Source organism: Aggregicoccus sp. 17bor-14 (genome assembly GCF_009659535.1).
Classification (GTDB): Bacteria; Myxococcota; Myxococcia; order Myxococcales; family Myxococcaceae; genus Aggregicoccus.
The window spans coordinates 119,793-175,177 of record NZ_VJZZ01000009.1 but is presented as its reverse complement, the minus strand read 5'-3'; the positions used below and the strand labels follow the sequence as shown (position 1 = coordinate 175,177).

The window sequence follows — 55,385 nt, the reverse complement described above, 5'->3', positions numbered from 1 at the left end:
CCAGAAGGCTCCGCGCCAGCGCCAGCGTCACTCCAGCTCGCGGTCGGTGACCGCGTGGTGTACCCGAAGCAGGGGGTGTGCCGCGTCACCGCCGTCGACGTGAAAGAGGTGGCAGGTCAGCGCCTCACGCTCGTCATCCTCAAACGCGAGGAGGACGGTGCGGTCGTGATGGTCCCCGAGTCGAAGGTGGCCAGCATCGGCGTGCGCAAGGTGGCCGGCCCCCAGGAGGTCGAGCGGCTCTTCTCCTTCCTGCGCTCCGACAGCGACAAGGCGGACCTGGACTGGAAGCTGCGCGCGCGCACCAACCAGGACCGCATGACCCAGGGCGGCATCCTCGGGCTCGCCGAGGTCGTGAAGGGACTGCAGGTGCTCAGCGAGCTGCGCCCCCTGCCCACGAAGGAGCGCGAGCTCTACGACAGCGCCCGCCACCTGCTGGTGAGCGAGGTCGCCGCGGCATTGAGCACCTCCGAGTGCAACGCCGAGGACGCCATCGACCTCGTGCTCTTCCCGCCCGGCCGCGAGCGCCCCAAGCGCACCGCCGAGGAGTTCAAGCTCAAGGGCGGCGGCGGAGACGACGACCTCGAGCTGGACTCGGACCTGCTCGGCCTGGACGGCGACCTGGACCTGCCCTCGGACGAGGAGCCCGCTCCCGCCGAGGAGGAGGAGCAGGAGGGCGAGGGCGAGGAGGCCGAGGGCGGCGACGAGGCCGCGGCCGAGGACGAGGCCCCCAAGAAGCGCGGCCGTCCCCCCAAGGCCAAGACGGCCGAGGCCGAGGCGCCCAAGAAGCGCGGGCGCCCGCCCAAGGCCAAGCCCGCCGAGGACGCGCCCCCGGTGGCCGCGAAGAAGCCCGGCCGCCCGCCCAAGGCCAAGGCGGAGCCCGCCGACGAGGACGCCGCGCCCAAGAAGCGCGGCCGTCCGCCCAAGGCCAAGACGGCCGAGGCCGCGAAGCCCGCCGCCAAGGCCGCGAAGAAGAAGAGCTGACGGCGCGGCCGCGTGCCCCCGAGTCCTCCCACGAGTCCTTCCCGAGGTGACGCCCCGTGATTCGCGTCGTGACGCTGGACCCCTTCGACGACAAGCAGCTCGCCCGCTTCTGCCAGACGCTCTACACGGCCTTCGGCGTGGGCTGTGAGCACTCGGGCAGCGTGAGCGTGCCCGCCGGCCTCTCCGAGCCCCTCGACGCCGAGCAGCTGCTCGCGAAGGTGGAGAGCGTGCGCGCCTACCAGGACGACAAGCTGCTCTACCTCACGGCGCGCCGGCTCAAGGACCGGCAGCTGCCCAGTGGCACCGCGCCCACGCACGGCTTCGCGGTGTACGGCAAGGACCGGGCGATCATCTCCACGCACCCGCACAAGGACCTGGAGGCGGGCTTCAAGCCGGTGGCGCGCCACGCCCTGCACCAGCTGGGGCACCTCTGGGAGCTGCACCACTGCCTGGACCCGCGCTGCTCGATGTACCTGCCCTGGACCCCCTCCTTCCCCCAGGGTGAGCCCATCTTCTGCACCTTCTGCCGCGACAAGAGCGAGCAGAAGATCCGCCTTGCCAAGTCGTAGCCTCCGGCGCGCGCTGCCCCTGCTGGAGCTCGCGGCGCTCGTCGCCGCCGCGCTCCTGGCGCTGCTCTTCCAGCTCACCCTCCCCTCGCGCCTGCCCTCCGAGGATGACCACCGCGCGGCCGCCGCGGCGCTGTCACGCGCGGCCCGCCCCGGGGACGTGGTGCTCCTGTGGCCCTGGTGGACCGAGCGCGCGCGCCTCTTCGCGCCGCCCGGGCTCCCCGTGGTGGGCTACCTCGGCTCGGACGCGGACGACCTGGATGCGCACCCGCGCATCTGGGTGCTGGGGCAGCCGGAGCTGCCGCGCTCGGACGCGCGCGCCTTCGAGCAGGCCTTCCTCCCGGGCCGCACCGCGCTCGCGCCCGCCGAGCACTTCGGGCCGCTCACGCTCACGCCCTACGCCAACGGCCGCTACCGGGCGCGCCGCTTCGATGCCACCGCGGCGCTCGCCTCGGCGCGCGTCTACCTCGAGGGGCCCGACGGCGCGCGCCTGCCCTGCCCCTTCGACGGCGCGGCCCACCGCTGCGCCGGCGCGCCCCACCTGCGCGTCGCGGCCGAGTGGCACGAGGTGGCGTACCAGCCCCGCCACTGCCTCTGGATGCACCCGCCCGGGGGCGCCGCGCGCCTCGTGGCCGAGTTCGACCCGGTGCCCGCCGCGCCCGCCTACCGCCTGGGCGCGGGCATCATCTGGGAGCAGGCGCGCAAGGTGGACCCCGAGCGCATCAGCGACACCGAGGTCACGCTCTCCTCGGGCGCAGCGCCCCTGCTCTCGCTGACGCTGCCGCCCGGCCGCGAGGGACAGCAGGTGCGCGAGGTGGCCCTGCCGCCGGGCCCGCCGCGCCCGCTCGCCGTGGCCGTGAGGGCCGAGCGCGCCATGGCCCGCTGGGTGTGCGTGGAGCTGCAGGGGCTCGCGCCCGCGGCCGGGGGAAGCGCCCGGTGAGCGAGCGCGCCCTGCGACAGGAGCGCTGGACGGCCTTCGCGCTGTGGGCGCTCGCGCTGCTCGCGCTGCTGCTCACCGAGCGCGCGGTGGGCTACGTGCGCGACGAGAGCGTCTACTTCGCGGCGGGCCAGAGCTACGCCGCGTGGCTGCGGCTGCTCGTGCACGCGCCCGCGCTCGCGCTGCAGGACGCGAGCATCGTGCGCTTCTTCGAGGAGAACCACGAGCACCCGGTGCTGATGAAGCTGCTCTTCGGCCTCTCGCACGCCGTGCTGCACGAGGAGCTGGGCCTGATGCGCCCGGCCACCGCCTTCCGCCTGCCGGCGCTCGCGCTCAACGCGCTCATCCCCGCGCTCGTCTACCGCATGGGCAGCAGCCTCTGGGGCCGCACCGCGGGCCTCTTCGCCGCCCTCTCCTTCTTCCTCGTCCCGCGCCAGCTCTTCAACGCGGAGCTGGCCTGCTTCGACATGCCGGTGGCCGCGATGTGGCTGCTCGTCGTGTACGCGTTCTGGCGCGCGCTGGACGAGGCGCGCTGGGGCTGGGCCTGCGGGCTCGCCTTCGGGCTCGCGCTGGGCACGAAGCACAACGCGCTCTTCCTCCCCGTGGCGCTCGCCCCCTTCGCGCTCGCGCGGGCGTGGACTGCGACGTCCGGGGCCGGGCTGCGCGAGGCGCGGCGCACGCTGGGGCTCTTCGTGGCAGTGAGCCTCGCCGTGCCGCTGCTCTTCGCGCTGATGGCGCTGAGCCTCGGGCCGGAGGGGCTGCTGCGCCGCATCGCGCCGCTCAGCCCCGCGACCTTCCTCGCGGGGAGCCTGGTCGTGGGCCTCGCGCTCTGCGTGCGCAGGCTCTCCGTGCTGGCGCCCCCGGCCGCGCGCGCGCTGGGCACGCTCGTGGCGATGCTCGCGCTGGGCCCGCTGCTCTTCTACCTGCACTGGCCCTACCTCTGGCACCACCCGGTGGACCGCACCGCGTGGTACCTCGCCTTCCACGCCGAGCACTTGCACTACGCCTGGTTCTACCTGGGCCAGCTGCTCGTCGCGCCGCCCTTCCCGCTCGCCTACGTGTTCGTGGTGACGGCGCTCACCGTGCCCCTGAGCCTGCTCGCGCCCATGGTGACGGGGCTGCTCGGGCTCGCGGTGCGCGCGCTCCGTCGGCGCGCCTCGCTCGCGGAGCTGCTCGTGGGGGCGCACGCGCTCGCCTCCATCCTCCTCATCAGCCACCCGCAGGTGCCGCACTTCGGCGGGGTGAAGCACTGGCTGCCCTCCATGCCCTTCCTCGCGATGCTCGCGGGGGCCTCGGTGGCGCGCGGGTGCGCGGCGCTCTCGCAGCGCCTGCCGGCGCGGGTCCCACGGGCCGCCGTCGCCGCACCGGTGTTCGCGCTGCTCTTCGCGCCTGCGCTGCTCGGGCTCGCGCGCGTGCACCCCTACTGCACCAGCTTCTACGGGGAGCTGGCGGGGGGCCTTCCGGGGGCCGCCTCGCTCGGCATGCAGCGCCAGTTCTGGAGCAACAACGTCACCGGCGTGCTGCCGTGGATCAACGCGCATGCTCCGCAGGGGGCGCGAATCTACCTGCACGAGGTGAACGGCTACTCCTTCCGCGACTACCAGCGCAACGGCCAGCTGCGCTCGGACCTGCGGCCCGCCGGTGGCCCCGAGGACGCGGACCTCGCCGCGGTGCAGTACCACCAGGAGTTCCGCGAGCACGAGGTGGCGGTGTGGCAGGCCTTCGGCACCCAGGTGCCGGTGACGGGCCTCTACGTCGACGAGACGCCGCAGGTGATTGTCTACCGTCGACCTTGAGTCGCAGGGGGGCTGCGGGGTGGCCTCCGGGTGCGCTATCCTGGGAACACATCTCGCCAGACGGAGCGGACCTATGAAGCGCTGGACCTGGGCCTTGGCAGTGGTGGCGCTGTTCACCGGATGTCAGGACGGGGCCAAGTCCCCCGCGGCGAAACGCACCGAGCTGCGCAGCCTCGACGGCAACACCGTGGAGTTCGTGACCACGAAGGACCAGCTGCCCTTCTGCCTGCTCTTCACCGTCTCGGAGAAGGGCGTGGTGCGCCAGCTCACGATGACGCGCCAGAACCTCTCCATCAAGTGCGACCCGGGCGTGCCCATCGGCAAGACCACCTTCCGCATCCCGGCCGAGGAGGGAAAGGTCTACGCCTACGTCTTCTACTCGGACCAGAAGCTGGTCGCGGGCACCGTGGCGCAGCAGATCTACGAGCACGAGCGCGGCGGCCGCATCAACGCCATGGACTTCCGGCTCCCGGGCCAGGTGGCCGTGGAGACCATCGAGTTCACCCCGCAGGCGGCGCCCGCCCCCACCGTGGGCGGCGTGGTCGGCGCCGGCGGCCAGCTCAAGCCCAACCCGGACGGCGGCATCGTCGCGCCGCCCGCGGGCGCTGCGGACGCGGGCTCCCAGGCTCAGTAGCCCAGGCTCAGTAGCCCAGGCTCAGTAGGCCTCGCGCGCAATCGCGAGCAGGTCCGCCTCGCTGCACTTGCGCGGGTTGGCGAGGTGCGAGGCGTCCTGGAAAGCCTTGTGCGCGATGGTCTCCAGGTCCTTCTCCTGCACCCCGACATCGCGCAGGCGCGCGGGGATACCGATGGCGGCGTTGAGCGCGCGCACGCGCTCGATGGCATTGCCCGCGAGCACCTCCTCGCGCGCCAGTGACGTGTCCCCCATCGCCACCGCCACGCGCGCGAGCCGCCCCACCACCGCGGCGCGGTTGAAGTTCATCACCGCGGGCAGCACCACGGCATTGGCCAGGCCGTGGTGCACGTTGCTGATGGGCGTGAGCGCGTGGGCGAGCGCGTGGCAGGCGCCCAGTCCCTTCTGGAAGGCCATGGCGCCCTCGAGCGCGGCCACCATCATGTCGCTGCGCGCGGCGAGATCCTTCCCGTTGCGCACGGCGGTCTCCAGCGAGCGGCCCACGCGCATGATGCCGTCCAGCGCCACCGCGTCCGCGAGCGGGTGGAAGCCGTTGGAGAGGTAGGCCTCGAGGCAGTGGGTGAAGGCGTCCATGCCGGTGGCCGCGGTGGGCCCGGGCGGCAGCCCCACGGTGAGCTCGGGGTCGCACACGGCAGCGCGCGGCAGCAGGTGCGGGCTGAAGATGACCGTCTTGCGCCCGGTGTCCTGCAGCGTGGCCACGCCCGAGCGGCTCACCTCCGAGCCCGTGCCCGCGGTGGTGGGGATGGCGATGAGGGGCGGCAGGTCGTCGCGCACGTACTGGTCTCCGCCCGTGGCGTCGTCGTAGCGGCTGAGCGGCGGCTCGTGCGTGGTGAGCAACTGCACCAGCTTCGCCGCGTCCAGGGGGCTTCCGCCGCCCACCGCGACGATGCCGTCGCAGCCCTGGCTGCGGTAGGCCTCGAGCCCATCGAAGGCATCCTTCTCGGTGGGGTTCGGCTGCACGCGGTCGAAGACGCCGAATGCCACGTCCGCGCCCTTCAGCACGTCGTACACGCGCTGGGCGAGGCCCGCCTTCACCACGCCCGCGTCCGTCACCACCAGGGGCTTCTTCATCCCGAGCCGCGCCACCTGCGCCGGCAGCCGCTGCAGCGCGCCCACGCCGAAGACGATCTTCGTGGGCCAGGCCATCTCGGTGATGCGCGCTTCGGTCGGCATGTCGATGGGCTTCATGATCTCCACCGTGTCCTCCCTCTCCCTTTGGGAGAGGGTCGGGGTGAGGGACTGCGTTAGATCAACTCCAGGTACCGCTCGAGCTCCCAGCTGGTGACGGCGCGCTCGTACTGACGCACCTCCCACTCGCGCGTGCGCACGTAGTGGTCCACGAACTCCTCGCCCAGCAGCTCGCGCGCGCGCTCGCTCTCCTTGAGGAGGCACACCGCCTCCTTCAGGGTGCGCGGCAGCGGAGGCGCACCGGCCTGGTAGCCGTTGCCCGCGCAGGGCGGCGGCGGCTCCACCTCGTTCTCGATGCCCCACAGGCCCGCGGCGAGGCTCGCCGCCATGCCGATGTACGCGTTCATGTCCGCGCCCAGCTGCCGGTACTCGAGGCGCATGGACTTGGGGCTGTCGCCGATGACGCGCACCGCGGTGGTGCGGTTCTCGCGCCCCCAGGTCACGGCGGTGGGGGCCCAGGTGCCCTCCACGCTGCGCTTGTAGCTGTTCACCGTGGGCCAGTAGAGCGCGGTGAGCTCGGGCATCAGCGTGACGAGCCCCCCGAGGTAGTGGCGCAGCGTGCGGCTCATCCCGCCCTCGGCGGACGGGTCGTGGAAGAGGTTCTTCTCGCCCTTCAAGTCCCAGAGGGACTCGTGCACGTGGCCCGAGCAGCCCGGCAGCTTCGGGTTCACCTTGGCCATGAAGCAGGCGGTGAGGCCGTGGCGGCTCGCGATCTCCTTCACCACCGTCTTGAACAGCACCGCGCGGTCCGCCGCGCGCTCCAGGTCCCCGTAGCGGATGGCCGCCTCGAAGACGCCGGGGCCGGTCTCGGTGTGGAAGCCCTCGATGTCCAGGCCGAACGCGTTGCAGCCGTCCATCAGCGCGTGCACGAAGGGCGCGCTCTGGCTGGTGCGCAGCCACGAGTAGCCGAACATGCCGGGGGTGAGCGGCGTCAGGTTCTGGTAGCCCTTGTCCTTGAGCGACTGCGGGTTCTCCTTGAAGACGAAGAACTCGTACTCGGCCCCGAAGCGCGGGAGGAAGCCGGCCGCGCGGGCGCGCTCGCCCACCCGCTGCAGGAGCTGGCGCGGGCTCACCTCCCACGGGCTGCCGTCCGGCTTCACGAAGTCCAGGAGGAAGGCCGCCGTGTCCGGCTCCCACGGGATGATGCGCCCGGTGGACAGGTCCACGCGGGCCTGCGCGTCCGGGTAGCCGGTGTGCCAGCCCGTCACCTTGGTGTTGTCGAGCAGGTCGTCCGCGATGTCCCAGCCGAAGACGACGTCACAGAAGCCCAGGCCGCCCTTCGCCGCGGAGTAGAACTTCTCCAGCGAGATGTACTTGCCGCGCCACACGCCGTCGATGTCCACGGCGCCCACCTTCACTTGGCGCACGCCCTTCTCCTCGAGCCAGCGCTTGATGCCGTCCAGCTGCGACTCGGCGCTCGCGCGCGGGGCGCGGGACGCCGGCGTGCGCGTGCTGCGGCGCGCGCGCGCGTGCTTCGGAGCGGCGGGAGAGAGCTTCAGGACCTTGGCCTTGGGACGGTTCGGCATGGGACGCGCTCCTCGTGCAGCGTGACTCAGACGTCCGTGGGGAGCTTCGTCCACACGGCCTTGTACTGGAGGTAACCCTCGATCGCGTGATGCGACAGGTCCCGCCCCCAGCCGCTCTCCTTGTAGCCACCGAAGGGCGCGGCATCGTCGAACTCGTTGAAGCAGTTGATCCACACCACGCCGCTCTTCACGCGGCGCGCGAGCGCGTGGGCGCGCGCCACGTCGCGCGTCCAGAGGCTCGCGGCGAGCCCGTACGAGGTGCCGTTCGCAATCTGCAGCGCGTGCGCCTCGTCGCGGAAGCGCAGGCAGCTGAGCACCGGGCCGAAGATCTCCTCCTGCGCGATGCGCATCTCGGGCTGCACCTCTCCGAAGATGGTGGGCTTGAGGAAGTTGCCGCGCGCCTTGGCGCCCTCCGTGTCGCGCTCGCCGCCTGCGAGCACGCGCGCGCCCTGCTCCTGGCCGCTCTGGATGTAGCCGAGGATGGTCTGCAGCTGCTTCGCGCTCACCTGCGCGCCCATCTCGGTGTCGGGGCTCAGGGGGTCACCCACGCGCATGTGGCGCGCGCGCTCGGCGAGCCGGCCCACGAACTCGTCGTACACGCGCTCGTGCACCAGCACGCGGCTGCCCGCGTTGCAGGTCTCACCCTTGTTGCCGAAGATGCCCCAGAAGCAGGCCTCGATCGCGGTGTCGAAGTCCGCGTCCGGGAAGATGATCTGCGGGCTCTTGCCGCCCAGCTCCAGCGTCAGCTTCTTGAGGTTCGTCGCGGCGCTCGCCTGCATGAGGCGGCGCGCGGTGCGGGCCGAGCCGGTGAAGGAGATCTTGTCCACGTCCGGGTGGCGCGCGAGCGCCTCGCCCGCAGGGTCGCCATAGCCCACCACCACGTTGAGCACGCCCTCGGGCAGCCCCGCCTCCAGCGCGAGCTCGCCCAGCTTCATCGCGGTGAGCGGCGTGAGCTCGCTGGGCTTGAGCACCACGGTGCAGCCGGCGGCGAGCGCCGGGCCCAGCTTCCAGCACATGAGGCAGGTGGGGTAGTTCCACGGCACGATCGCGCCCACCACGCCCACCGGCTCCTTGAGGCAGTAGGTGTGGAAGGGGCCGTCCACCGGCAGCACCTCGCCGTGCGTCTTGCCCGCGAGGTCCGACCACCAGGACAGCGTGGCTGCGCCCGGGCCGACGTCCCCGCGCAGCGCGTCCTTGAAGGTCTTGCCGTTCTCCAGCGACTCGAGCAGCGCGAACTCCTCGCGCCGCTCCCACAGGAGGTCGGAGAGGCGGCGCAGCAGCTTGCCGCGCGCGCTCGCGTTCATCTTCCCCCAGGGCCCCTCCTCGAAGGCCTTGCGCGCCGCGCGCACCGCGCGGTCCACGTCGGAGGCGTCCGCGCTGGGCACCTGGCACAGCGTCTCGCCCGTCGCGGGGTTCACCACCGGCAGGGTGCGCCCCTCGATGGGGTCCACAGCCTGGCCTCCGATGAGCAGCTTGAGCTGCGGGAAGCGGGGCGTCAGCGTGCGTGGATCGGTCATGACGGCGGCCTCACATGGAGAACACGGTGCGGACGAAAGCGGGAAGCGACACGGTGGGCAGAAGGAGCACAGGCGGCGCCCGCCGCCGGGCCGCGCGGGCAGGCCGGGCGGCAGTGGCCAACGGTAGGGAGCGTGCTTCCGAGCGGCAACCCACCGCCCCCCGCAACGTCCTGCTGGTGAAAGCGGGCGATGCGGCCGCGCCGGTGCGCCTGGGTGCGGGCGACTACGACCGCTGGTTCTTCGAGGCGCTGGGGCAGGAGGGCCACCGCTTCACCACCGTCGCCGCGCACCTGGGTGCGGCGCTGCCCGCGCGCGCTCGAGCCTTCGACGCGGTGCTCGTCGCCGGCTCTCCCCTCTCCGTCACCCAGCCGCAGCCCTGGATGGTGCGATTGGCCGAGTGGCTGCGGGAGGCGGCGGATCAGCAGGTCCCCATCCTCGGGGTGTGCTTCGGCCACCAGCTGCTCGCCTGGGCCTGGGGCGCGCGCGTCGTGCGCAACGTGCAGGGGCGCGAGGTGGGCACGGTCGAGGTGCAGCTCAGCAGCGAGGGCCGCGGAGACCCGCTCTTCGCGGGGCTTCCCGAGCGCTTCTGCGTGCAGGCCACGCACGAGGACATCGTGGAGCGGGCGCCCGCGGGAGCGCGGGTGCTCGCGGGCAATGCGAACACCGCGCTGCAGGCGCTCGCCTTCGCTCCCCGCGTTCGCGGCGTCCAGTTCCACCCCGAGCTCACCTCCGGCGCGCTCGCAGCCCTCGTGGGCGCGCGCGCCGAGCGCCTGGAGGAAGAGGCCCGCGCCCTGGGTCTGCCACCCAACGAGCGCGTGCCGCGCATTCTCGCGGGACTGGGCCCGACGCCGGCGGGGCCGCGCATCCTGCGCAACTTCCTCCAACACTTCGCCTGATCCCGGAGACAGCGCGGCCGCCCCTGGAGGTCAATACCGGACGGAAAGGTCCTCCTTCCCCCTGGCGCCTGCAGGCTCCGTTCCTAGCTTGATCGGCGTGCGTGCGTTGCAGCGGCGAGGAGAGCGGCCGGAATGAATTCCCTCGTGCTGGGGTATCGGCGGTTCAAGCGCAGCGTGAAGGACTTCGCGGGCTACGTGCAGTTCGACCGGCGCGCGAACGAGGTCGTTCGGCGCACGGACTTCACCCGCTGCCCCAAGCCGGTGCTCCTGCTCTACGGCTTCTTCAGCACCCGCCGGGTGTTCGAGATCCTCGAGCTGCGCCTGCGGCGCGACGGCTACTGCGTCTGGTCCATCAACCTGGGCGGCGCCTTCGACCGCTTCAACACCCGGGGCATCGACGAGAGCGCCCAGAAGGTGCACGCCAAGGTGGAGCGGCTCTACGCCCGCTACGACCTGGGCCCCCTGACCATCATCGGGCACAGCAAGGGCGGCCTCATCGGCACCTATTACGTGAAGCGCCTGGGCGGCGAGCGCCGGGTGCGCAACCTCATCACGCTCGGCTCGCCCTTCCACGGCACGCCCGTGGCCTACCTGGGCTGCGCCACGCTGGGCTGGTTCGCCCCCAGCATGTGGCAGATGACGCCGCGCTCGCCCTTCCTGCGCCAGCTGAGGGAAGCGCCCTACCCCTCCTCCGTGCGCGTCACCTCCATCTACTCGCGCGGCGACGGGGTGGCCTCCTATCCCAGCTCGGTCCTGGATGCCCGGAGCTCGCCCAACGTGTTCAACGTGGAGGTGCCCCCGGTGACGCACCAGGAGCTCCTGTGCCGGCACGCGGTGTACGAGTCGATTCGCCGCGAGCTCGCCCTGGGCTACGGTGAGCCGGCGCCCCCTGCGCGCCTGCGCTCGCTCTCGCTCGCACCGCACCCCTCCGCTGCGCTCGCGCAGCAGCTCTAGACTGAAGCCATGGCCTCCCGCTGGGACTACCTCTTCGAAGCGAAGCCGGTGCCGATCGTGGACCACCTGCTCGAGGAGGTGGCGCGGCTCTTGGCCAAGGATCTCGCGCGCTGGCCGCCGCCGGTGCAGGAGGTGGACCTGAGCGCCGCCTCCCCTGCCCTCGCCGAGCTGCTCGTGGGGGAGAGCCCCCGCCCCTCGCCGGCCGTCTATGCGGAGGCGCTGGGGCTCGCGCGCCTGGAGCTCGAGCGGGAGCTCGCGGCCTACGACGACTACATGCGCAACAAGCGCTACCTGGAGCGGGGCCTCGCGCCCACCGACCGCCCGGCCCTGCTGCTGCTGGACCGCTGGCTCGTGGAGCAGATGCTCGCCCTGGGCGAGGCCACCGGGGGCCGCATCAAGCGCCCCCACATGGTGCGCTGCCTCGAGCTCGTGCGCCAGAAGCTCGCCGCGCCCCAGATGTAACCGGGTTGCATCTGTCTCTTCTGAAGAGAATTTCGAGTCTGTGGACCGGGGGCTCGCCGTCGCCTTTCCAACGGACGCGCGAGTGCGCTCCCCGCACGTGACCTGGACGGAACCTGCGTCCAGTACGCGCGCTTGTGGCGCGAGGCGGCCGTTTGCCATAAGGCGCTAGAGCCATGCCGCCGCCGCCGGAACTCCTCTTCAAGCCTCCGCGCACCCAGCGCCTCTACATCCTCGCGGGGCTGTGGCTCTTCGTCGCCCTGGTGCTGGTGACGTTCCACGCGGTGCTGCTGCCCTTCGTGGGCGCGGCGCTCATCGCCTACCTCGTCCAGCCGCTGGTGCGGCGCATCACCCGCCTGCGGGTGGGCGGGCGCGCGGTGCCGCACTGGGTGGCCATCCTGCTCATCTACGCCCTCTTCTTCCTGGGCGTGTACCTGTTCTTCGTGGGGCTGCTGCCGCAGCTGTACCGCGAGCTCGCGCGCATCAGCCGCGACGCGGTGGCATACGCGAACGCGCTCACGCCGGAGAAGGTGGAGCTCATCGCGCAGCGCGCCGAGTCCTGGCTGCTCGCGCGCGGCATCCCCGTGGCCCTGAGCGAGCGCGCGCTCGAGGGTGCGAGCAGCGCCCCCTACGCGGGGCCCGCCAAGCTCAACCTCTCGCTGGACCTGGAGCAGCTCATCCGGGATGCGGCCACGCGCGTGTCCGGCTACGCGGGCGAGAACGTGAAGGGCATCCTGGACCTCTCGCGCCGCATCGTCACCGGCGTGCTGGTGGGGGTGTTCACGCTCTTCTTCATGCTGATGGTGGCGGCCTTCTTCTCCATCGACGCGCAGCCCATCCGCCGCTACGCGCTCTCGCTCATCCCGCCCGAGTACGCCGCGGACGCGCGCCTGCTCTCCGAGCGCATCGACCGCGCGCTGTCCGGCGTCGTGCGCGGGCAGGCCACCATCTGCGTGGTGAACGGCCTGCTCACCGGCGTGGGGATGCTGCTGTTCGGGGTGAAGTTCGTGTTCCTGCTGGCCACGGTGGCCACGCTGTTCAGCCTCATCCCCATCTTCGGCACCATCCTCAGCTCGGTGCCCATCGTGCTCATCGCGCTCTCGGACGGGGTGCAGAAGGCCTTCGCCATCCTGCTGTGGATCATCGGCATCCACGCGCTCGAGGCCTACGTGCTCAACCCGAAGATCATGGGCAGCGCGGCGCGCATCCACCCGGTCATCGTCGCGTTCGCGCTCATCGCCGGGGAGCACTTCTTCGGGCTGGTGGGCGCGCTGCTCGCAGCGCCCCTCACCGCCGTGCTCGTGGCCTGCTTCGACTACCTGCGCCTCAAGGCGCAGCCGGAGCCCGCCGTGCTCGGGCCCGTGGTCGCCGCTCCGCCGCCCGCGCCCGCACCGCCCCGCGAGAGCTGAAGCCCGCGCGCCCGCGCCTCAGCTGCAGGCGGCGGCGCAGCGCGAGTTGCGGCACACCGGGATGCAGGTGCCGCAGCGCAGGGTGCTCGGCGAGCAGCTGCCCGCGCTGCACTCGGCGTCGCAGGGGCCGCAGCGCACGCCCTGGCAGTTGGGCCCCTCGCTCACGTGCGTGACGGCGGTGCCGTCGCCGCAGCAGGCGTTGGGCACGCAGTCCGAGTCCTGGAAGCAGGTGACGTTGGAGATGCCGGGAGGCGGCGAGCCGCTGCCGCCTCCCACGTCCAGCGCCGGCTCGCATCCGGCGGCAAGTCCCAGCGCCAGCCCTGCGAGCAGGGCGGCGAAGGTGGGAAGACGGCGGGTGCGGCGCATGGGGTGACCCTCCCCCGGCAGTATGCCTACCGGTTCATCGAGCCGAGGAAATCGGCGTTCGACGGGGTCGGACGCATGTGCTTGAGCACAAATTCCATCGCGTCGATGGGGGTGAAAGGGTGCAGTACCTGACGCAGCGCCGTGATGCGCACCAGGTCCGCCGGGCTGAGCAGCAGCTCCTCCTTGCGGGTGCCGGACTTGTTGATGTCCAGCGTCGGGAAGATGCGCTTCTCCATCAGCTTGCGGTCCAGCACGATCTCCGAGTTACCGGTGCCCTTGAACTCCTCGAAGATGACCTCGTCCATGCGGCTGCCGGTGTCGATGAGCGCCGTGCCGATGATGGTGAGGCTGCCGCCCTCCTCGATGTTGCGCGCGGCGCCGAAGAAGCGCTTGGGCTTGTGCAGCGCGTTCGCGTCCACGCCGCCCGAGAGGATCTTGCCGCTCGCCGGCACCACCGTGTTGTAGGCGCGCGCGAGGCGGGTGATGGAGTCGAGCAGGATGCAGACGTCGTACTTCTGCTCCACCAGGCGCTTCGCCTTGTCGATGACCATCTCGGCCACCTGCACGTGGCGGGTCGCCGGCTCGTCGAAGGTCGAGGACACCACCTCGCCGCGCACGTTGCGCTCCATGTCCGTGACCTCCTCCGGGCGCTCGTCCACGAGCAGCACGATGAGGTACACGTCCGGGTGGTTGCGGCTGATGGCGTGCGCGATGTTCTGCAGCAGCACCGTCTTGCCCGCCTTGGGCGGCGCCACGATGAGGCAGCGCTGCCCGAGGCCGATGGGGCAGAACATGTCGATGATGCGGGTGGTCATCTCCGCGCCGTCGTGCTCGAGCTTCAGCTTGCGCGTCGGGTAGAGCGGCGTGAGGTTGTCGAAGAGGATGCGCTCGCGGGCCGCCTCACTGGTGGGGTCCGTGAAGTTGACCTTGTCCACCTTCTGCAGCGCGAAGAAGCGCTCGCCCTCCTTCGGCTGGCGGATGGGGCCGGTGACCGTGTCGCCGGGGCGCAGGTTGAAGCGGCGCACCTGGCTCGGGGAGACGTAGATGTCGTCCGGGCTGGACTGGTAGTCGCTGTCCGCGCTGCGCATGAAGCCGAAGCCGTCGCTCATCAGCTCGAGCACGCCCTCGGCGTGGACCTCGAAGCGCTTGTCCGCGATGCCCGAGAGCAGCGCGAAGATGAGCTCCTGCTTCTTGAGGCCCTGGTAGCCCTCGATGCCGAAGTCGTGCGCCATCTTCGACAGGTCCACGATCTTCATCCGCTTCAGGTCGTTGAGCTTGATGACCTGCATCGGGGTGCCGTCGCGGTCCACCTCGGTGATGGTGGGCGCCTCGGGCTCGGGCGCCGGCGTGAGCGTGGCGGCGGGGCCGTGGTGCAGCGCCTCGGCGCGCGCCTCCTGCAGCTCGTCGTCGCGCACCGGGCGCGGCATCGCGGTGAGCACGGGGCGCACGGGCGCGCCCTCGCCGTCGTCAGAAGCGCCGTCCGCGGCCTCGGCGCCCTCCTCCGCGTCCGCGGGGGCCTCCTCGTCGCGGCGCCCGGCGGCGGCGCGCCGGCGCACGGGCTTGTCCGAGTCGTCCGCCTTCGCCGCACGGCGGCGGCGCGGCTTCTCGTCCGCCACGGCGTCCGTGGCGAGCTCGGTCTCCTGGACCTTCTCCTTCGAGGTGCGGGCTTTGCGAATGGGCATTGTCTGGACGGGGGGAAGCGTCGCCCGGCAGGACGCCGGGCAAGGGAGTCGCCGCGCAGAGGGCACGGCCGGACTGCAGGGGGACAGGGATCGACCCACCGGAGCCCCGGAAGCGGGACTGCGCGGGACTGAGGCGGTGCAGGGAAAGGGCACCCAGGGTACGAGGGCGCCCAACGAAGCGTCTCGGAGGTTATTGAGCCCCCCCCACCCTGTCAAGGAGTCCGAACGCGCCCCGGCGCTCAAAAACTTCCCAAGGTGTCAGGGCTTCCGTAGAGGCTCCTGCCGTGGACCTCACGACCGCCGAGACGCGCGTGCGCACCCTCCGCGAGGAGCTGCGCTACCACGAACACCGCTACTACGTGCTCGATGCGCCGGAGATCTCCGACGCGCAGTACGACCGGCTCATGCGCGAGCTGCAGGAGCTCGAGCACCAGTTCCCCGAGCTCGCCTCGCCGGACTCGCCCACCCAGCGGGTGGGCGGCGCGCCGGCCGAGCAGTTCGACGAGGTGGAGCACCGCGTCCCCATGCTCAGCCTCGCCAACGTCTTCGACGACGGCGAGCTCACCGAGTTCGACGAGCGCATCCGCAAGCAGACGGGGCTCGCCCACATCGGCTACGTGTGCGAGCCCAAGCTGGACGGGCTCGCGGTGAGCGTGCGCTACGAGGGGGGCAAGCTCGTGCTCGGCGCCACCCGCGGCAACGGCACCATCGGCGAGAAGGTCACCGGCAACCTGCGCACCATCCGCGCCCTGCCCTGGGAGCTGCGCCCCTCCGACGGCCTCAAGGTCCCCGAGCTCATCGACGTGCGCGGCGAGGTGTTCATCAAGAAGGCGGACTTCGCCAAGCTCAACGCGCGGCGCGAGCAGGAGGACGAGCCGCTCTTCGCCAACCCGCGCAACGCGGCCGCCGGAGCGCTGCGCCAGCTGGACCCCAAGGTCACCGCGAGCCGCCCCCTCTCCATCTACCTCTACGAGTGCGTGCCGGGCCCGGGCGTGCCCGCGTTCACCAGCCACTGGGAGAAGCTCGAGTACCTGCGGGCGCTGGGCCTGCCGGTGAACCCGCGCAACCGCCGCCTCGAGGGCCTGGACGCGGTGCGCGCCGAGTACTCGGCCTTCCTCGCCGAGCGCCACGCCATCCCCTACGAGATCGACGGGATGGTGGTGAAGGTGGACAGCGAGGACCTGCGCCGCCGCCTCGGGCAGGTCTCCAAGAGCCCGCGCTGGGCCGTGGCCTACAAGTTCCCCCCCGAGGAGGAGCAGACCCGGGTGGAGGACATCCAGGTGTACGTGGGGCGCACCGGCGCGCTCACGCCGGTCGCGCACCTGCAGCCGGTGAAGGTCGGCGGCGTGACCGTGGCGCGCGCGACGCTGCACAACGAGGACGAGCTCAAGCGCAAGGACGTGCGCATCGGGGACCGGGTCTTCGTGCGCCGCGCGGGAGACGTCATCCCGGAGATCGTCGCGGTGGTCACCTCGCAGCGCACCGGCGAGGAGCGCGCCTTCGTCTTCCCGGATCACTGCCCGGTGTGCGGCGCGCAGGCCGTGCGCGACGAGGAGGGCGCCATCATCCGCTGCACCGGCGCCTCCTGTCCCGCGCAGCTGGTGGAGCGCGTGCGCCACTTCGCGAGCCGCAACGCGCTGGACATCGAGGGCGTGGGCGAGAAGCTCGCCGCGCAGCTCGTGGGCAGCGGCCTGGTGAAGACCTTCGCGGACCTCTACCGCCTCACCCTCCCCCAGCTGCTCTCGCTCGAGCGCATGGGGGACAAGAGCGCGGAGAACCTGCTCGCGGCCATCGCGGCTTCGAAGCAGACCACGCTGCGCCGCTTCCTCTTCGGGCTCGGCATCCGGCACGTGGGCGAGGCCACCGCCAAGGCGCTCGCGGAGGCGTTCCGCGACCCGCGCGCCCTCTTCGAGGCGGACCTGGAAGCGCTCACCCGCGTGAAGGACGTGGGCGGGATCATGGCCGAGGTCATCCACGCCTTCTTCCACGAGCCGCAGAACCGCGCCGCCGTGGAGGACCTGCTCTCCGTGGGCGTCACCCCCGAGCCGCCCGAGGTGGTGGAGGGCGGCGCCTTCCAGGGCAAGACGGTGGTGCTCACCGGCACGCTCACCCGCCTGACCCGCGAGCAGGCCAAGGAGGAGATCGAGCGGCGCGGCGGGAAGGTGAGCGGGAGTGTCTCGCGCAAGACCGATCTCGTGGTGGCGGGCGAGGATGCCGGCAGCAAGCTGAAGAAGGCGGGAGAACTCGGGGTAAAAGTGGTCGACGAGGAGGCGTTCCTCGCGCTGCTGGGTTAGGCAACGCGGTGAAGGCTCAGCAGTCGTTGGGACGGGGCGGACGAGCGATGAGCACGCGGCGCACACACCTGCAGATCACCGGCCGGGTGCAGGGGGTCTTCTACCGGGAGAGCGCCCGGCGCGAGGCCCTGCGCCTGGGGCTCGCCGGCTGGGTGCGCAACCGCCCGGACGGCTCCGTGGAGGCCGTGGCCGAGGGCGCTCCGGACGCGCTCGACGCCTTCGTCGCCTGGTGTCGCCAGGGCCCCACCCAGGCCCACGTCCAGGACGTCCGGGTGCAGGAGGAGTCGCCGCAGGGCGAGCCCGGCCCCTTCCGCGTGGAGCACAGCTCATGAGCGGCTCTTTCGGACTGGGGGCACCGCTGCCCACCCTGCTGGGCATCCGCGCCGGCCACAAGGTGTCGGTCATCAACCCGCCACCCGGTTTCGTGCACCGGCTCAACCCCTTGCCGGACGGCGTGGAGTTCCTCGTCACCGCCCAGGCCGGCCTGGACGTCATCCTCTTCTTCACCCGGGACGCCAGGGAGCTCGTCGAGCGCCTGCCCGCCCTCAGCCGCGCCATGGCCGTCACCGGTGGCATCTGGGTCTGCTGGCCCGCGGACGCCACCGGCCGCCCCCCCGTCTCCGAGGACCTGGTGCGCCAGGCCGCCCTGGAGATTGGGCTCGTGGACAACAAGATTGCCCACCTGGATGCCACCTGGACCGGCCTGCGCCTCGTGTGGCGCCCCAAGGGCCGGCTGGAGAAGCCCGAGCGCCCCAAGGAGCGCCCCAAGGACGTCCCCACCGCCCAGGCGGGCCCTGCGGGCGGCGGCCCCGGCCCGGGGCGTGCGGCCGGTGTGGGAGCGGGCGCGCAACGGGGCGAACAAAATCCACCGAGCGGCTTTACAGGCTCGGCACAGGCGTGGAAAAGTCCCTTTGTTTTTGGACTGTTGTGATGCGACGCACCATGTGGGACGTCGGAGGGTCCAGGAGATTTTTTGAGACGGGTGCGTGACCGGGCTCTCCGGGCGCGCCGGCTGCACCGCAGTCCCCTGCCCACACCACCCCAAGGGGCCCGCGACAGGGCACCGACCGGGACCGGAAGGCAGGGGCGGGCAGCACGCGCACTTGGGAAGTCCCCAACGCTCGAAGCAAAGCCTCGGCCGGCAAGGTGCCGCAACTCGCCGGGGCCCCAGTTGAACTCGGAGGAGCAGGTGGTGGTCCCCTCAACCCTCTCCAGCGTGATGTGGGCCGGCTGCCGGCCTCGCGGGCCCGTGCCCGGCGCTGGCCAGGACCGGGGCACCTCTCCCCTCGCAGCGCGTTCGGAAGCGCAGGACCCCATCGCCCCCCGTCCGGTGGCGTCCGCACCTCTGCGCGCGCGGTCAGGATTCACCCATGAGCAGCATCCTCGTCATCAACGCCGCGGGTCGGGAGACCCGCGTGGCGCTCGTCGAGAACGGTCACATCGCGGAGTTCTATCTCGAGCGTAAGAAGGACAAGGGCGTCGTCGGAAACATCTACAAGGGCCGCGTCGTCCGGGTGCTTCCGGGCATGCAGGCGGCCTTCGTGGACATCGGCCTGGAGAAGGCCGCGTTCCTCTACGTCAGCGACGTGGTCTACGACCCGGACTTCGCCCGCGCGCAGTTCGAGCTGACCGAGGGCGAGCACGAGGACGCCCCCGAGGTGCCCGAGGAGTCCGAGGCGGACGCCGCCGAGGCCGAGCACGGCCACGAGCCGGGCGCGGAGCTGCACGAGGCCGGCGCCGAGGCGCCCCTGGCGCTCGCTGCGGGCGCCCCTCCGGACGTGGAGCTCGAGGTGCAGGAGCTCGCCCCCGGCGAGCTCGCCCCGCCCGAGTCCGCTCCTGCGGCCGAGCCTGCGGCCGAGGCGGCCGCCGCGCCTTCCGAGTCCGCGCCGGTCGCCGAGGCGGCCGCCGCTCCCTCCGAGGCCTCCGAGCCCACTGTCCCGGGCACAGAAGCCGCCGCGCCGGAGGCCCGCGAGCCGGGCAGCGCCGGGGAGCCGAGCCCGCTGGCCGCCTCCGAGGGCGCGGTCCCCGAGCTCGCCCCTGCCCCGCCGCCGCACGCGGCCACGGCACTGAGCGAGATCGTCCCCCCGCCGCACGCCGAGGGCGAGGCCGGGGCCGCAGCGGAAGTCACCGGCGAGCGGCGCGGCCCGCGCGAGCGCGAGGCGGCGCGCGAGGCGCGCGACGGCAAGGGTCGCGAGGGCCGGCGCGAGAAGGGCCGCGGCGGCGACAAGCGCGAGGAGCGCCGCGAGAAGCGCGACGATGAGCGGGCCGCCGAGAAGGCCAAGCCCCGCAAGTCGGCGAAGATCGAGGACCTGCTCAAGGTGGGCCAGGAGGTCGTGGTCCAGATCTCCAAGGATCCCATCGGCACCAAGGGCGCCCGCCTCACCTCGCACATCTCCATCCCGGGCCGGCACCTGGTGTTCATGCCCACCGTGGACCACGTGGGCATCAGCCGCCGCATCTCCAACGAGAAGGAGCGGCGCCGGCTGCGCGAGATCGTGGACAAGATGCGCCCGCCCGGCACCGGCTTCATCGTGCGCACGGTGGCGGAGAACGTGCCGCAGGAGAAGCTCGAGACGGACATCCGCTTCCTCATCGAGGTGTGGAACCAGGTGGTGCGCCGCAACGAAAAGCGCGGCGGCCCGGGCCTGCTGCACCCCGACCTGGACCTCATCCTGCGCGCGACCCGCGACCTCTTCGCCCACGACGTGGAGAAGCTGGTGGTGGACGACCGCGACGAGTACGAGCGCATCCTCGGCTTCGTGACGGCGCAGGACCCCACCCTGCGCGACCGCGTGGTCCTGCACGAGGAGGAGGAGCCGGTCTTCGACGCCTACGGCATCGAGCACGAGCTCAACCGCGCCGTGCAGCGCAAGGTGTGGCTCAAGAGCGGCGGCTACCTGATCATCGACCAGGCCGAGGCGCTCACCGCCATCGACGTCAACTCCGGCCGCTACGTGGGCAAGAAGAGCCTCGAGGAGACGATCACCAAGATCAACATCGAGGCGGCCAAGGAGATCGTCTACCAGCTGCGGCTGCGCAACATCGGCGGCATCATCATCTGCGACTTCATCGACATGGAGAAGGCGCAGAACCGGGACAAGGTCTTCAAGGCGCTGCAGGAGGCGCTGGGGCGCGACAAGGCCAAGACCAACGTGCTCAAGATCTCGGAGCTCGGCCTGGTCGAGATGACGCGCAAGCGCGTGCGCGAGTCCATCGGCCGCGTGCTGCACGAGGACTGCGCCTACTGCGACGGCCGCGGCTTCGTGAAGACCGCGACCACCGTCTGCTACGAGATCTTCCGCGAGATCCGCCGCGAGGCGCCGGCGTACAAGGACCCCACGCTGGTCATCAACTGCAGCGCGGACGTGGCGAAGCTGCTGCAGGGCGACGAGCGCCAGGAGCTGCGCCACCTGATGGACCGCTACAACAAGTCCATCCAGGTCAAGGCGCAGCAGAACTACCACCGCGAGCAGTACGACATCTACGGACGCACGGCGCAGGGCGCAGACCACAAGGTCGCCTCCTCTCCGGGCTCGGGCGATGGCGAGCTGTCCGGTCAGCGCCGGCCGGACAGCGGCCACGGCCAGGACCGCGGTTACGGCCGCGACCGCCAGGAGGGCGGACGCGGCCGCGACCGGGACCGCGGGCGTGGCGGTGGCGGCGGCAGCGGCGGCGGCCGCGAGGGCAAGCGCGAGGGTCGTGGCGGTGGCGGAGACCGCGGCGGCGAGCGCAATGACCGCGGTGGCGAGCGCGGTGACCGTGGCGGCGAGCGTGGCGAGCGCGGTGACCGTGGCGGCGACCGCGGTGAGCGCGGCGAGCGCAATGACCGCGGTGAGCGCAATGACCGCGGTGGTGAGCGTGGAGAGCGTCCCGACCGCGGTGGCGAGCGTGGCGAGCGTCCGGAGCGCGGCGGCGAGCGCAACGAGCGTGGTGAGCGTCCCGACCGCGGTGAGCGCCGTGGCGAACGCCCGAGCGCGCCTGCCGCTGGTGGCTCGCCCGGAGCCGGCGCGGGCTCGCCCCAGGGCGGCAGCGGCTCCGAGAATCAGGGCCAGTAGCCGCCAGCCGTGAGCGGTCGGTGGGCCGTCCTTCCGGGGACGGCCCGCTGACGCATGTGGGATGTGGAGCCGCTACCGTCCCCGTGCATGCGATGCGGCGGCGATGGCCCCGTCGACGCGCGTGGGGCCTGGCACCCCTGCTTTCCTCCTTGCAGGCGCGACGACTGCAGTGCGTCCCCCCCTGCCTTCGGCAGGGCGCGCGGCCGGTTCGCGACTGAGCCCCGAGCGCGCTCCTCGCGGCGCACGTGCGCCCTCCGAGGTGCCCCCTACCGCGAATGACGCGCATCTCTGGGGCTCATTCTCGTCGGGGCCGATGTGGCGTCGCGTGGCGAGCTGTCGCGATGCGAGCGCTCGAGGAGGGCGCCATCGCCCTCGCCCCAGCGCCTGCTCCGCGACAGCGCGGTCCGCGGGCGCCCGACGCCGCCTGCGCAGCGCGGCGGAGCGCGTGGCTGACTTCGCGGGCGGTGTGACGACGGAGTCGAAGCGAGCAGGGATCGTGACTTTGGGGGGCCACGTGTCCCCCCATTGCGCACCCTGTCCGACAGCGCGTCCCTGGCCTGCAGGAGCGGGTCGAGGCTAGCGTCCCACTTCCGCGCCCCGAGCCGCCTTCCGCGACTCCCGTGCGCCCTCCCCGAGGCCTCCTCCGCATGTGCTGCGCTCTCCACCTCCCGCGGCACCTCCTCCCAGAGATCGGCCGCTCCTTGCATTGCGGCAGCTCGGCTCGCGCGGGGGCTGCCTGATGCACGTGGTGCCCCCTGCCCCGCCCCGTCGCACGGCGCCCGCTCGGCGCGGCTGGGAGCGCTTCGCCGCCACGCGTGCGGGGCGCTTCACCGTGGACACCTTCGTCGCCGCAAGGGCGGTGCTGCGAGGCTTTCGCGGTGAGCAGCTCGGCAGCCGTGCTGCGGCCCTGACCTACATCAGCATCTTCTCGCTCGTCCCGCTGCTCACGGTGGCGCTCGCGCTGCTCCACGCGCTGCACCAGGGCGCCTTCCAGCGCCGCCTGCGCGGGCTCATCTTCGAGGTCCTCGCCCCGGGCGTGCGCGAGGAGTCGGCGGCCTTCCTCGAGCGCTTCCTCTCGCGCGGCAGCACCACCGCCATCGGCAGCGTGGGCTTCCTCGCGCTCCTCGTCTCGGCGGCCTCGCTGTTGCGGCACGTGGAGGCTGCGCTCAACGAGCTGTGGGGCGTACGCCAGAAGCGTCCCTTCGCCCTCCGCCTCGCCGCGTACGTGGCGATGCTGCTCTTCGGGCCGCTGCTGGCCGCGGCCTCGCTCTCGGGCACCGGGGCGCTGCGGGCGCTGGTGCTGGACACCCGGGTCTCCTTCGCGCCGCAGCTGCTCACGCTCGGCACGGGTGTGCTCAGCGCTGCTGGGCTCACGCTGCTCTACCTCTGGGCGCCCCACGCCCACGTGCGCCTGCGCTCCGCCCTCGCGGGGGGCCTCGTCGCGGGAGCTGCCTGGACCGCGGCGAAGGCAGGCTACGTGGCCTTCGCCGCCCACAGCTTCCGCTACAACCCGCTCTACGCCTCGCTCGGTGCGCTGCCCCTCTTTCTCGCCTGGGTGCACCTGAGCTGGCTCGTCATCCTCTTCGGCGCCCGGCTGGCCTACGCCGTGGAGCACGCCTCGTTCCGGGACTCGCTCGCGGTGTTCGGCGACCACCCCCGCGCGCGGGAGCTCGTCGCGGCACGCATCGCCCAGGAGGTGACCCGGGCCTGGCTGGAGGGCCGTCCCGGCCCCGCGCCGCGCGAGCTCGCCACCCAGCTGCGCGTGCCCGAGGCGCTGCTCGCGGAGGTCGTCGTGCAGCTGCGGGCCGCGGGGCTGCTGCAGCCCGGGCGGCGCGGAGGCCTGCAGCCCGGGCGTCCCGTGGAGCAGCTGACGCTCTCAGACGTGTGGGTGGCGGTGCACGGAAGCGGCGCCCGGGCTGCTCCCAGTCCGCGCACTGCGGGCTGCGCGGGCGACTTCGAGGCCCTCGAGTGTCTGCTGCTCGAGGCCGACGCCGCCGGAATCCGGGTGCTTGAGCGCACCGGCTGGCTGGACCTCGCCCGGGCCCCGTCCGCAGGTGCTCCCGAGGCTCCCACCCCTGCAATTCCGGCAAAAACGGGCGGTGGCCGAAAAGTTTAAAGGTTCTGTGGGGTTGGCTCCGAGGTCAGCTTGCAACGCCAGGCTGTTCTGTTATCGTTCCTTGCAACGACAACGGGCCAAAGCGCCCTGATTACGAGGGGTCACGCGGTTTGCGGGAGCGTCCGATGCTCAAGTCCGATCTGATCAACATCCTCGTCGCCAAGCGGGGCGTGACGCAGAAGCAGGCCGAGGCCACGATCGAGACGATCTTCGAGTCGATGAAGGAGGCCCTGTGCCGCGGCGAGAACATCGAGATCCGCGGGCTGGGGGCCTTCCACGTCAAGAATTACCAGGGATATCAAGGCCGTAACCCGAAGACGGGTCAGGTCATCCCGGTGAAGCCGAAGCGGGGCCTGCTCTTCCGGACGGGCAAGGAGCTGCGCGACCGCGTGAACCGCCCCGCGCCCCAGTCCGCCCACGCCGAGCTCTCGGGCGAGACGAAGAGCGGCAGCGGTACCGGCACCTTCTGAAGCGGCGGGGGCCCCGCGCCCCGCGCCTGCACCCCGCCCAACCGGCCCCCGGCGAGCGTCAGCGCGCCAGGGCCATGAGCCGCCCCACGGGGCGAATCTGCAGCTCTGCGTCGAGCTCCGCGTAGGTGAGCACAGCCACCTCCGGGAACGCGCCCTCGCACAGCTTGCGCAGGGTGCGGCGCACATCCGGCGCCGTGAGCAGCACCGCGCGGCCGCCGTGCGCGATGCGCCGGACGCCCTCGAGGATCGCGGCCACCCGCTCGGGCTCGGGCAGCATGCCGCGGGCCCCACCCCGCAGCGACTCCTCCACGGCAGGGTCCACGAGGTAGGCGTAGAGCGGCCCGGACGGTGCGTACTTGTGGCTGAGGTAGCGGTGCAGTGCCTGCCGGCAGCGCTCCGCCAACGCGATCGCATCTCCCTCGGTGGTGGGTGACACGAGCGCCTCGAGGAGCGTGCGCATGTTGCGGATGCTCACCTGCTCGTGCACGAGCTTGCGCAGGACCTCGGTGAGCAGCGGCAGCGGCACCTTCTGCAGCGCCTCCTTCACCAGCGCGGGCGCCTGCTGCTCGAGTCCCTCGAGCAGCTCCTGCACCTCCTGCACGCCGAGCAGCGACGCGGCGCGCGTGCGCAGGACCATCCTGAGGTGGTCCGCGATGAGCTCGCCGGGTCGGCGAACCGCCACCTGCGCCAGCTCGAGGCGGCTGCGTCCGGCCTCCGGTACGCGGCTGATGGCCTTGCCCGTGGCGGGCTCCACGGCAGGCTCGGCCCCCACCTCGAGGAAGGCCAGCTCCTCGGGCGGCGCGAGCGCATAGAGCCGGTCCGCGAGGACCTCGCCACCGGCCGCGGGAACCTCGTCGATGAGGATGCGGTACTGCCCGGCGGAGAGGAATGCCGCATGCGTGCGCACCCGGATTCCGGGCACGCGCACCCCGAGCTCGGCGAAGAGCTCGTCGCGCACCCGGTTGAGCACCTCGTTCACGAATGCGGCCCCGTCTGCCTGCACGAGCGGACTGAGGTCCGGCGCGAGGTCCAGGGTGAGCGGGCTCACGCCGACCGCCGCCTGGGGCGCCGCTGCCGTCGCGGAGCCGGCGCCGGCCCCACCCTCCTGCGCGCCCTCGGGGGCGGCAGCGGGCGCCTCCGCGGCAGAGCTGCCGAGCGCGCGCGCGAGGGCGCCGAGGGCCACGGCGAGCCCCACGAAGACCACGTGCGGCATTCCGGGCATCAGCGCGAGTGCCAGGCACAGGCCCGCCACGACCCAGAGCGCACGCGACTGGCCGAAGAACTGAGAGCCGATCTCGCTGCCCAGCGTGTCCTCGTCATGCTCCGACGAGACGCGTGTCACCACCAGGCCCGCGGCCACGGCGATGCACAGCGAGGGGATCTGCGACACCAGGCCGTCTCCGATCGCAATCAGGGCGAACGTGGAGGCGGCCTCCGAGAGGCTCATCCCGCTCTGGAGCACCCCGATGGCCGTGCCGCCCAGCAGGTTCACGGCGACGATCACCAGGCCGGCGATGACGTCCCCCTTCACGAACTTCATCGCGCCGTCCATCGCGCCGAACATCTGGGACTCGCGCTCCAGCTCGCGGCGGCGGCGGCGGGCCTGGGCCTGATCGATGGCGCCGGAGCGCAGGTCGGCATCGATGGACATCTGCTTTCCCGGCATGGCGTCCAGGGTGAAGCGCGCGGAGACCTCCGCCACGCGCTCGGAGCCCTTCGCCACCACGAGGAACTGCACGAGCGCGAGGATCGCAAACACCACCACGCCCACCAGGTAGTTGCCGCGGACCACGAACTCACCGAAGGCCTCGATGACCTGTCCAGCGTGCCCCTCGGAGAGCGCGAGGCGCGTGGAGGAGACGTTCAGCGCGAGGCGGAACAGGGTGGTGACGAGCAGCAGCGTGGGGAAGGCGGTGACCTTCAGCGCCCCCTTGGCGGACAGCGCTGCGACGAGCAGCGCAGCGGCCGCCGCCAGGTTGAGGGCCAGCCCCACATCGAGGAGCCACGCGGGCAGCGGGACGATCATCGCCGCGAGCACCGCGGCCATCACCACTGCGAGCACCACGTCGGAGGACGCCCGCGCGCGGGCGAGCAGCTGGGTCAAGCGCATCATGGGGTCTGTCTCCTGGGACTGCCGTCCGCAGCCGTGTCCCCCAGCGCCACCCGCAGCACCGCCGCGGCGGCCTCGTAGAGCTCCGCCGGGATCTCCTCGCCCACGTCGTAGTGGATGAGGCTGCGGGCGAGCGGGATGTCCCGAACCACCGGGATTCCGAGGCGAGCGGCCTCGCGGCGCAGCGCGAGCGCGTCGTCCTCGCGCGCCTTGGCCACCAGGTAGGGGGCCTCGCACTCGGCGGCGTCGTAGCGCAGTGCCACGGCGATGTGGGTAGGGTTCACGACCACGGCCGTGGCCTTTTGCAGCCCGCGTGCCGGGCCTCCTTGCGCCAGCTGCCGGTGCAGCGCCTTTCGCTGCCCCTTGTGGTGGGGGTCGCCCTCGCTCTCCTTGTACTCACGCTTGAGCTCGTCGCGCGTCATCATCAGCTCGCGCACGTGGCGCCGGCGCGCGAGCACGTAGTCCATCCCACCGAGCGCGAGCACGCCCCAGGCCACCCGCACCACGAGCGGCTCGAGGCGGCCCAGCAGCGCGCCGAGCGCTGCGGGCCCCGCGAGCCAGGAGGCCCGCACCGCATCCGCCGCCTCGTCCCTCAGCGCGGAGACGAAGAGCGCGCCGACCACCGCGGTCAGCAGCAGTGCCTTGCCCACCTCGGCGATTTGCCGCGTGCTGAAGAGCCGCTTCAGTCCCGCCGCAGGGCTGATGCGCTCCAGCTGGGGCGCGACGTGCTCCGGGTGGAAGGAGAACCCCGCGACGGCCACGGAGACCGTGAGCGAGGCGAGCAGTGCACCGAGCAGCGCGGGCCCACACAGCGCGGCCGCAACGGTCAGGGCCTCCTGCCACGCTCCTTCCGAGCGCTGCTCTAGCAGCAGATGGGCGGTCCAGGTGCGAAGGCGCTCGCTCCCCGCCGGCCACCCAGCGCCCAGGCCCATCAGGCCTCCGAGTGAGACGCTCGCCGAGGCGAGCAGACGGCTGCGGGGCAGCTGACCCTTGCGGCGCGCCTCCCGCAGTCGCTTCGCAGAGGGCTGCTCCGTCTTCTCGCTCATCGCGACAGCTCCGCGAGCGCCTGGAGCATCCCGTCGACCTGGCCAGCTCCGGCGAGCAGCCGCTCGCTGAGCAGCCCCACGCTCACCCACAGGAGCGCGCCGCCGCCGAGAATCCGCAGCGGCGTGCCCACCCCCTGCAGCGAGAGCTGCGGCGCAGCCCGGGACGCAAGGCCGATGAAGCAGTCCACCGCGAGCGCTGCCGCCGCGATGGGAGCCCCGACCGCGAGGCCCGTGGCGAGCGCCGTGCCTGCCAGCGCCACGACCTGCATGGCCGCGGCCTCGCTCGCCACGGCAGCGCCCAGCCGCACCGTGGCGAAGCCGCCGAGCAGCCCCGAGAGGATGCGCGGCAGGACCGCGCCCGTGACCGCGAGCCCCACCAGCAGCTGGTAGAGCGCATCGCCCGTCGCCGACTCGCGAGAGCCCACCACCGGGAGGCCCGCCTCCGCGGAGCTCCCGCGGAACAGGTCGATGAAGCGGCCGCCCACGCGCGCGGCATCGAAGGGCAGCGCCGCGACGAGGCCCACGGAGGTGCCGTAGGTGAGCTCCTTCAGCGCGCACCCGACCAGGCCCCAGGTGGAGGCGGCCTCGGCGGGCGCCTCGATGCCCGCAGCCAGGTGGAGGAACAGCGCGAGGCTGAGGACCACCCCGAGCTTCACCGGTGTGGGCGCCGCCTGCCCACCGAGCAGCGGGCAGAGGAAGGCCACAGGGAGCAGGCGCACCGCGCACAGCCCGACGGCCAGGATGGAGGGGCCGAGGCGCACCAGCTCCTGCTGCAGGAGGGCGAGGGTCACGCGGACACCTCGGCGATGGCCAGGAGCAGCTGGTGGGTGAAGCGCACCAGCTGGGAGGAGATCCATGGCCCGGCAAGCACGAGGGCCGCCGCCGCGGCGCACAGCTTGGGCACCACGGACAGGGTGCTCTCCTGGATCTGGGTCGTGGCCTGGAAGAGGCTGGAGAGGAAGCCCACCACGAGGCTCGCGGCGATGGGCGGCAGGGAGGCGAGGACCATCAACAGCAGCGCCTCGCGCCCGAGCGCCAGCAGCATGTCCTGGGCCATCGGGTTCACCGGTAGCCGAGGACCAGGCCCCGGGCGAGCAGCGCCCAGCCGTCCACGGCGACGAAGAGGAGGATCTTGAATGGCAGGCTGACCTGGCTCGGCGACAGCGTCTGCATGCCCAGCGCGAGCAGGACGTTCGCGACCACCATGTCCAGCACCAGGAAGGGGAGGAACACGAGGAAGCCGATCTGGAAGGCCTCCTTGAGCTCGGTGATGACGAAGGCGGGGATCACCACCGAGGCACTCTCCTCGGAGACGGACTGGGCCTCCTCGGGAGGGCGCAGCTCGCGGGCGAGGTCGACGAAGCGCGCGCGCTCCTCGGGGCTGCCGTGCTTGACCAGAAAGCCCCGCAGCGGCTCGGCCACGCGCGCCGCCGCCGAGAGCAGCTCCGCGCCCGAGCTGGCCTCGGCGTATGCGCTCTGGCCCTCGCGGTACATGTGCTCCATGACCGGCGCCATGATGTGTCCGGTGAGCACCGCGGCGAGCCCGGTGAGCACCAGCGTGGGGGGCGCCTGCTGGGTGCCCATCGCCGCCCGGGCGAGCGAGAGCACGACGGCAATCTTCGAGAAGCTCGTGAGCATCACCACCGCGAAGGGCAGGAGCGAGAGCAGCGCCAGAAGCGCCATCATCGACAGCGGGCTGCCCGCGAAGGACTGCTGCGCGAGCGAGGCCGGGGCCGCCATCGCCAGGCCCGGAGCGAGGCCGAGCACCATCACCACGGCCCTCACGGCAGCACCTTCGAAGCGAGGTCGCTGCGCTGCTGCGGCGAGGCACAGCGGCGCAGCTTCTTGCGCCGCGGCAGCGCCTGGAGCTGGGCGAAGCCCTCGCCGTACGTCACCAGGAAGCGCTGGCCGTCCACCTGGACGAGGGCGATGGAGCAGCGGGCCGAGAGCCCCTTGCGCGAGAGCACCTGCATCGGCTCGGCGAGCGCGAAGGACGCGCGCGGCACGCCCCGCCGCGAGAGCCACCACCCTGCCCCACCGAGCGCCAGAGCGGCGACGAGGCCGCGCGCGAGGCCGACGACGGAGGGCGTGGCAAGAGGGCCGACGAGGAGCAGCAAGAGCATGCAGCCGCCGGCGGCGAGCAGCTTCGCGCGCGGGCCCTGGAGCACCGAACGTGTGAGCAGGGCCTTCACGGCAGCAGCTCCAGGAGGCGCGCACCGACCTCGCCGTCGATGTCCACGAGCTCGGCGCGCGCCACCGCGCGGGTCCCCACGCGCAGCAGGACGGGCTCGCTCGCGTTGATGCGCAGCGGCAGCAGCGCGCCGGGGCGCAGCGTCGCGAGCTCTGCGACGCTGAGGGTGAGCCGGGTGAGCTCCACCTCGAGCTCGACGGGCAGCGGGGGCATGCCTTCGGGGTCCTGCACGGGGACAGACGCCATGGGTTCCTCGGGGATGTGCGCGCCGGGGAGCGCGCGGGTGAGAGCAAAGCCCTGGGCCTCGAACCGGCCCTGGAGCGTGAAGCCGCGGGTGACGAGCCGTCCGGCGCCGGTGGGGGCGCCGGAGCAGAGCCCCAGCCCTTCGAAGAGCACGACGTCACCGGGCTGGAGCGCGTCGAACACCTCGCGGTCGAGCCGGGTGCGACCGAGAAGGCAGCGGGCCTCAATGCGCGCGCGGCCCAGCTCCGGCGCGAGCCCCTGCGGCAGCTCGCGGGGAAAGCGCTGGGAGGCGGCCTGCAGGGCCACGGCGGGCAGCAGCAGGCGCCCCGCGCCCGTCTCGGTCCCGAGGGTGAGCCGGAGCTCGACCGAACAGTAGCGCTGGAGCGGGTCGAGGCTCGCCGCCGCCTCCGCGCGGTCCAGCGTCACGGTGGCGAGCCGCGGCGCGAGCGCGAGCTCGAGCGCCTCCGCGCTGCGAAAGGCACCGAGGGCCGCGAGCGCGAGGTACGCGAGCGTGGCCTCTTCGAGGCGGGTGAGCCGCGTCACGGGCCCGGGACGGTTCGCCGCGCCCGCGAGGCGCTCGATGGCCGCGAGGACCACCGGGGAGTCGAGCTCGAGCACGGCACGCTCCCCGAGCGCGGAGAGCTCCAGCACGAGGAAGACGCCCAGGGGCGCCAGCGCAGCGCTCGCCACCGCATCGAGCAGCCGCGCCGTCACGGCGACGGGACAGGCCAGCTGCTGGCTCAGGCCCGCCTCGATGCCCTGCAGCGCCCGCCGCCCCAGGCCCGCGAGCGCGGGGCGCTCGGCCAGACACTGGTGGGCCCGCGTGAGCCGCACCAGGCCGAGGCGCCGAAGGCGGGGGGGATGGAGCGCGGTGAGGTGTCGTCCGGGCTGGGTGACCATGCCGGGCACTTCTTCAAGCGCCCGGCCAGCCACGACTCCCGTGTTTTCAGGAGGTTGCGGCCACGGGGCCGTCTCCGCGCGAGATGCCCGGTGCGCGGGGCGGGATGCCCGGGGTCCCGGTCAGCGCGAGGCCTCCCGGACGAGGCGCTCGGCGAGTGTCCCCATCGCGGGGCAGGTGCATTCCGCCCGGGGAGGAGCACCCGCCGGGAAGAGGCTGCGGTAGTACGGCGGAAGGCGGCGCAGGAGCTCGGCCTGCATCGGCGCCGAGGCCTCCTCCATCAGCCTTCGCAGGCGCGTGGGCGCCTCCGGCACCGGGCCGAAGGCCTGCGCCACCAGGGCCTGGCGTCCCGCGGAGGCCTGCGGGGCGAGCGCCTGGAGCATTCCGTGGGCCGCCCGCGCCTGCGGCGCACAGAGGCCCGCCAGCAGCTCGGGCGCGCGGTCGCGCGCGAAGGTGTGCGCCACGAGCACGATGCGCTCGACGCGGTCGGGCTCCAGCGCGGCGGGCACGAGACGCGCCTCCTCGAGGCGCTCGCGGGCGGAGCCGCGGGCCTCGAGTCCGAGCGCGTCCACCGGGGGGCGGCGCACCCACTCCACCCGGGTGGGTTCCTGGCGGCTGCCGTGGCTGCGCGGTGCCACCTCAGGCCACCTTCCGGCCCGATGCGGTGCCGCTCACCACGGGGCGCGCGGGCACGGGGGCGGCCGCGACGGGTCCCGCGGCGTGCCCCCGCAGCGAGCGCAGCCGCAGCGCCAGCAGCACCAGCGCCACCGAGAGCCCGCTCACGGCCACCGCCAGCGCGGCGAGCAGCAGGCGCAGCCTCAGCGGCGAGGCCTCGCGCGCTGCGGGAGGCACGACCCGGGTGGAGACCTCGTCCACCATCAGGGAGACACCCTCCACGGGCAGCCCCTCGACACCTCCCGCGACGAGTGCCCGGAGCGCATCGCGCGAGGCGCGAAGGGCCGCGGCCTGCCCGGGCTGTACCCGCAGCAGCACCGAGGCCTTGGAGGGGAGCGCCGCCTGACCGGGCCGGGGCGGAGCGGGCACCACCAGGTGCACGCGGGCCACCAGCACGCCCTCGAGCGCCTGCAGCGTCTTCTCCAGCCCGCGCTCCAGGACCTGGAGCCGGCACACCTGCTCCTCCACCGGGGTGCGGATGAGCCCGCCGGTGCCGAACACGTCGCAGCCGGCCTCCGGCTCCTCCCGCGGGAGGCCGAGCTCCGCGAGGATGCGCACGGCATCGGAGGCCTGGGCGTCCGGGACTTCGATGGACCAGGTGGGCTTCTTGCCGGCCTCGGCGACCTTGCGCGCGTCCAGCCCGCGCTCGAGCAGCACCGTCTGGAGCTCGTTGGCCTGCCGCTCGTCGAGCCGGTGCTGGATGGTGTCCCGGCAGCCGGCGGCGAGCAGCAGCGGCACGAGGGGAAGGATGCGGCGGATGATCATGGGGAGTGCTCCTCAGAGCTGGGTCTGGAGAACCTGCTTCACGCCGCCGGTGGCCTTCTCGACGACCTTTCCGGCGAGATCGAGCTCCTGGCTGGCGCGGTACACGTGGGCCTGGAAGGCGAGCAGTTCCACCGCGGAGAAGCTCTTGCCCGATTCGGCCAGGCGGAGGATGTGGTCCAGGCGCTGCTGCGCCTGGCTCACGCGGTCCACGAGCCGCGCCGCCTGGACGGAGGCCTCGCGCTGCAGGGGGCGTGCTGCGCCCACGGCGCTCGCCCCCGGCGCTGCGCAGCCCTGCGCCCGAGCCTGCTGCGCACCTGCCGCGGCGCGCGCTGCGGAGGGGGCTCCTGACGGGAGCCCTCCCTCTGGAGCGACGGGGGGACCTGCGAGGGGGCCCTGCTTCATCAGCGCGGAGAAGGGCTCACGGGCGGGGCCCGCAGCGGCCGACGGGCGCGCCCCGGAGACCGCGGCAACCATGTCGATGGCCATGACCGGCGGCTCCTAGCGGATGTTGTTGATCGCGGCCTTCGCGGAGTCGTGGCGCACCTTCATGATGTTCGAGAGCGTATTCTGCTCGCGGCTCTCGCGCTGCATGTCGTCCTGCAGCTTGAGGTACTGAAGGCTGAACTGCTGGTTCTCCTGGTTCATCAGCGTCTGCGCCTGCAGCAGCTCCCAGGAGCTGCCGGACTCGGGCAGCCCCGAACCCGGCGTCGAGCCCGTGCCCGCGGTGAGCCGGGAGACGGTGTTGGTGGCCACGGCGACGCCGTTGCCCGCGGCCGTCAGGCCGATATGCGTGCCGATGAGCCCGTTGACGAGGTCACCTCCGGTCCGCCCGACCGCCTGCGCCGTGCGGGCCAGCGTCGTGCCGAACGAGTCGTCCGGCGTCTGCCGCGGGGTGGTGTCGTTGATGGAGAGCGGGGCGATGTGGCGGGCGGGGTCTACGGCCATGGTCCAAACCTCCTGGAGGGGGTGGACCCGGACGACTTCAGCTCCCGTGCCAGGGGGCCGGGGCGAGCACTTTCAGCGACTTGGCGCCGTGTTGCGCCCGGTACGGCCCGGGCGGCGTCCGCGGGGGCGGACGGCGGGCGTGCGGCGGCTGGACGGGCCGCGCTCGGTGAAGAAGCGCACCAGGGCCTCGCGCTGGGCGTGCGCGTCCTCCATGCCCAGCTGGATGAGGTCCGAGGCGTAGGCGCCGTCGAAGAGCAGGTAGCTCGCGAGGTCCGCCTCGGTGATGAGCTGGCTGCGCGCCACGCGGTGCAGCAGCTTGGTGGGCAAGGACGCGGTGGCCTCGTCCGTGAGCGGGCGCCGCCGCGCGTGCGCGGCCGCGATCGACGCGAGGTCTCGCGAGGGGCGCAGCACCAGGTCCTCGACGATGCGGTAGGGCTGGCCGCGCAGCTGCTGCACCGTCTCGTTCATGCGGGGCAGGAAGTCCTCGCCGAAGGTGAGCCGGCCAGCCTCGAGCACCTGGTTGAGGCGGCGCAGGCGCTCGAGATCGTAGTCGGTGCTGTCCAGCATCAGGGCGTTGAGCACCTTGCCCATCAGCAGCGGGGTCGTCGGGTAGGTGGCGATGCGGTTGCGGACGACCGGGGTGCCGGGGCTGTGGCGCAGCGAGATGAGCAGCACCTTGTCCGCGCCGAGGCGCAGCGCGGGCGAGAGGGGCACGCTCTGGCGCAGCGAGCCGTCACAGAACCACTCGTCCCCCAGCTTCACCGAGCGGAACAGCAGCGGGATGGCGGCGGAGGCGAGCGCGTGCTCGGGACCGATGGCGGCCTCGCGCGCCTCGCTCAGCGCCTGGCGGCTCCAGGCAGGCACCCCACCGCCCTGGCGCTGCACGAACACCACGCTGTGGCCGCTCGCGACCTCGGTGGCGGTGACGGCGAGCGCCGAGAGGTGGCCCTGCGCGATGTTGGGCCCGATGCGCGACCAGTCGGTGCGCTCGCGCACCAGCGTCTCCAGGAACTCGGGGTGCAGGATGTCGTAGAGGCGCCAGCCCTCGGGGCGCAGGGGCTCGTTGGTGGCCGCGCGCCACATCTTGCGCGTGAGGGTCCAGAGGTCCTCGCCGCGCACCTTGTACACGTCCTCGAGCGAGAGCCCCGTCCACAGCTCCGAGAGCAGCTTGCCCTGCGTGGCGGGCGCGTGCGCGGTGGCCGCGAGGAAGCACGCGGTGATGGCGCCCACGGAGGTGCCGCAGACGATGTCCAGGCGCGCAGGGCCGGAGAGCGCCGAGGGCAGCTCCTCGCGCAGGTAGCGCACCACCCCCGCTTCGTAGGCTCCGCGCGCGCCGCCTCCGGAGAGGACGAGCGCGATCCTGGGAGACGCTGCCGTCATGGTGCCCCCTCACCCGCATCAAACCACGTCCCAGGGCGCCGCGCTCGGGGCCGAAAAGTTGCGGGGCCGCCGGGTCGATCCAGACTTGTAGCTCCCTGTCGCTGCAGAGGAGCCCTGCATGAGCGTCGTCGCCACAGCCACAGCCGAGCGCTTCCACCCCCGGGTCGAGGCCAACTTCATGGTGCAGGTCCACGTGAACGGGCGCAGCGTGGTGGCCAAGGCGCGCGACCTCTCGATGGCGGGCCTGTTCCTGCTCGCGCACCCGGGCGACGCCGAGGAGCGCCTCACCGTCACCCTGCCCCTGCCGGGCGGCGAGGAGATCGTCACGCGCTGCCGCATCCGCCGCCGCGAGGCGCGCGGGGTGGCGCTCGAGTTCGACATGCTGGACTGGGACGAGATGATCTGCCTGGCGCGCTACGTCAACCCGCGCCTGCCCTGACTACGCCCCGCGCAGCCGGGAGATGAGGTCCGTGAGCTCGGCGCCGCGGAAGGGCTTGTGGATGTAGCCGTCCGCCCCGGCGCGCGTGGCGCTCTCCACGTCCGAGCGCTTGGTCGTGCCGGTGAGCATGTAGAGCGGGATGCGCGCGGTGGCGGGCTCGCTCTTGAGGATGCGGCACACCGAGATGCCGTCCAGCTGCGGCAGGACGACGTCCAGCAGGATGAGCTGGAAGGGGTGCGAGCGCGCCAGCTTCAGCCCCTCGACGCCGTTGCCCGCGCAGCTCACCTCCACCGGCTCCTCGCTCAAGAGCGAGCGCACCAGCTCCTGGATGACGGGCTCGTCCTCGACGAGGAGGATGTGGAAGGGCTGGGGGCTCAGGGCGGGACTCCGGCGGCGGAGCTTAGGCCACTTCCCGCCTCGCGGATCATCCCGCGCCGCCCGGTGCGCGGGCCGCAGTGTTCCTCAGTGGCCATCCGCGGCCATTCCGCTGGGAGCGGCCCTACAGCGCCTCCACCCCATCCACCGGCGCCCAGCCCTCGAGCCCGTTGGGCAGGCGCAGCTGCACGTAGCTGCCTGCGCGCTGCAGCAGCCGCACCTTGAGCCCGGCGTGCACCTCGAAGGCGACGCGGGCCTGGGGCTGGGGGAGGACTCGCGCCTGCAACGTGGGGGCGAGCACCACGGCCTCGCGCACGCCGTGGTGCACCCAGGCGTGCGCGGCAAGCAGCAGCCCCGCGGGCACCGCCGCGAGCAGCACCACGGCCGCGGCGAGCGCGACGGCGGTGCGGCTGCGCGGGCGCACCCCGCGGTAGAGCGCGATGAGCGCGAAGCCCAGCAGCCAGGCGGAGAGGAAGATGATGCTCACCGCCCGCCCGTCCGTGGCGGCCACGAGGCGCGGCAGGAAGTCATCCTCGGCCATGGAGCCCACCACCTTGTCGAGCTGGCGCGAGCGGGCGAGCGCGAGCTGCGCCTCCACGTCGTCGCTGCGGCCGCCCGCGCGCTCGGCGCGCTCGAGCGCGAGCACGGCGTGTCCGACGTCCCCCTGTGCGAGCGCGGTGGTGCCCAGGTTGTAGAGCACGTCCGCGCCGCCGTAGCCGTGCGCGAGCAGCTTCTCGTAGTCGCTTCGCGCGGAGGCGTAGTCCTCGCGCGAGTAGGCCTCGTTCGCCTGGGAGAAGAGGGCCTGGGCCTCGGTAGGGGTGTAGTAGCTCTGCGAGAGCACGGTGGCGAGCAGCAGGGCGGCGGCGCTCATCGGTCCCATCCCTCCATCACGGCGGCTGCGTCCGAGAGCACGCGCTCGCGGCCGGCGAGCTCGGCGCCCGGGGCGAAGCGCCCGGCGTCACAGGCGTCCAGCACCGAGCGCACGCGGGCCCGGCGCTCGGCATCCACACCGCTCTGGGCGAGCTGCGCGTCGAGCGCCTCGCGCGTGAGGCCCAGCACCGGGGTGCGCAGGCGCGCCTCGAGGAAGCCCTGCAGCGCGCGCTCCACCTCGGTGTAGAAGGCCTGCGCCGGAGCGCCCTCCCCTGCGAGCGCTTGCGCGGCGGCGAGGCGGCGGCGGGCCTCGCGGGCCTGGCGCTGCGAGGCGCCGCCGGCATCCGCGGCCCGCAGCCGCCCGCGCGCGAGCCCGAACAGGGCCGCCCCCAGCCACAGCACGAGCGGGGCCAGCACCGCGGGCAGGAAGAGCGGGTGCAGCCACAGGGGCGCGGAGGGGGCCGAGAAGGTGGCCTGGTGGCGCAGCGGGCGCAGCCCTCCGCCGGTGAGCACGTTCTTCGCGCCGTCCGCGTCCGCCCGCGGCGCGCTGGGGGTGCTGCTGCTCGCGCCCCCGGCCCCGGGCTCCACGGTGATGCGCACGGGATCGGTGCGGCTGACCTCGTAGCGGCGGGCCTTGGGGTCGAAGAAGGGGAAGGCGAGCGCCGGCAGCGTGAAGGTGCCCGTCTGCTGCGGCATCACCAGGTACTCGTGCATGCGCACGCCCTGCACCCTGTTGCGCCCGGGCGCCATGCGGTCCGTGGTGGTGGGGTCGAAGATGCGCAGGGGGGCGGGGCCGGTGAGGCGCGGCGGGGTGACGTTCTTCACGTTGCCCACGCCCTCGAGCGTCACGCGCACGGTGACGGGCTGGCCCAGCTCCACGCGCGTGGGGCTGGCCTCCACGGTGAGGCGCCACTGGCCCACGTTCGCGCTCTGCATGCCCGGCGGGGCGCCCGGCGGCAGCGGCTTCACCTTCACCGTGAGCGGGTTGGAGACGCGGTGCACGCGGTGGCCCGCGAAGAGGAAGCCGGTGGTGATGTCCGCCTCGGCGGCGGAGATGGAGAGCTCGCCCGCCTTCACCGGGAACAGCGCGCGGCGGCGCAGCAGGTAGGCCCGGTAGGGCACGCCGTCCACGATGCGCTGCTCGCCCGAGAGCTGCGAGGGGCTCTCCACGTCCTCGCTCCAGAAGCCCTCCAGCTTGGGCATCGTCACGGCGTCCACGCTGGAGAGGTCCACGCGGCTGAAGATGTAGAGGCTGAGCGTGGTCTGCTCGCCCACGTAGACCTCGTCCTTGTCCAGGCTCGCGCGCAGGAAGAGGTCCGAGTCGCCGCGGGGGATGCGCACCTCGGGCATGCGCAGGGCCTCGTCCATGTCCGGCGGGAAGCCGGGGAAGCCGGCGAAGGGATCGTTGGACTGGGCGGCGGCGCGCGGGTCCGGGATGTGGCCCTCGCGCACGCGGATGCGCACCGGCTGCGTGCGCCAGCTGCGGTCGCCCGCGACGAGCGTGGCGGGCGGGATGGTCAGGGTGCCCGAGCGCGTGGCGCGCAGGATGAGCGTGTAGCGGCGGGTCTCCTGCAGCACGGGCGGGCCGTTGCCGGACAGCTGGATGGAGCGCTGCGTGCTCTGCGAGGAGCTGAGCACCTCGAAGTCCTCGGGCGGCGGGAACTGCACCTGCGCGTCGTCCGGCGCGTCCACCGCCTCGACGATGAGGCGGAAGGTGTCCTGGGTGCCCACCTCGCTGCGGTCCACGCGCTGCGTGAACTCGGGCGCCCCGGCCCAGGCGGGGCCGGCCACGCCCAGGCTGCCTGCGACGGCGAGCACCAGCGCGAGGAGCGCCGCCGCGCTGCTACCAGTCCTTCTCATTGGGCCTCCTCGGCTGCTTCTTGTCGCGCTGCTGGAAGCGCCACAGCTGCAGGTTGCGCTCGTTCTGCTTCATCGCGTCCAGGAGCCGCTCGGCCTCCTCACGGTCGATCTGCTCCTGCGAGGTGCCGGCGTCGACCTCCTGCTGCTCGCCCTGCTCCGGGCTCCCGGCGTCCGAGCCGGCGTCCTGGCGCTGCTCGCCCTCCGACTGCCCGCCGTCCCCCTCCCCGCCGTCCGCTCCGCCATCCCCTCCGGCGTCGCCCGGGCCGCCGTCCGCCCCTGCGTCTCCCCCGCCGTCCGGCGTGCCGCCGTCCGCGCCCGCGTCCTGGCCTCCGTCGCCCGGGCCGGCGTCCTGGCCGCCATCCGCGCCGCCGTCTGCTCCCGCATCCGCGCCAGCGTCCGCGCCGCCATCCGCTCCCGCATCGGTGCCCGCATCACTCCCACCGTCCTGGCCGCCGTCCGCGCCCGCGTCCCCCTGCTTCGGCTCGGGCGGCGGGAGGTTGCGCAGCACCACCTCGAGGTTGTGGCGCGCCTGGGCATCCTCCGGGTCGAGCGAGAGCGCGCGGCGATAGGCCTTGATCGCCTCGAGGCGCTGCCCCGTCTGGGCGTAGAGGTTGCCCAGGTTGTAGGCCGCCTTCTGCTGCAGATCCCTGCGCTCGCTCTGCTGCACGCGGTTGAAGGCGGCCTGCGCCTCGTCCACGCGGCCCAGCTTCGCGAGCGCGTCCGCGCGGTTGAACTCCACGGCGGGATCTCCGGGGCGCGCCTTGCGCGCGGCCTCGAAGGCCTCGAGCGCCTGCTCGTAGTTGCCCGCCTCGTACGCGGCGCGCCCGCGCGCCACGTCCGGGTGCTCCTTCTCGAGCAGCCCCGCCGCGGCGGCGAGCCCCGGCAGGAGCAGGGCCCCCAGCACGAGCTGGAGCCAGAGCGCGCGCCTCATGCGGCCCTCCGGCGCGAGGGCAGGAGCAGCATCCCGAGCACCAGCAGCAGGAGCCCGGGCACGGCGAAGGACTGGAAGCGCTCGTCGTAGCGCACGGCCACGCGGCTCTCGAGCTCGCTCTTCTGCATCTTCTCGATGCGCTCGAGCACCTGGCTCATGGCCACGCCGCGCTGCTGGTAGAAGAAGGCGCCGCCGGTGGCCTCCGCGATGCGGGTGAGCCCCGCGCGGTCCAGGCGCGTGATGACCGTCTGCCCCGCGCGGTCCTTCTGGTAGTCCACGAACTCGCCGCGGCGGTTGGTGAGCGGAATGGGCTCACCCGACTCGCTGCCCACGCCCACCGCGAGAACCGGGATGCCGGCCTCCTTGAGGTCCGCCACCGACTCCTCCACCTCGCCGGTGAGGTCCTCGCCGTCCGAGAGCAGCACCACCACGCGCTCCTTCGCGCCGCGGTCCGCCCCGTCCAGCACCTGCTTCGCGAGCCGCAGCGCGCCGCCGATGTTGCTGCCCCCCTGCGGCATCTGCTCCGGCGACACCGCGCTCAGGAAGAGCTTCGCGGCGGCGTAGTCCGAGGTGAGGGGCGACTGCACGAAGGCCTCGCCGGCGAACACCACCAGGCCCACCCGGTCGCCCTTGAGCTCGTCCAGCAGCGTGGTCAGCTCCAGCTTCGCGCGCTCGAGGCGGCTGGGGGCCACGTCGCGCGCGAGCATGGACTTGGAGGCATCCAGCGCCACCACCACGTCGATGCCGCGCTTCTTCACCACCTCGGAGGTGCTGCCGCACTGCGGCTGCGCGAGCGCGACGCCCAGCAGCATCAGCCCCGCGCCGTAGAGCGCTCCCTGCGCCGCGGGGCGGGTGCGCGAGACGCCGGGTGCAAGGCGCGCCGCATGGCGCTCGGGCAGCACGCGCGCGAGCCGGGCGCGGCGGCGCAGGCCCACGACGAGCGCGAGCGCGCCGAGCACGAGCCCCACGAGCGCGAGCGCGAGGAAGGCGGGCTGCGCGAGGCCCGCGTTGTAGCCCAGGAGGGTGAAGCGCCAGGGGGTGGTCTCCATCACGGGAACACCCTCAGGAGCGTCGCGCGCAGCAGCAGCTCGAGCGCGGCGAGCGCGAAGGCGGCGAGCAGGTAGGGGTGGAACTCCTCGCTGTAGTTCGCCGAGGCGCCGCCCTCCATCAGCTTCGAGCGCTCGAGCGAGTCGAGCACCTGCTGCAGGCCGCGGCGCAGCCCCTCGGGGTCGGTGGCGCGGTAGTAGGTGCCGCCCGTGGTGTCCGCGATGTCCTGCATCAGCTCGGGGTTGATGGGGATCTCGGTCTCGCGCCACACCACGTTGCCGAACAGGTCCGTGCCCTGGGGAAAGGGCACCTTGCCGCCCTTGCCCACGAGGATGGTGTAGACGGGGATGTGCAGGCTCTTGGCCATGGCGGCCGCGTCCATGGGGGCGATCTTCCCGGCGTTGTTGTCACCGTCGGTGATGAGCACCACCACGCGGCTCTTCGCGTCCGAGCTGCGCAGGCGGTTGAGCGCGGTCGCCAGCGCATCGCCGATGGCGGTGCCGTCCTCGAGCACGCGCGTGGCGAGCTGCGCGATGACGCTCTTGAGCACCCCGTAGTCCAGGGTGAGCGGCGCCTGGGTGTAGGCCGCGCCGGCGAAGACCACCAGGCCGATGCGATCGTTGGCGCGCGCGGAGATGAAGTCGCTGAGCACCTGCTTCGCCACGAAGAGGCGGTTCTGGGGACGGAAGTCGCCGGCCTCCATGGAGGTGGAGAGGTCCAGCGCGACGACGATGTCGATGCCCTCCACGCTCGCGTCGCGCACGCGCGCGCCGCGCTCCTGCGGCCGCGCGATGGCCACCACCGCGAGCACCACCGCGGCGACCCGCAGCACGGGCAACACGGGAAGCAGGTAGGTGCGCAGGCCGCGGCCCTGACGCGCGAGCACGCGCGCCGCCGAGAAGCGCAGGGGCGCGCGCGTGCGCCGCTCGCGCCAGGCCCAGAGCGCGAGCAGCGGCACCAGCAGGAGGCCCCAGAAGGCCTGCGGGCTATGGAACGTCAGGTCCGGAGGCATGGGCGGCAGAGGGCGTGCTCGGAGGAGGAGGGACGTCGCCGGTGCGGTCCACCAGCGCGTGGGCGAAGGCGAGCGCTGCGTCGCACTCGGGGGCCGGCGGCTCGCTCTTCGCGTACTTCACCAGGTCCGACCCGGCGACGAAGCGCTCGAGCTCGGCCAGGGGCAGGCCCGTGCCGGCGGCGCGCGGGCGCAGGGCGAGCAAGAGCTCGGAGCTGGTGCACTCGAGCGCCTCGAAGGAGAAGCGCTCGCCGAGGTAGCCGCGCAGGATGTCCGAGAGGCGGAAGTAGAACTCGCGGCCGCGGCCCTGCTCCGGAAGGTGCTCGGCCTGCAGCGCGCGCAGCGCCTGGTGGGTGCGCGGCACGAGCGGGAGGGGAGGCGGGGGCGGCGGCACGGCGGCGTGGCGGCGGGCGAGCACGCGCGCGAGCAGCCAGGCCCCCAGCCCCAGCGCGAGCACGGCGAGCAGCCCCCAGACGAGGCGCCAGCTGCGCACGGCCACCTCGGCCGGGGCCTTGAGGTCCTCGAGCTGCGCGCCCTGGGCCGCCGCGTCGTCGCCCAGCGTGGAGCGCACCTCCACGGTCTGCGGCTCGGGAGTGAAGTGGCCCGGGTGGCCCGCGCCCCCGGCCGCCTCCTCCAGCGTCACGCGCGGCAGGGTGAGCTTGCCCAGCTCGTAGGCGGCGAGCTTGAGGCGGAAGGTGGTGACGGGTCCGGCGCCGCCCTTCGGTGCGTCCTCGCGCTGGCGCTGCTGCTCGAGCACCTCGAAGGCGCCGAGCTCCTTGGGAAGCGCGAGCTCCCAGCGCTGCTCGGCGGCGTGGGCCACCACCAGCTCGTAGGTGAAGGGCTCGCCCAGCAGCACCTGCGCGGGCTGCACGCTCGCGTGCACGGAGCGCGGGGCGGCGGCCTGCGCAGCACCGGCGTCCGCCGCGTCCGGCTGGGCGAGCGCGGGAAGGCACAGCAGGAGCGCGGCGAGCAGGGCGAAGGGCCGGCTCATGCCGCCATCCTCCGGGCGCGGGCGCGGAAGAAGCGCACGAGCGCGTTCGCGTAGTCCTCGCCGGTGCGCAGCTCGACGTGGTCGAGCTCGAGGCGCTGGAAGAGGCGGCGGCGCTCGTCGCGCGCCTCCTGCATGGCGCGCGCGAAGCGGCCGCGCACCAGCGGGTCCGCGGTGTCCACCACGTAGCGCTCGCCGGTCTCCGGGTCCTCGAGCTCCACGAGGCCGAGGCGGGGGAAGCTCTCCTCGAGCGGATCCGTGATGACCACGGGCACCAGGTCGTGACGGCGCCCCACGAGGCGCAGGGGCTTCTCGTAGTCCGGCGCGAGGAAGTCCGAGATGAGGAAGGTGACCGCCTTGCGCTTCGCCACCTGGCGCAGGTAGCCGAGCCCCACGCCGAGGTCCGTGCCCTTGCCCACCGGCTGGAAGGCGAGGATGTCGCTCACCAGGCGCATCACGTGGGTGCGGCCCTTGCGCGGCGGCACCACCTTCTCCACCCGGTCGGAGAAGAGGATGAGCCCCACGCGGTCGTTGTTGGCGATGGCGCTGAAGGCGATCTGCGCGGCGACCTCGGCGGCGATCTCGCTCTTGCTGCGCTCGCGGCTGCCGAACTCCTTGGAGGCGCTCACGTCCACCAGCAGCATCACCGTCAGCTCGCGCTCCTCGGTGAACACCTTCACGTACGGCTCGTTCATGCGCGCCGTGACGTTCCAGTCGATGGTGCGCACCTCGTCGCCGGGCTGGTACTGCCGCACCTCGGAGAAGGCCATGCCGCGGCCCTTGAAGACCGAGTGGTACTGGCCCGCGAGCATGTCCGACACCACCTTGCGGGTGCGGATCTCCAGCTTGCGGATGCGGCGGATGAGCTCCCTGGCGAGCACGGCGCGGTGTCTCCGGCCCCTTACGGCACTTCGACGCGGTCGAAGACGCGCTGGATGAGCTTCTCGGGGGTGAGCTCCTCGGCCTCGGCCTCGTAGCTGAGGCTGACGCGGTGGCGCAGCACGTCGAAGGCCACGGCCTTCACGTCCTCGGGGGTGACGAAGCCGCGGTGGCGCAGGAAGGCGTGGGCGCGGGCCGCCTGGGCGAGCGCGATGGTGGCGCGCGGGGAGGCGCCGTACTGGATGGCGCCGGCCAGGTCCTTGAGGCCGTGCTTCACCGGCTCGCGCGTGGCGAAGACCACGTTGAGGATGTAGTCCTTCACCTTCTCGTCCATGTAGATCTGGTGGACGAGCTCGCGGGCGCGGGCGATCTGCTCGAGCGAGACGACCTTGTGGGCGCGCGGCACGGAGCCTCCCCCCATGCGGTCCATGATGAGCTTCTCCTCCTCGCGGGTGGGGTAGCCCACCTTCACCTTGAGCATGAAGCGGTCCACCTGGGCCTCGGGCAGGGGGTAGGTGCCCTCCTGCTCGATGGGGTTCTGGGTGGCCAGCACGAGGAAGGGCGCGGGCAGGGGGAAGGTCTGGTCGCCGATGGTGACCTGGCGCTCGGCCATGGCCTCCAGCAGCGCGCTCTGCACCTTGGCGGGGGCGCGGTTGATCTCGTCCGCCAGCAGCACGTTGGCGAAGATGGGCCCCTTGCGCACGGTGAAGGAGGCCGCGTGCTGGTTGTAGATGGTGGTGCCCACCAGGTCCGCCGGCAGCAGGTCCGGGGTGAACTGGATGCGCAGGAAGTGGGCGCTGAGGCAGTCCGCGATGGTGCGCACCGTGAGCGTCTTGGCGAGGCCCGGCACGCCCTCGAGCAGCACGTGGCCGTTGCACAGGAGCCCGATCAGCACGCGCTCCAGCATGTAGCGCTGGCCGACGATGACCTTGGAGGCCTCCTGGTGGAGGGCCTCGACGAAGCTGCTTTCCTGCTGCACACGCTCGGTCAGCGCGCGGATGTCCGTGTTCATGTCCCCTCTGTCCTGCCCTCGAGCCGCGGCAGCCTAGGAGGTGTAGGTGCGCGGCTCAACAGCGCAGAGTGGGGGACATTCCGGGAAGGGCGCATTCCCTGCGGATTGCCGGAATCAGGGGTGGGCCGAGGCGCCGGTGTCCATCCCCACCCCGGAGACGTCCGGGCGGCGCAGGTGCTCGCGGCAGAAGCCGGCGACCAGGGGCCACTCCAGGGTGGCGAAGTCCTGGAAGCGCAGCTCCATGGCCTCGGTGTGGGAGCCGGCGCGCACGATGAGCCGGTCCATGAGGGCGAGCCGCTCGTCCACCATCACCGGCAGGCGGTAGAGCTGGCCGAAGGGGGGCTCCGCGCCCAGCTCGCAGTCGGGAAACAGGTCCGCGAACTCGGGCTCGGCGGCGGTGCGGCAGGAGGACACGCCGAGGATGTGGCGGGCGCGCTCGGTGTCCACGGTCTCGCTCGCCGGGAGCACCGCGAGCCACAGGCCGCGCTCGGTGCGCAGCACCACGGTCTTGGCCACGCGGTGGCCGCTGGTGTGGAGCGTGGCGGCGAGCTGCTGGGCGCTCACGGCGCGCGGGTGCGCGATGCGCTCGAAGGGGACGCGGTTGCGGCGCAGGTACTGCTGGATGGAGAGGGGAATCATGGCAACACTCCTCGCGCGGGCTCAGCCAAAGCTGAGCGCGCGGGGGCTGCCCCGCCACGGGCGGCCCCTGGAGCCCTCGGCGGGCGGGCCCCTCACGCGTAGACCTGGCTGCTGGCGAGCGAGAGCTCGAGCCTCCGCGCCACGCTCGCGAGCACGTCGTAGCGGTGGCGCAGGGCCTTGCGGAAGGCGCGCTGGTCCGTGTGGGCGATCTCCTCCAGGAGCGCCTGCAGCGCCCCGTCCAGTGCCTGCTTCAGGTCCTGCGCTTCACTCTGGGAGAGCTCGAGGAGCATGGGACACCTCCACGGGCGAAGGTAAGGCGCGCGGGGCCGGCGCTCCGGCGCCCTCCCCTCCCCTGCCTGCCCGGCGCCTGCGGGCGGGCGCTCGCCTGCAGGCCCTGCCCTAGACGGGCCGGAGCACGAAGACGCGGTCGAGGCGCAGGCTGCTGCGCTCGAGCGGCGCGTCCACCCGGTAGTCGAAGTCGTAGACCGCCACGGGGGCGAGCCCCGCCTCGCGGAAGAGGCGGCGGGCCTGGGCGCCGTCGTAGGTGCGGAAGTACCACTCGGTCTCGATGAGCAGGTCCTCGCCGCCGGGCGCGCCCGTGACCTTGAGGCGGTTGCGCATGGGGGCGCGGCGCAGGCGGCGCTCGGGCAGCCCCTCCTGCGTGTTGCACACCACCGTGGCGCCGCCCACCTGCCCCACCCAGCGCTCGCGCTCGGGGTGCTCGCGCGCGTAGTCGGTGAGGTGGAAGCCGAGCGCATAGAGGCCTCCCGGCTTGAGCAGGCGGCGGGTGCCCTGCAGGTGCGCGAGCGCCGCCGCCTCGCTGTCCAGGTAGCGGAAGGTGGAGACGAGGTTGAAGGCGAGGTCCACCCGCCCCTCGAGCTCCGGGGCGCGGAAGGCCTGCATCGGCGCGTGCTCGAGCCGCACGCGCGCGCGCTCCGCGGGGGTGAGGCGCCCCTTCGCGTGGGCGAGCATGCGCTCGGAGAGATCGTAGCCGACGAGCTGGTAGCCGCGGCGCGCCCCTTCGGCGAGCAGGCGCCCGGCACCGCACGCGGGCTCGAGGAACAGCGTGCCGCCCGTGCCGAGGCGGCGGTTCACCGCCTCGAGGAAGTCCATCTCCTTGGCGGTGTCGGTGCCGAAGATCGCCTCGTAGTACTCGGGGTGATCGTACCAGTCGCGCAGGCGCTTCACGGGGTAGCTGGCTCCTGAAGAGGGAGAGGACTAGTGCTCGGTGAAGCGCGCCAGCGCGAGCATCACGAGCAGCCCCACGGCGAGTGCCACGAGGTTGCGGCCCTTGCGGTCCTTGCCGTGGCGGTTCACGTGCGGCAGCAGGTCCGACACGGCGATGTAGAGGAAGGTGCCGGCGCTGAAGGCGAGCGCGCGCGCGGCGAAGGCCTCGTGCTTCACCACCGCGTCGAAGCCGAAGTAGAGCGCGGCGCCCAGCGGCACCATCAGCCCGTAGAACACCGCGTAGGCGAGGATGGTGCCGGGCTTGCGCCCCTCCGCCTTGAGGATGGACGCGAGCGACAGGCTGCTGGGCACCTTGTGCGCCACGATGGCGATGAAGGCGGTGAGCCCCACCCCCTCCTGCACCGCGGAGCCGAGGGCGAGCCCGTCGAAGAGGGTGTGCACCGAGAGGCCGAGGAAGGCCGCGAGCCCCATGCCCCCGCCGCCGTGCCCGTGCACGTGCTCCTCGCAGTCGGGCGGCTCCTCGCACGCGTGCGAGAGCACGTAGCGCTCGAGCACCAGCAGCAGCACGAAGCCCGCGGGCACCATCACGAAGGAGCCGTAGCCCCCGCCGTGGTAGGCCTCGGGCAGCATGTGGAAGAACACCGCCCCGAGCATCACGCCGGCCGCGAAGGCCAGGAAGCTGATGAGGCGGGTGGCGCGGCGCGTGTACACGGGCACCAGCGCGCCGGCGAGCGCGCCCGCGACGATCACCAGGGAGTAGAGCGCGACCGAGGCTGCGACCGACATGCGGCGCGCTGCCTAGCACGAAGCCGGGGCGGGAGCGAGGCCAACTCCCGCGCCCCTCAGCGCTGCGGCGCCGGGACGGCCGTGTACACGGTGGGCCGCACGGGGCGCACGCGCTGGGTGACGCCGTTGAGGCTCTCCGCGTGGCCGAGGAAGAAGTGGCCTCCGGGGGCGAGCCGGTCGAGCAGCTGCTCGATGACGCGCGCCTTGGACGCGGCGTCGAAGTAGATGAGCACGTTGCGGCAGAAGACGAGGTCGAAGGGGCCGCGCACGCGCAGGGGCTGCTCGTTCAGGTTCAGCCGCTCGAAGCGCACCAGGGAGCGCAGCAGGGGCCCCGCCTTCATCAGGCCCTCCTGGCTCGCGGTGCCCTTGAGCATGAAGGCCTTGAGCAGGTGCTGCGGGATGTCGCGCGACTTCTCCACCGGCCACAGCGCCGCGCGGGCGCGGGCGAGCACCCGGCTGGAGAGGTCGGTGGCCAGGATGTCCACGTCCCAGCCCTCCTCGGCAGGCAGCGCGTGGCGCAGCAGCATGCCGAGGCTGTAGGGCTCCTCACCGGTCGAGCAGCCGGCGCTCCACACGCGCACGCGCCGGCTGCCGCCGGGCGTGGCGCCCTGGGCGCGCCAGTGCGGCAGCAGCTCGTGCTCGAGGAAGTCGAAGTGCTTCGGCTCGCGGAAGAAGTGCGTCTCGTTCGTCGAGATGAGGTCGAAGAGCTGCACCTGCTCGACGGCGTCCTCCTGCGCGCGCTCGAGGTAGCTGCCGAAGGAGCTCAGCTGCAGCTCCCGCAGCCGCCGGCCCAGCCGGCCCATCAACAGCGCGCGCTTCGCATCCGAGAGGCGGATGCCCACCTGCGCGTAGATGAAGTGCTGGAATGCGCGGAACTCGCGGTCGGTGAGCGGGGGCAACCCCGTCTGCGGGACCGGGAGCTCCTCCACCAGGCGCGGGGGGCGCTGCGCCCCCGCGGCCTGCTGCTGCCCTGACTCGACCGACTGCATCGGCTGCGCCTCTAGAGGTTGATGAGGAGGCCGAGGGTCGCGCCGAGCCCGAAGTCCGGGCCGCCGCTGCTGTGGGGGGTGGCGAGCACGTCCACCTCGAGCATGGGGTAGATGCGCGAGGTGAGGGCCGTGGTCACGCCGAGCCCGCCCATCATGGTGAGCGTGGGCGAGGACTTCACCGGCACCGCGAGGCGCGCGGCGGCGTACGCGTTGGGGTGGAAGGCGTAGCTGACGCCGGGGATGAGGGTGACCGGCCCCATCTCCCCGCTGTAGTACGTGGAGGAGACGTCCATCTCGAGGAAGATCACGTCCCGGAGGATGACGCCGAAGCCCACGGAGGGAGAGAAGTCCTTCTGCGGCCCGGCCAGGCTGGTGCCGGCGTAGCGGGCCGACAGCGTGGTGCCGCCCATCAGCGCGACGTAGAGCGGCAGGCCGGTGGACGGCGCGGCGTCCGCGGCAGCAGCCACGGGGGCATCCGGGGTGGCGGGCACCGCGGTGGGCGCCGGGGGCAGCGCCGCCTCACCCGAGGCGTCCTCCGCGCGCGCCTGCGTCGAGAGCAGCATCAGCGCCGCCGCGGCGGCGGCGAGCGAGGAGCGGCCTGCGTCGAGAGCGCGGCTCATCGGGAGGCCTCCGCGGACTCCGCCACCACTGCGCCGACCGCTGCCGCCTCCAGCACCGGGGTGGGTGCGGGGCCTTCCATCTCGAGTGCTTGCGTCACGTGAATCTCCTGGGTGCTCAATACGCGGTTGATGTCCAGCAACAGCACGAACTTCTTGCCCTCGGTGCGCCCCATGCCCTGCAGGTAGTCCATGCGCACGGCGGTGCCGAAGGCGGGCGGGGGCTCGATGTCCGCGGCGGTGAAGTCCACGACCTGGCTCACCGCGTCGGCCACCACGCCCACCACCACCTGCTCGCCGCCCAGCTGGATCTCCACCACCACGATGCAGCTCCACTTGGTGACGGGCGCGGATGCGAGACCCAGCTTCACGGCCAGGTCCACCACCGGCACGACGCTGCCGCGCAGGTTGATGACGCCGCGGATGAAGGGCGGCGCGCTGGGGATGCGCGTCACCGTGTCGTACTCGATGATCTCCTTCACCTGCAGGATGCTCAGGGCGAACTCGTCCTCGCCCAGGAAGAAGCTGAGGTACTGGCGGGGCGCTGCGGGTGCTGCAGGACTGGGATGCATGACGCTCTGTCTCCTGGAGTCGCTCAGAAGCTCTTGAAGTCGCGGTCGTCGCTCGAGGCCGGCGCGGCCACGTCGCTCGCCGCACGCTTGGCGGGGGGCGCCGGCGCGGGCGCGGCCGGGCGCACCGGCAGGTGCACGACGGACGAGGTGGCGGAGGCCGCCGGCGCACCGGGACGCGCGGTGGCCCCCGTCGGAGCCGCCTCGTGCTCGGTGCGGAAGAAGGCCATCAGCTGCTGCAGGCTGTGGGCGTGGCTCGCCATCTCCTCGGCCGTGGCCGCGAGCTCCTCGGCCGCCGACGCGTTCTGCTGGGTGACGGAGTTGAGGCTCATCACCGTGCGGTTCATCAGCCCCACGCTCTGCGCCTGCTCGCTGCTGGCAGCCGCCACCTCCTTCACCAGCTCGCTCGTCTGCTGGATGTTGGGCACCAGCTCCTGCAGCATGTTGCCCGTCTTCTCCGCCTGGGCGACGCGCATGCCCGACAGGGACACAATCTCGCGCGCCGCCTTCTGGCTGCCCTCCGCGAGCTTGCGCACTTCCGACGCCACCACCGCGAAGCCCCGGCCGTGCTCGCCGGCGCGCGCCGCTTCAATCGCCGCATTGAGGGCCAGGAGGTTCGTCTGGTACGCGATGTCCTCCACGATGCTGATGCGGCTGGCAATCTGCTTCATCGCCTCCACCGTCTCGGCCACCGCGCGCCCGCTCTCCGCCGCATCCGTCGCCCCCTTGAGGGCGAGCGCATCCACGCGGCCCGAGTGCGCCGCATTCTGGCCGATGCTCGTCATCATCTCCTCGAGGCTCGCGCTCACCTCCTCGAAGCTCGCCGCCTGCTCGCTGGTGCCGCTGGAGAGCGACTGGCTCGTCTGCGACAGCTGCGCCGCCGCACTCGAGAGGGCCGCTGCTCCGCCGCGCACCTCGCCAATCACCTGGGCGAGCCGCTCGCTCATGGTGCGAAACGCGCTCGCCAGCACCCCAATCTCATCGTCGCTGTGGTGCTCCACCCGCCCCGTCAAGTCGCCGGCCGCAATCTGCGCCGCCACAGCCGAGATGCGCTCGAGCGGACGGGTGATGCGGCGGATGACGGCCAGCACCGCGAGCGCGAGCGCCACCAGCGCCAGCACCCCGAGCGCCAGCGTGAAGGTGCGCAGCTCCGCCGCGGGCGCCAGCACCTTGTCCAGCGGCGCGAACACCGCCAAAGCCCAGGAGTTCTCCGCGTGGCCCGCCTTGAAGGGGACGACCACCATGATGGCCTCGGCGCCGAGCACGTCCGAGTACACGCGGCCCACCATCTCGGTGTTGCTGGCCAGCGCCTTCTTGATCAGCGCGCCCGCGTCCGAGTCCCCCACCGGCTTGCCCAGCAGCTCCGCCTTGGGGTGCGCGATGATGGCGCCCTGGGTGGAGGCGAGCAGCGCGTACCCGGTCTCGAAGGGCTTGATGTCCGCGACCTGCGCCTGCGTCGCCTCGAGCGGCATGTCCTCGCCGACCACACCCACGAACTTGTCGTCGATGAGGATGGGCACGGTGATGCCGGTGATGAGCGCGGTCTTCCCGGCGATGGTGTAGAAGTACGGCTCGAGCCACACCTCCTTCTTGGTGCTGCGCGGCAGCAGGTAGCAGTCGCCGGGGCCGGGCACCTCGTAGTCCGCCGGCACCTCGCGCTGCACCGTGCCGCTGCCGCGGTTCCAGTACTGCATCATGCGGCCGGTCGCGTCCGAGCCGTCCTTGTTCACGAACTTCGCGTCCTGGCCGTCCCAGGCGTTGGGCTCCCACACCGTCCAGATGCCGGTGACCTCGGGCGACTGCTCGACCACGCGGCGGATCATCGCGTAGGCGGGGTCGCGGTCCGTGTCACCGCTGACCTTCAGGGCGGCGTACGAGTTGGCGAGCGTGCGCGAGGTGAGCATCGCGCGCTCGAACCGGGCCTTCACCCCGGCGGCGGAGTTCTCCGCCAGCTCGGTGGCCGCCTTGGTCGCGAGCTCTTCAGCGACCCGCGACGACTGGCGGTTCACGAAGAACACCATGAGGCCCAGGGCGACGGTGATGATGCCGCAGAGGGAGAAGAGGAGCTTGGTCGAGAGGCGGTTGCTGAAGTTCATGGAGTCAGGGCTGCGCAGAGGAGGTGCGTTTCGCGTGCTCGAGCGTTGAGCAAGTTCCGCGCCGTTCGGATCTTTCCGCTCCAGCGCCGCCGTGGCCCGGATTACGGGGTTTTGCGAGGAGGGGGCGGGACCCCGTCCCGGGGACCGGGGTCCTTGCCACCCGGGTACGGCGACCCGGGTGGGTGGCGCGCGCCTCAGGCCGCGGCGGGCTGGGCGCGCAGCGCCTGCTGCAGCAGCGAGGGGACGTCGAGGATGAGGGCGACCTGGCCGGTGCCGAGGATGGCGGAGCCGGTGACGCCGGGGATCTGCGCGAAGATCTTGCCCAGGGGCTTGATCACCGTCTGCGCCTGGCCGAGCAGCACGTCCACCGCGAGCCCCACCTCGCCCCGCCCGTGTCCCACCACCACCACGTTCTCGCGCGGGGGCAGCGCGCCCGGTACGCGGAAGTGCGAGCGCAGGCGAAGGAAGGGCAGCGGGCGGCCGCGCAGGTTGATGACGCCGGCGTTCTCCGCGCCCAGCGCCTCGGTGGGCAGCTCGAGGCACTCGAGCACCGTGTCCAGCGGCAGCACGTAGGTCTCCTCGCCCACGCCCACCGAGAAGCCCTCGATGATGGAGACGGTGAGCGGCAGGCGCAGCGTGACGAGCGTGCCCTTGCCGGGCTCGGAGTCCACGCGGATGCTGCCGCGCAGCTGCTCCACGTTGCGCCGCACCACGCTCATCCCCATGCCGCGGCCGGACAGCTCCGTCAGCGCCGCGGCGGTGGAGAAGCCTGGGGCGAAGATGAGCTCGAAGAGCTCCGCGTCCTCGAGCTGCTCCGGTGCGGCGTGCAGCCCCGTCTCGCGCGCCCGGGCGCGGATGCGCTCGCGGTCCAGGCCCCGGCCGTCGTCGGACACCTCGATGACGATGGAGCCGCCGTCGTGGCGCGCGTGCAGCGCGAGCGTGCCGGTGGGGTCCTTGCCCGCGGCCGTGCGCGCCTCGGGCGTCTCGAGGCCGTGGTCGAAGGCGTTGCGCACCATGTGCGTGAGCGGGTCGCGCAGCAGCTCCACCACCGTGGTGTCCACCTCCACGTCCTCGCCCGAGAGCTCGAGGCGCGCGCGCTTGCCGGTGCTCGCGCACAGGTCTCGCAGCGTGCGGCTGAAGGGCTGGAAGGCGCGCTCCACCGGCACCATGCGCACCTTCATCACCTGCTCCTGCAGGTCCAGGTAGAGCCGGTCCGCGTCGCGGTGGGCCTCGAGCAGCTCCTCGCGGCTGTAGCGCTCGCCGCTCTCCAGCATCGCGGCGAGCCGCCCGCGCGAGACGGCGATCTCCCCCGCGAGGTTGAGCATCCGGTCCAGCCGGTCCAGGCCCACGCGCAGGGTGCGGGCACCCTCGCGCCGCGCGCCCGGCTCCTCGAGGTGCCCGGGCGCACCGGGCTCGGCGGCGCCCGGCTCCGCGCTGCCCTGCTCTGCGACAGCCGAGCCTGCGGGCACGGGCGCGCCGGTGCCCAGCGCGGCCGCGCTCAGCTGGTCGATGAGCGCGCGCTCGGCGGCGCCGAGCACCGGCTCGCGCTCGGCGCTCACCTGGTGCAGCACGCGCAGCGCGTCGTGCCCCTGCAGCAGCAGGGTGCCCAGCTCGCGGCTCATCGAGAGCGTGCGGCGGCGCAGCCGCTCGAGCAGGTCCTCGAGGTGATGCGCCAGCTCGCTGATGGCGCCCAGGCCCACCATCGCCGCGCCGCCCTTGAGGCTGTGCGCGCTGCCGAAGATGCGCTCGAGCAGCTCGGGTGCGTCCGGGGTGGCCTCGAGCGCGAGCAGTCCCTGCTCGAGCGCGTCGAGCAGCTCGCCCGCCTCGGCGTGGAAGATCTCCCGCACCAACTTACGGTCTTCGTCTGCGAGCATCACGCCGCACCTCCCAGCACCTTCACGCTCGCGACCCCGTCACTGAGGCGGAAGCGCAGCTTGCGGCTGCGCGAGCCGCCCACGCCCTCCTCCACCACCGGGATGCCCGCGACCGCGAGCATCCGGAGCGCCTGCTGCACGTTGCGGGCGCCCACGCCGTTCGCGGCCTCCGCCGCACCCGGGCCGGCGCCGACGCTGGCGCCGCCGAACACCTTGGCCTGCAGCTGCGAGCGCCGACTGCCCAGCGCCTGGAGCGCGTCCACCAGCGCGGGGATGGCGCCGTCGCCGTAGCGGTGCGGGGCAGCGTCCGGGCCGCCCGGCGAGGTGGGCAGCAGGTAGTGGTTCACCCCGCCCACGCGCAGCCGGCTGTCCCAGAGGCACACCGCCACGCAGGAGCCGAGGATGGTGCTCACCTCGACCGCGCCCGAGGCGGCCGCGGCGGAGTACAGCTCGCCGGGGTGCAGGTAGACGAGCGAGGGGGTGGGCTCGGCCGCCGGCACCAGGGTGTGCGCGGTGCCGACGAAGGTGCCCGCCGCGGCGCGCGGCAGGGCGGCGAGCGGGGGGCGCACCGGGGCGGCCGCCGCGAGCGGCTGCGGCGCGCCCGCGGGCTCGAGCACCTTCAGCGCGCGGCCCGCCTCCTGGGCCAGCAGCGAGAGCAGGTCCGCGTCCGCCTGGGTGAGCTGGCGCTTGTGCGGCAGCAGCCGGAAGAGCGCGAGCACGCCGCAGATGCGGGTGCCGTCGCGCACGGGCACGCAGCCGCTCAGGTTCCACTCGTCCGAGCTCGCCTCGCCGCCGAAGCTGCGGCCGGCGATGTAGGGCACGCCCGCGCGCGCCGCCTGGTGGATGAGGCCGCGCGCCGTGGGCCAGGGGCTGCCGCTGCCCACCTTCAGCCCCACCTGGTGCGCGACGACGAGCGCGCCGCTGGCCGCGTCCAGCTCGAGCAGCGCGAACTCCTCGCAGCCCACCAACTGGCACACCACCTCCTCCACCGCGCCGAGCACCTCGGTGCGGGTGCGCGCCGCGCGCAGGGGGCCGAGCATGGCGGTGAGCGGGAGGGCCATGGGGACGGGCGTGGTCCTCACGCGCCCTCCCCGAGCAGCCCGGCCACCTTGGCCAGCAGCTCCGCCGGATTGAAGGGCTTGGTCACGTAGTCGTTGCAGCCGGCCTCGTAGCCCGCCTCCACGTGCTCGGGCTCCGAGCGGGTGGTGACCAGGATGACGGGCAGGGCCGCGGTGTCCGCCGAGGCGCGCAGCGCGGCGCAGGCCTCGAAGCCGTTCATCTGCGGCATGATCACGTCCATGAGGACGAGGTCGGGCCGCTCGGTGCGCGCCAGCGCGAGCGCCTCCTGGCCGTTGGTCGCGCTCACCAGTGCATAGCCGGCGCGCCCCAGCACCATGCGCTCCATGGCGAGCACGGTGGGGGAGTCGTCGACGAGGAGGATCTTCTTCGGGGAAGTCATCGGTGTTCCGGGGGAAACGAGAGGGGGCGGAGCGGGCGCTTCAGGCGACCCGCGCGGGGCGTGCGGCGAGCAGGCCGTCCACGACGGAGAGCAGCTCCGGTCCGGTGATGGGCTTGCGCAGGAAGGCGCTCACGCCGGCGGCGCTCGCCTGGCGCCGCAGCTCCACGGGGCTCGCGTCGCTGGTGAGCATCACCACGGGCACCGAGCGCACCTGCGCCAGCGCGTGGGCGCGCAGCGCCTCGGTGAAGCCCACGCCCTTGAGGCCGGGCATGTTGTAGTCGGTGATGACCAGGTCCACCGGCTCGCGCCCGAGCTGGTGCAGCGCCTCCTCGGCGCTGCCGGTCTCGATGAACTCGAGCCCGCGCGCCGAGAGGTACAGCCGCACCAGCGTGCGCACCGCGCGGCTGTCGTCCACGAGCAGCACCCGCGCGGCCGTTGCCTTCACCGGGCCTGCGGCGGGTGCATCCACTGCCTTCATCGCGCCTGCGTCCATCGTGTGTGTCTCCCGTGCGCTGCGGAGGTGAGGACCTCCGGGGCGCACCGTGTTCTGGGTGGAAGGGTTCAGCGCTGCGGCGCTACGCCGCCGGCGTCCCGCTGGAGCCGCGCGCGGGGGTGCTGCCTGCCTGCTCGGCCCCGCCCTGCTCGCGCACCGGCAGGTGGAAGAGGGGGGCCGGCGTCGGGGAGGCCTCGTGCTCGGTGCGGAAGAAGGCCATCAGCTGCTGCAGGCTGTGGGCGTGGCTCGCCATCTCCTCGGCCGTGGCCGCGAGCTCCTCGGCCGCCGACGCGTTCTGCTGGGTGACGGAGTTGAGGCTCATCACCGTGCGGTTCATCAGCCCCACGCTCTGCGCCTGCTCGCTGCTGGCAGCCGCCACCTCCTTCACCAGCTCGCTCGTCTGCTGGATGTTGGGCACCAGCTCCTGCAGCATGTTGCCCGTCTTCTCCGCCTGGGCGACGCGCATGCCCGACAGGGACACAATCTCGCGCGCCGCCTTCTGGCTGCCCTCCGCGAGCTTGCGCACTTCCGACGCCACCACCGCGAAGCCCCGGCCGTGCTCGCCGGCGCGCGCCGCTTCAATCGCCGCATTGAGGGCCAGGAGGTTCGTCTGGTACGCGATGTCCTCCACGATGCTGATGCGGCTGGCAATCTGCTTCATCGCCTCCACCGTCTCGGCCACCGCGCGCCCGCTCTCCGCCGCATCCGTCGCCCCCTTGAGGGCGAGCGCATCCACGCGGCCCGAGTGCGCCGCATTCTGGCCGATGCTCGTCATCATCTCCTCGAGGCTCGCGCTCACCTCCTCGAAGCTCGCCGCCTGCTCGCTGGTGCCGCTGGAGAGCGACTGGCTCGTCTGCGACAGCTGCGCCGCCGCACTCGAGAGGGCCGCTGCTCCGCCGCGCACCTCGCCAATCACCTGGGCGAGCCGCTCGCTCATGGTGCGAAACGCGCTCGCCAGCACCCCAATCTCATCGTCGCTGTGGTGCTCCACCCGCCCCGTCAAGTCGCCGGCCGCAATCTGCGCCGCCACAGCCGAGATGCGCTCGAGCGGACGGGTGATGCGGCGGATGACGGCCAGCACCGCGAGCGCGAGCGCCACCAGCGCCAGCACCCCGAGCGCCAGCGTGAAGGTGCGCAGCTCCGCCGCC

The 55,385-nt window shown here is 72.8% G+C and carries 55 protein-coding genes (1 of these 55 only partly in view); 16 read left to right on the top strand and 39 right to left on the bottom strand.

What is annotated here, in order from left to right:
* The 5 genes from FGE12_RS18515 to FGE12_RS18495 all read left to right on the top strand — a co-directional run.
* Positions 1-981: the 3' portion of a CarD family transcriptional regulator gene (locus FGE12_RS18515; protein WP_153867820.1), read on the top strand. Its footprint begins 3 nt before the window's first position; the window shows 981 of its 984 coding nt (coding positions 4-984); the start codon falls outside the window, past its left edge; its stop codon occupies positions 979-981.
* Between the two features lie 56 nt (positions 982-1,037).
* Positions 1,038-1,550, top strand: coding sequence for a hypothetical protein (locus tag FGE12_RS18510; protein WP_194798030.1), 513 nt, complete (start codon positions 1,038-1,040; stop codon positions 1,548-1,550).
* The gene (locus FGE12_RS18505) at positions 1,537-2,487 is read left to right on the top strand and encodes a hypothetical protein (RefSeq protein ID WP_153867819.1); all 951 of its coding nucleotides are present in this window, start codon (positions 1,537-1,539) and stop codon (positions 2,485-2,487) included. Before FGE12_RS18510 ends, FGE12_RS18505 begins: the two co-directional genes overlap by 14 nt.
* Complete coding sequence (locus FGE12_RS18500) at positions 2,484-4,280, top strand: glycosyltransferase family 39 protein (RefSeq protein WP_194798029.1); 1,797 nt, start codon at positions 2,484-2,486, stop codon at positions 4,278-4,280. The genes FGE12_RS18505 and FGE12_RS18500 overlap by 4 nt, the downstream gene beginning before the upstream one ends.
* A gap of 73 nt (positions 4,281-4,353) precedes the next feature.
* Positions 4,354-4,914, top strand: a complete 561-nt coding sequence (locus FGE12_RS18495) for a hypothetical protein (protein WP_153867818.1) — start codon at positions 4,354-4,356, stop codon at positions 4,912-4,914.
* A 21-nt stretch (positions 4,915-4,935) separates the two neighbouring features.
* Here the strand turns inward: FGE12_RS18495 and FGE12_RS18490 are convergent, their stop codons facing one another.
* Genes FGE12_RS18490 through FGE12_RS18480 form a run of 3 tightly spaced genes read right to left on the bottom strand, consistent with a single transcriptional unit; the run spans position 4,936 to position 9,163 of the window.
* Positions 4,936-6,120 carry an iron-containing alcohol dehydrogenase gene (locus tag FGE12_RS18490; protein WP_153867928.1) on the bottom strand — a complete coding sequence of 395 codons (1,185 nt, stop codon included), beginning with the start codon at positions 6,118-6,120 and terminating at the stop codon, positions 4,936-4,938.
* 56 nt (positions 6,121-6,176) lie between these two features.
* Complete coding sequence (locus tag FGE12_RS18485) at positions 6,177-7,646, bottom strand: glutamine synthetase family protein (RefSeq protein ID WP_194798028.1); 1,470 nt, start codon at positions 7,644-7,646, stop codon at positions 6,177-6,179.
* Positions 7,647-7,672: 26 nt separating this feature from the next.
* Positions 7,673-9,163: an aldehyde dehydrogenase gene (locus tag FGE12_RS18480; protein ID WP_153867817.1), complete on the bottom strand. Its 1,491-nt coding sequence runs from the start codon at positions 9,161-9,163 to the stop codon at positions 7,673-7,675.
* 113 nt (positions 9,164-9,276) lie between these two features.
* Between FGE12_RS18480 and FGE12_RS18475 the strand changes: the two genes are divergently transcribed.
* The 4 genes from FGE12_RS18475 to FGE12_RS18460 all read left to right on the top strand — a co-directional run bounded on the left by FGE12_RS18475 (position 9,277) and on the right by FGE12_RS18460 (position 12,881).
* Positions 9,277-10,059 (top strand): glutamine amidotransferase, encoded by a 783-nt coding sequence (locus FGE12_RS18475; protein ID WP_370459055.1) that lies wholly within the window; start codon positions 9,277-9,279, stop codon positions 10,057-10,059.
* A gap of 132 nt (positions 10,060-10,191) precedes the next feature.
* Complete coding sequence (locus FGE12_RS18470; RefSeq protein ID WP_153867815.1) at positions 10,192-11,013, top strand: alpha/beta fold hydrolase; 822 nt, start codon at positions 10,192-10,194, stop codon at positions 11,011-11,013.
* Between the two features lie 9 nt (positions 11,014-11,022).
* Positions 11,023-11,475 carry a hypothetical protein gene (locus tag FGE12_RS18465; RefSeq protein WP_153867814.1) on the top strand — a complete coding sequence of 151 codons (453 nt, stop codon included), beginning with the start codon at positions 11,023-11,025 and terminating at the stop codon, positions 11,473-11,475.
* A 173-nt stretch (positions 11,476-11,648) separates the two neighbouring features.
* On the top strand, positions 11,649-12,881 hold the full coding sequence (locus tag FGE12_RS18460; protein ID WP_153867813.1) for an AI-2E family transporter: 1,233 nt from the start codon (positions 11,649-11,651) through the stop codon (positions 12,879-12,881).
* A gap of 18 nt (positions 12,882-12,899) precedes the next feature.
* On the opposite strand, the gene FGE12_RS18455 is transcribed toward FGE12_RS18460, so the two are convergent.
* Together FGE12_RS18455 and rho are read right to left on the bottom strand one after the other, a co-directional pair.
* Positions 12,900-13,247, bottom strand: a complete 348-nt coding sequence (locus tag FGE12_RS18455; protein ID WP_153867812.1) for a hypothetical protein — start codon at positions 13,245-13,247, stop codon at positions 12,900-12,902.
* Positions 13,248-13,273: 26 nt separating this feature from the next.
* Positions 13,274-14,923, bottom strand: coding sequence for a transcription termination factor Rho (gene rho, locus FGE12_RS18450; RefSeq protein ID WP_194798063.1), 1,650 nt, complete (start codon positions 14,921-14,923; stop codon positions 13,274-13,276).
* Positions 14,924-15,213: 290 nt separating this feature from the next.
* Between rho and ligA the strand changes: the two genes are divergently transcribed.
* From ligA to FGE12_RS18420, 6 genes are all read left to right on the top strand, one after another.
* Positions 15,214-17,223: an NAD-dependent DNA ligase LigA gene (gene ligA / locus FGE12_RS18445; RefSeq protein WP_194798027.1), complete on the top strand. Its 2,010-nt coding sequence runs from the start codon at positions 15,214-15,216 to the stop codon at positions 17,221-17,223.
* 47 nt (positions 17,224-17,270) lie between these two features.
* Entirely contained in the window at positions 17,271-17,555 is a 285-nt protein-coding gene (locus FGE12_RS18440) for an acylphosphatase (protein WP_153867810.1), read from the top strand.
* On the top strand, positions 17,552-18,154 hold the full coding sequence (locus tag FGE12_RS18435; RefSeq protein WP_153867809.1) for a DUF3052 family protein: 603 nt from the start codon (positions 17,552-17,554) through the stop codon (positions 18,152-18,154). Before FGE12_RS18440 ends, FGE12_RS18435 begins: the two co-directional genes overlap by 4 nt.
* 439 nt (positions 18,155-18,593) lie before the next feature.
* Complete coding sequence (locus FGE12_RS18430; protein WP_153867808.1) at positions 18,594-21,278, top strand: Rne/Rng family ribonuclease; 2,685 nt, start codon at positions 18,594-18,596, stop codon at positions 21,276-21,278.
* A 739-nt stretch (positions 21,279-22,017) separates the two neighbouring features.
* On the top strand, positions 22,018-23,394 hold the full coding sequence (locus FGE12_RS18425) for a YhjD/YihY/BrkB family envelope integrity protein (protein WP_153867807.1): 1,377 nt from the start codon (positions 22,018-22,020) through the stop codon (positions 23,392-23,394).
* A 125-nt stretch (positions 23,395-23,519) separates the two neighbouring features.
* A complete protein-coding gene (locus FGE12_RS18420) occupies positions 23,520-23,864 on the top strand; it encodes an HU family DNA-binding protein (RefSeq protein WP_153867806.1) in 345 nt (114 codons plus the stop codon).
* Positions 23,865-23,922: 58 nt separating this feature from the next.
* Here FGE12_RS18420 and sctV read toward each other — a convergent pair whose 3' ends face one another.
* The 12 genes from sctV to FGE12_RS18360 form a co-directional block, all read right to left on the bottom strand.
* Positions 23,923-25,977: a type III secretion system export apparatus subunit SctV gene (sctV, locus tag FGE12_RS18415; RefSeq protein WP_153867805.1), complete on the bottom strand. Its 2,055-nt coding sequence runs from the start codon at positions 25,975-25,977 to the stop codon at positions 23,923-23,925.
* Positions 25,974-27,020 (bottom strand): EscU/YscU/HrcU family type III secretion system export apparatus switch protein, encoded by a 1,047-nt coding sequence (locus FGE12_RS18410; protein WP_153867804.1) that lies wholly within the window; start codon positions 27,018-27,020, stop codon positions 25,974-25,976. The genes sctV and FGE12_RS18410 overlap by 4 nt, the downstream gene beginning before the upstream one ends.
* Positions 27,017-27,811: an EscT/YscT/HrcT family type III secretion system export apparatus protein gene (locus FGE12_RS18405; RefSeq protein ID WP_370459054.1), complete on the bottom strand. Its 795-nt coding sequence runs from the start codon at positions 27,809-27,811 to the stop codon at positions 27,017-27,019. The genes FGE12_RS18410 and FGE12_RS18405 overlap by 4 nt, the downstream gene beginning before the upstream one ends.
* The gene (locus FGE12_RS18400) at positions 27,808-28,077 is read right to left on the bottom strand and encodes a flagellar biosynthetic protein FliQ (protein WP_153867802.1); all 270 of its coding nucleotides are present in this window, start codon (positions 28,075-28,077) and stop codon (positions 27,808-27,810) included. Before FGE12_RS18400 ends, FGE12_RS18405 begins: the two co-directional genes overlap by 4 nt.
* 5 nt (positions 28,078-28,082) lie before the next feature.
* Entirely contained in the window at positions 28,083-28,790 is a 708-nt protein-coding gene (gene sctR / locus FGE12_RS18395; RefSeq protein WP_153867925.1) for a type III secretion system export apparatus subunit SctR, read from the bottom strand.
* A gap of 11 nt (positions 28,791-28,801) precedes the next feature.
* Entirely contained in the window at positions 28,802-29,212 is a 411-nt protein-coding gene (locus FGE12_RS18390; protein WP_153867801.1) for a hypothetical protein, read from the bottom strand.
* Positions 29,209-30,354 carry a type III secretion system cytoplasmic ring protein SctQ gene (gene sctQ, locus FGE12_RS18385; RefSeq protein ID WP_153867800.1) on the bottom strand — a complete coding sequence of 382 codons (1,146 nt, stop codon included), beginning with the start codon at positions 30,352-30,354 and terminating at the stop codon, positions 29,209-29,211. Before sctQ ends, FGE12_RS18390 begins: the two co-directional genes overlap by 4 nt.
* Positions 30,355-30,474: 120 nt before the next feature.
* The gene (locus tag FGE12_RS18380) at positions 30,475-30,990 is read right to left on the bottom strand and encodes a hypothetical protein (RefSeq protein WP_153867799.1); all 516 of its coding nucleotides are present in this window, start codon (positions 30,988-30,990) and stop codon (positions 30,475-30,477) included.
* A 1-nt stretch (position 30,991) separates the two neighbouring features.
* Positions 30,992-31,792: a flagellar M-ring protein FliF gene (locus FGE12_RS18375; RefSeq protein WP_153867798.1), complete on the bottom strand. Its 801-nt coding sequence runs from the start codon at positions 31,790-31,792 to the stop codon at positions 30,992-30,994.
* 12 nt (positions 31,793-31,804) lie between these two features.
* Complete coding sequence (locus FGE12_RS30970; RefSeq protein WP_370459053.1) at positions 31,805-32,056, bottom strand: hypothetical protein; 252 nt, start codon at positions 32,054-32,056, stop codon at positions 31,805-31,807.
* A 234-nt stretch (positions 32,057-32,290) separates the two neighbouring features.
* Complete coding sequence (locus FGE12_RS18365) at positions 32,291-32,737, bottom strand: hypothetical protein (protein ID WP_153867796.1); 447 nt, start codon at positions 32,735-32,737, stop codon at positions 32,291-32,293.
* Positions 32,738-32,809: 72 nt separating this feature from the next.
* The gene (locus tag FGE12_RS18360) at positions 32,810-34,117 is read right to left on the bottom strand and encodes a patatin-like phospholipase family protein (protein WP_153867795.1); all 1,308 of its coding nucleotides are present in this window, start codon (positions 34,115-34,117) and stop codon (positions 32,810-32,812) included.
* A gap of 118 nt (positions 34,118-34,235) precedes the next feature.
* Between FGE12_RS18360 and FGE12_RS18355 the strand changes: the two genes are divergently transcribed.
* Positions 34,236-34,556 (top strand): PilZ domain-containing protein, encoded by a 321-nt coding sequence (locus FGE12_RS18355; RefSeq protein WP_153867794.1) that lies wholly within the window; start codon positions 34,236-34,238, stop codon positions 34,554-34,556.
* Here the strand turns inward: FGE12_RS18355 and FGE12_RS18350 are convergent, their stop codons facing one another.
* From FGE12_RS18350 to FGE12_RS18245, 22 genes are all read right to left on the bottom strand, one after another.
* A complete protein-coding gene (locus FGE12_RS18350) occupies positions 34,557-34,934 on the bottom strand; it encodes a response regulator (RefSeq protein ID WP_153867793.1) in 378 nt (125 codons plus the stop codon).
* A 121-nt stretch (positions 34,935-35,055) separates the two neighbouring features.
* A complete protein-coding gene (locus FGE12_RS18345; protein WP_153867792.1) occupies positions 35,056-35,802 on the bottom strand; it encodes a tetratricopeptide repeat protein in 747 nt (248 codons plus the stop codon).
* Positions 35,799-37,661 carry a BatD family protein gene (locus tag FGE12_RS18340; protein ID WP_153867791.1) on the bottom strand — a complete coding sequence of 621 codons (1,863 nt, stop codon included), beginning with the start codon at positions 37,659-37,661 and terminating at the stop codon, positions 35,799-35,801. The genes FGE12_RS18345 and FGE12_RS18340 overlap by 4 nt, the downstream gene beginning before the upstream one ends.
* Positions 37,645-38,592 carry a tetratricopeptide repeat protein gene (locus tag FGE12_RS18335; RefSeq protein ID WP_153867790.1) on the bottom strand — a complete coding sequence of 316 codons (948 nt, stop codon included), beginning with the start codon at positions 38,590-38,592 and terminating at the stop codon, positions 37,645-37,647. Before FGE12_RS18335 ends, FGE12_RS18340 begins: the two co-directional genes overlap by 17 nt.
* The gene (locus tag FGE12_RS18330) at positions 38,589-39,641 is read right to left on the bottom strand and encodes a VWA domain-containing protein (RefSeq protein ID WP_153867789.1); all 1,053 of its coding nucleotides are present in this window, start codon (positions 39,639-39,641) and stop codon (positions 38,589-38,591) included. Before FGE12_RS18330 ends, FGE12_RS18335 begins: the two co-directional genes overlap by 4 nt.
* Positions 39,641-40,651 (bottom strand): VWA domain-containing protein, encoded by a 1,011-nt coding sequence (locus FGE12_RS18325; protein ID WP_153867788.1) that lies wholly within the window; start codon positions 40,649-40,651, stop codon positions 39,641-39,643. Before FGE12_RS18325 ends, FGE12_RS18330 begins: the two co-directional genes overlap by 1 nt.
* Positions 40,626-41,639 (bottom strand): BatD family protein, encoded by a 1,014-nt coding sequence (locus tag FGE12_RS18320; RefSeq protein WP_153867787.1) that lies wholly within the window; start codon positions 41,637-41,639, stop codon positions 40,626-40,628. Before FGE12_RS18320 ends, FGE12_RS18325 begins: the two co-directional genes overlap by 26 nt.
* Positions 41,636-42,517, bottom strand: coding sequence for a DUF58 domain-containing protein (locus FGE12_RS18315; RefSeq protein ID WP_194798026.1), 882 nt, complete (start codon positions 42,515-42,517; stop codon positions 41,636-41,638). Before FGE12_RS18315 ends, FGE12_RS18320 begins: the two co-directional genes overlap by 4 nt.
* 20 nt (positions 42,518-42,537) lie before the next feature.
* The gene (locus tag FGE12_RS18310; RefSeq protein ID WP_153867786.1) at positions 42,538-43,527 is read right to left on the bottom strand and encodes a MoxR family ATPase; all 990 of its coding nucleotides are present in this window, start codon (positions 43,525-43,527) and stop codon (positions 42,538-42,540) included.
* A 114-nt stretch (positions 43,528-43,641) separates the two neighbouring features.
* Positions 43,642-44,166 carry an aminoacyl-tRNA deacylase gene (locus FGE12_RS18305; RefSeq protein WP_153867785.1) on the bottom strand — a complete coding sequence of 175 codons (525 nt, stop codon included), beginning with the start codon at positions 44,164-44,166 and terminating at the stop codon, positions 43,642-43,644.
* A 92-nt stretch (positions 44,167-44,258) separates the two neighbouring features.
* On the bottom strand, positions 44,259-44,456 hold the full coding sequence (locus tag FGE12_RS18300) for a hypothetical protein (RefSeq protein ID WP_153867784.1): 198 nt from the start codon (positions 44,454-44,456) through the stop codon (positions 44,259-44,261).
* 109 nt (positions 44,457-44,565) lie between these two features.
* On the bottom strand, positions 44,566-45,354 hold the full coding sequence (locus tag FGE12_RS18295) for a class I SAM-dependent methyltransferase (protein WP_194798025.1): 789 nt from the start codon (positions 45,352-45,354) through the stop codon (positions 44,566-44,568).
* A 30-nt stretch (positions 45,355-45,384) separates the two neighbouring features.
* Positions 45,385-46,140 (bottom strand): ZIP family metal transporter, encoded by a 756-nt coding sequence (locus tag FGE12_RS18290; protein WP_153867783.1) that lies wholly within the window; start codon positions 46,138-46,140, stop codon positions 45,385-45,387.
* 56 nt (positions 46,141-46,196) lie between these two features.
* Positions 46,197-47,129, bottom strand: a complete 933-nt coding sequence (locus FGE12_RS18285) for a protein-glutamate O-methyltransferase CheR (RefSeq protein WP_153867782.1) — start codon at positions 47,127-47,129, stop codon at positions 46,197-46,199.
* Between the two features lie 11 nt (positions 47,130-47,140).
* Entirely contained in the window at positions 47,141-47,749 is a 609-nt protein-coding gene (locus tag FGE12_RS18280; protein ID WP_153867781.1) for a hypothetical protein, read from the bottom strand.
* Positions 47,746-48,318: a chemotaxis protein CheW gene (locus FGE12_RS18275; RefSeq protein ID WP_153867780.1), complete on the bottom strand. Its 573-nt coding sequence runs from the start codon at positions 48,316-48,318 to the stop codon at positions 47,746-47,748. The genes FGE12_RS18280 and FGE12_RS18275 overlap by 4 nt, the downstream gene beginning before the upstream one ends.
* A gap of 23 nt (positions 48,319-48,341) precedes the next feature.
* Positions 48,342-50,411: a methyl-accepting chemotaxis protein gene (locus FGE12_RS18270; protein ID WP_153867779.1), complete on the bottom strand. Its 2,070-nt coding sequence runs from the start codon at positions 50,409-50,411 to the stop codon at positions 48,342-48,344.
* Between the two features lie 194 nt (positions 50,412-50,605).
* Positions 50,606-52,285, bottom strand: a complete 1,680-nt coding sequence (locus FGE12_RS18265) for a chemotaxis protein CheA (RefSeq protein ID WP_153867778.1) — start codon at positions 52,283-52,285, stop codon at positions 50,606-50,608.
* Positions 52,285-53,367, bottom strand: a complete 1,083-nt coding sequence (locus FGE12_RS18260) for a GAF domain-containing protein (protein WP_153867777.1) — start codon at positions 53,365-53,367, stop codon at positions 52,285-52,287. The genes FGE12_RS18265 and FGE12_RS18260 overlap by 1 nt, the downstream gene beginning before the upstream one ends.
* The gene (locus FGE12_RS18255) at positions 53,364-53,744 is read right to left on the bottom strand and encodes a PleD family two-component system response regulator (RefSeq protein WP_153867776.1); all 381 of its coding nucleotides are present in this window, start codon (positions 53,742-53,744) and stop codon (positions 53,364-53,366) included. The genes FGE12_RS18260 and FGE12_RS18255 overlap by 4 nt, the downstream gene beginning before the upstream one ends.
* 40 nt (positions 53,745-53,784) lie before the next feature.
* Positions 53,785-54,222, bottom strand: coding sequence for a response regulator (locus FGE12_RS18250; RefSeq protein WP_194798024.1), 438 nt, complete (start codon positions 54,220-54,222; stop codon positions 53,785-53,787).
* A 97-nt stretch (positions 54,223-54,319) separates the two neighbouring features.
* Positions 54,320-55,385, bottom strand: a 1,066-nt coding sequence (locus FGE12_RS18245) for a methyl-accepting chemotaxis protein (protein ID WP_153867922.1), incomplete at its 5' end; no start/stop codon positions are given.

Coding starts and splice junctions, on each gene's coding strand:
- FGE12_RS18495 (WP_153867818.1), top strand. CDS start 4,354: ATGAAGCGCTGGACCTGGGCCTTGGCAGTGGTGGCGCTGTTCACCGGA.
- FGE12_RS18490 (WP_153867928.1), bottom strand. CDS start 6,120: ATGAAGCCCATCGACATGCCGACCGAAGCGCGCATCACCGAGATGGCC.
- FGE12_RS18485 (WP_194798028.1), bottom strand. CDS start 7,646: ATGCCGAACCGTCCCAAGGCCAAGGTCCTGAAGCTCTCTCCCGCCGCT.
- FGE12_RS18480 (WP_153867817.1), bottom strand. CDS start 9,163: ATGACCGATCCACGCACGCTGACGCCCCGCTTCCCGCAGCTCAAGCTG.
- FGE12_RS18470 (WP_153867815.1), top strand. CDS start 10,192: ATGAATTCCCTCGTGCTGGGGTATCGGCGGTTCAAGCGCAGCGTGAAG.
- FGE12_RS18465 (WP_153867814.1), top strand. CDS start 11,023: ATGGCCTCCCGCTGGGACTACCTCTTCGAAGCGAAGCCGGTGCCGATC.
- FGE12_RS18460 (WP_153867813.1), top strand. CDS start 11,649: ATGCCGCCGCCGCCGGAACTCCTCTTCAAGCCTCCGCGCACCCAGCGC.
- FGE12_RS18455 (WP_153867812.1), bottom strand. CDS start 13,247: ATGCGCCGCACCCGCCGTCTTCCCACCTTCGCCGCCCTGCTCGCAGGG.
- FGE12_RS18440 (WP_153867810.1), top strand. CDS start 17,271: ATGAGCACGCGGCGCACACACCTGCAGATCACCGGCCGGGTGCAGGGG.
- FGE12_RS18435 (WP_153867809.1), top strand. CDS start 17,552: ATGAGCGGCTCTTTCGGACTGGGGGCACCGCTGCCCACCCTGCTGGGC.
- FGE12_RS18430 (WP_153867808.1), top strand. CDS start 18,594: ATGAGCAGCATCCTCGTCATCAACGCCGCGGGTCGGGAGACCCGCGTG.
- FGE12_RS18425 (WP_153867807.1), top strand. CDS start 22,018: ATGCACGTGGTGCCCCCTGCCCCGCCCCGTCGCACGGCGCCCGCTCGG.
- FGE12_RS18420 (WP_153867806.1), top strand. CDS start 23,520: ATGCTCAAGTCCGATCTGATCAACATCCTCGTCGCCAAGCGGGGCGTG.
- sctV (WP_153867805.1), bottom strand. CDS start 25,977: ATGATGCGCTTGACCCAGCTGCTCGCCCGCGCGCGGGCGTCCTCCGAC.
- FGE12_RS18410 (WP_153867804.1), bottom strand. CDS start 27,020: ATGAGCGAGAAGACGGAGCAGCCCTCTGCGAAGCGACTGCGGGAGGCG.
- FGE12_RS18400 (WP_153867802.1), bottom strand. CDS start 28,077: ATGGCCCAGGACATGCTGCTGGCGCTCGGGCGCGAGGCGCTGCTGTTG.
- sctR (WP_153867925.1), bottom strand. CDS start 28,790: ATGGTGCTCGGCCTCGCTCCGGGCCTGGCGATGGCGGCCCCGGCCTCG.
- sctQ (WP_153867800.1), bottom strand. CDS start 30,354: ATGGTCACCCAGCCCGGACGACACCTCACCGCGCTCCATCCCCCCCGC.
- FGE12_RS18375 (WP_153867798.1), bottom strand. CDS start 31,792: ATGATCATCCGCCGCATCCTTCCCCTCGTGCCGCTGCTGCTCGCCGCC.
- FGE12_RS18365 (WP_153867796.1), bottom strand. CDS start 32,737: ATGGCCGTAGACCCCGCCCGCCACATCGCCCCGCTCTCCATCAACGAC.
- FGE12_RS18360 (WP_153867795.1), bottom strand. CDS start 34,117: ATGACGGCAGCGTCTCCCAGGATCGCGCTCGTCCTCTCCGGAGGCGGC.
- FGE12_RS18355 (WP_153867794.1), top strand. CDS start 34,236: ATGAGCGTCGTCGCCACAGCCACAGCCGAGCGCTTCCACCCCCGGGTC.
- FGE12_RS18345 (WP_153867792.1), bottom strand. CDS start 35,802: ATGAGCGCCGCCGCCCTGCTGCTCGCCACCGTGCTCTCGCAGAGCTAC.
- FGE12_RS18340 (WP_153867791.1), bottom strand. CDS start 37,661: ATGAGAAGGACTGGTAGCAGCGCGGCGGCGCTCCTCGCGCTGGTGCTC.
- FGE12_RS18335 (WP_153867790.1), bottom strand. CDS start 38,592: ATGAGGCGCGCGCTCTGGCTCCAGCTCGTGCTGGGGGCCCTGCTCCTG.
- FGE12_RS18330 (WP_153867789.1), bottom strand. CDS start 39,641: ATGGAGACCACCCCCTGGCGCTTCACCCTCCTGGGCTACAACGCGGGC.
- FGE12_RS18325 (WP_153867788.1), bottom strand. CDS start 40,651: ATGCCTCCGGACCTGACGTTCCATAGCCCGCAGGCCTTCTGGGGCCTC.
- FGE12_RS18320 (WP_153867787.1), bottom strand. CDS start 41,639: ATGAGCCGGCCCTTCGCCCTGCTCGCCGCGCTCCTGCTGTGCCTTCCC.
- FGE12_RS18310 (WP_153867786.1), bottom strand. CDS start 43,527: ATGAACACGGACATCCGCGCGCTGACCGAGCGTGTGCAGCAGGAAAGC.
- FGE12_RS18305 (WP_153867785.1), bottom strand. CDS start 44,166: ATGATTCCCCTCTCCATCCAGCAGTACCTGCGCCGCAACCGCGTCCCC.
- FGE12_RS18300 (WP_153867784.1), bottom strand. CDS start 44,456: ATGCTCCTCGAGCTCTCCCAGAGTGAAGCGCAGGACCTGAAGCAGGCA.
- FGE12_RS18290 (WP_153867783.1), bottom strand. CDS start 46,140: ATGTCGGTCGCAGCCTCGGTCGCGCTCTACTCCCTGGTGATCGTCGCG.
- FGE12_RS18285 (WP_153867782.1), bottom strand. CDS start 47,129: ATGCAGTCGGTCGAGTCAGGGCAGCAGCAGGCCGCGGGGGCGCAGCGC.
- FGE12_RS18280 (WP_153867781.1), bottom strand. CDS start 47,749: ATGAGCCGCGCTCTCGACGCAGGCCGCTCCTCGCTCGCCGCCGCCGCG.
- FGE12_RS18275 (WP_153867780.1), bottom strand. CDS start 48,318: ATGCATCCCAGTCCTGCAGCACCCGCAGCGCCCCGCCAGTACCTCAGC.
- FGE12_RS18270 (WP_153867779.1), bottom strand. CDS start 50,411: ATGAACTTCAGCAACCGCCTCTCGACCAAGCTCCTCTTCTCCCTCTGC.
- FGE12_RS18265 (WP_153867778.1), bottom strand. CDS start 52,285: ATGCTCGCAGACGAAGACCGTAAGTTGGTGCGGGAGATCTTCCACGCC.
- FGE12_RS18255 (WP_153867776.1), bottom strand. CDS start 53,744: ATGACTTCCCCGAAGAAGATCCTCCTCGTCGACGACTCCCCCACCGTG.
- FGE12_RS18250 (WP_194798024.1), bottom strand. CDS start 54,222: ATGAAGGCAGTGGATGCACCCGCCGCAGGCCCGGTGAAGGCAACGGCC.